The sequence below is a fragment of the Streptomyces sp. NPDC104761 genome, from assembly GCF_055583445.1.
On sequence record NZ_JBVJNZ010000003.1, the window covers coordinates 327158 to 383396 of the forward strand.

At 72.0% G+C, this 56239-nt stretch carries 55 protein-coding genes (2 of these 55 cut by a window edge); 35 read left to right on the plus strand and 20 right to left on the minus strand.

Annotation, left to right across the window (positions count from 1 at the left end; translation table 11 throughout):
• The 6 genes from ACZ63F_RS11210 to ACZ63F_RS11235 all read left to right on the plus strand — a co-directional run.
• On the plus strand, window positions 1-100 hold the 3' end of the coding sequence (locus tag ACZ63F_RS11210) for a TraR/DksA family transcriptional regulator (protein WP_469710173.1). The gene continues 749 nt to the left of window position 1, outside the view; 100 of the gene's 849 nt are visible here — the last part of the coding sequence; its start codon lies beyond the left edge, outside the window; the stop codon is at window positions 98-100.
• 67 nt (window positions 101-167) lie between these two features.
• Window positions 168-782 carry a signal peptidase II gene (gene lspA / locus ACZ63F_RS11215; protein WP_469710174.1) on the plus strand — a complete coding sequence of 205 codons (615 nt, stop codon included), beginning with the start codon at window positions 168-170 and terminating at the stop codon, window positions 780-782.
• A 96-nt stretch (window positions 783-878) separates the two neighbouring features.
• Window positions 879-1823, plus strand: coding sequence for an RluA family pseudouridine synthase (locus ACZ63F_RS11220; RefSeq protein WP_352365940.1), 945 nt, complete (start codon window positions 879-881; stop codon window positions 1821-1823).
• Complete coding sequence (locus tag ACZ63F_RS11225) at window positions 1820-2290, plus strand: GNAT family N-acetyltransferase (protein ID WP_469710175.1); 471 nt, start codon at window positions 1820-1822, stop codon at window positions 2288-2290. Before ACZ63F_RS11220 ends, ACZ63F_RS11225 begins: the two co-directional genes overlap by 4 nt.
• Window positions 2291-2346: 56 nt before the next feature.
• Window positions 2347-3933 (plus strand): Na+/H+ antiporter, encoded by a 1587-nt coding sequence (locus tag ACZ63F_RS11230; RefSeq protein ID WP_352365936.1) that lies wholly within the window; start codon window positions 2347-2349, stop codon window positions 3931-3933.
• Window positions 3934-4129: 196 nt separating this feature from the next.
• Entirely contained in the window at window positions 4130-4870 is a 741-nt protein-coding gene (locus ACZ63F_RS11235) for an SDR family NAD(P)-dependent oxidoreductase (protein ID WP_469710176.1), read from the plus strand.
• Window positions 4871-4878: 8 nt separating this feature from the next.
• Here ACZ63F_RS11235 and ACZ63F_RS11240 read toward each other — a convergent pair whose 3' ends face one another.
• Window positions 4879-5991: a mechanosensitive ion channel family protein gene (locus tag ACZ63F_RS11240; RefSeq protein WP_469710526.1), complete on the minus strand. Its 1113-nt coding sequence runs from the start codon at window positions 5989-5991 to the stop codon at window positions 4879-4881.
• Between the two features lie 102 nt (window positions 5992-6093).
• Here ACZ63F_RS11240 and ACZ63F_RS11245 point away from each other — a divergent pair, with 102 nt between their 5' ends.
• Window positions 6094-6663 (plus strand): dienelactone hydrolase family protein, encoded by a 570-nt coding sequence (locus tag ACZ63F_RS11245; RefSeq protein ID WP_469710177.1) that lies wholly within the window; start codon window positions 6094-6096, stop codon window positions 6661-6663.
• A gap of 96 nt (window positions 6664-6759) precedes the next feature.
• Here ACZ63F_RS11245 and ACZ63F_RS11250 read toward each other — a convergent pair whose 3' ends face one another.
• The 5 genes from ACZ63F_RS11250 to ACZ63F_RS11270 all read right to left on the minus strand — a co-directional run bounded on the left by ACZ63F_RS11250 (window position 6760) and on the right by ACZ63F_RS11270 (window position 12079).
• Entirely contained in the window at window positions 6760-7110 is a 351-nt protein-coding gene (locus ACZ63F_RS11250) for a hypothetical protein (RefSeq protein WP_351954462.1), read from the minus strand.
• A gap of 121 nt (window positions 7111-7231) precedes the next feature.
• A complete protein-coding gene (locus tag ACZ63F_RS11255) occupies window positions 7232-8893 on the minus strand; it encodes an alkaline phosphatase D family protein (protein WP_469710178.1) in 1662 nt (553 codons plus the stop codon).
• Window positions 8894-8999: 106 nt separating this feature from the next.
• Window positions 9000-9809: a thioredoxin domain-containing protein gene (locus ACZ63F_RS11260; RefSeq protein ID WP_469710179.1), complete on the minus strand. Its 810-nt coding sequence runs from the start codon at window positions 9807-9809 to the stop codon at window positions 9000-9002.
• Between the two features lie 136 nt (window positions 9810-9945).
• Window positions 9946-10638: a hypothetical protein gene (locus tag ACZ63F_RS11265; RefSeq protein WP_469710180.1), complete on the minus strand. Its 693-nt coding sequence runs from the start codon at window positions 10636-10638 to the stop codon at window positions 9946-9948.
• A 67-nt stretch (window positions 10639-10705) separates the two neighbouring features.
• Window positions 10706-12079 carry a DUF2252 domain-containing protein gene (locus ACZ63F_RS11270; RefSeq protein WP_469710181.1) on the minus strand — a complete coding sequence of 458 codons (1374 nt, stop codon included), beginning with the start codon at window positions 12077-12079 and terminating at the stop codon, window positions 10706-10708.
• A gap of 223 nt (window positions 12080-12302) precedes the next feature.
• On the opposite strand from ACZ63F_RS11270, the gene dnaE reads away from it, so the two are divergent.
• A complete protein-coding gene (dnaE, locus tag ACZ63F_RS11275; RefSeq protein WP_469710182.1) occupies window positions 12303-15842 on the plus strand; it encodes a DNA polymerase III subunit alpha in 3540 nt (1179 codons plus the stop codon).
• 110 nt (window positions 15843-15952) lie between these two features.
• Here the strand turns inward: dnaE and ACZ63F_RS11280 are convergent, their stop codons facing one another.
• Window positions 15953-16132, minus strand: coding sequence for a hypothetical protein (locus ACZ63F_RS11280; protein WP_469710183.1), 180 nt, complete (start codon window positions 16130-16132; stop codon window positions 15953-15955).
• A gap of 220 nt (window positions 16133-16352) precedes the next feature.
• Between ACZ63F_RS11280 and ACZ63F_RS11285 the strand changes: the two genes are divergently transcribed.
• From ACZ63F_RS11285 to ACZ63F_RS11300, 4 genes are all read left to right on the plus strand, one after another.
• Window positions 16353-17576, plus strand: a complete 1224-nt coding sequence (locus tag ACZ63F_RS11285; RefSeq protein ID WP_469710184.1) for an NYN domain-containing protein — start codon at window positions 16353-16355, stop codon at window positions 17574-17576.
• A 226-nt stretch (window positions 17577-17802) separates the two neighbouring features.
• Complete coding sequence (locus ACZ63F_RS11290) at window positions 17803-18777, plus strand: ABC transporter ATP-binding protein (RefSeq protein ID WP_469710185.1); 975 nt, start codon at window positions 17803-17805, stop codon at window positions 18775-18777.
• A 100-nt stretch (window positions 18778-18877) separates the two neighbouring features.
• Window positions 18878-19705 carry an ABC transporter permease gene (locus ACZ63F_RS11295; RefSeq protein WP_469710186.1) on the plus strand — a complete coding sequence of 276 codons (828 nt, stop codon included), beginning with the start codon at window positions 18878-18880 and terminating at the stop codon, window positions 19703-19705.
• Between the two features lie 34 nt (window positions 19706-19739).
• Window positions 19740-20396: an AAA family ATPase gene (locus ACZ63F_RS11300; RefSeq protein WP_469710187.1), complete on the plus strand. Its 657-nt coding sequence runs from the start codon at window positions 19740-19742 to the stop codon at window positions 20394-20396.
• A 343-nt stretch (window positions 20397-20739) separates the two neighbouring features.
• On the opposite strand, the gene ybaK is transcribed toward ACZ63F_RS11300, so the two are convergent.
• The 4 genes from ybaK to ACZ63F_RS11320 form a co-directional block, all read right to left on the minus strand.
• On the minus strand, window positions 20740-21249 hold the full coding sequence (gene ybaK, locus ACZ63F_RS11305; RefSeq protein WP_469710188.1) for a Cys-tRNA(Pro) deacylase: 510 nt from the start codon (window positions 21247-21249) through the stop codon (window positions 20740-20742).
• Window positions 21250-21265: 16 nt separating this feature from the next.
• A complete protein-coding gene (locus ACZ63F_RS11310) occupies window positions 21266-22006 on the minus strand; it encodes an LON peptidase substrate-binding domain-containing protein (protein WP_469710189.1) in 741 nt (246 codons plus the stop codon).
• Window positions 22007-22017: 11 nt separating this feature from the next.
• Window positions 22018-23082 carry a hypothetical protein gene (locus tag ACZ63F_RS11315; RefSeq protein WP_469710190.1) on the minus strand — a complete coding sequence of 355 codons (1065 nt, stop codon included), beginning with the start codon at window positions 23080-23082 and terminating at the stop codon, window positions 22018-22020.
• 155 nt (window positions 23083-23237) lie between these two features.
• Window positions 23238-24815, minus strand: coding sequence for an oxidoreductase (locus ACZ63F_RS11320; protein ID WP_352355293.1), 1578 nt, complete (start codon window positions 24813-24815; stop codon window positions 23238-23240).
• Between the two features lie 249 nt (window positions 24816-25064).
• Here ACZ63F_RS11320 and hisD point away from each other — a divergent pair, with 249 nt between their 5' ends.
• From hisD to ACZ63F_RS11370, 10 genes are all read left to right on the plus strand, one after another.
• On the plus strand, window positions 25065-26390 hold the full coding sequence (gene hisD, locus ACZ63F_RS11325) for a histidinol dehydrogenase (protein WP_469710191.1): 1326 nt from the start codon (window positions 25065-25067) through the stop codon (window positions 26388-26390).
• The gene (locus tag ACZ63F_RS11330; protein WP_469710192.1) at window positions 26387-27496 is read left to right on the plus strand and encodes a histidinol-phosphate transaminase; all 1110 of its coding nucleotides are present in this window, start codon (window positions 26387-26389) and stop codon (window positions 27494-27496) included. Before hisD ends, ACZ63F_RS11330 begins: the two co-directional genes overlap by 4 nt.
• Window positions 27493-28086, plus strand: a complete 594-nt coding sequence (hisB, locus tag ACZ63F_RS11335) for an imidazoleglycerol-phosphate dehydratase HisB (protein ID WP_028422551.1) — start codon at window positions 27493-27495, stop codon at window positions 28084-28086. The genes ACZ63F_RS11330 and hisB overlap by 4 nt, the downstream gene beginning before the upstream one ends.
• A gap of 3 nt (window positions 28087-28089) precedes the next feature.
• Entirely contained in the window at window positions 28090-28254 is a 165-nt protein-coding gene (locus ACZ63F_RS11340) for a hypothetical protein (protein ID WP_351704898.1), read from the plus strand.
• Window positions 28251-28901 (plus strand): imidazole glycerol phosphate synthase subunit HisH, encoded by a 651-nt coding sequence (gene hisH, locus ACZ63F_RS11345; protein WP_390639231.1) that lies wholly within the window; start codon window positions 28251-28253, stop codon window positions 28899-28901. The genes ACZ63F_RS11340 and hisH overlap by 4 nt, the downstream gene beginning before the upstream one ends.
• Window positions 28898-29623 (plus strand): bifunctional 1-(5-phosphoribosyl)-5-((5-phosphoribosylamino)methylideneamino)imidazole-4-carboxamide isomerase/phosphoribosylanthranilate isomerase PriA, encoded by a 726-nt coding sequence (gene priA, locus ACZ63F_RS11350; protein WP_351954444.1) that lies wholly within the window; start codon window positions 28898-28900, stop codon window positions 29621-29623. The genes hisH and priA overlap by 4 nt, the downstream gene beginning before the upstream one ends.
• A complete protein-coding gene (locus ACZ63F_RS11355; protein ID WP_352355301.1) occupies window positions 29620-30024 on the plus strand; it encodes a RidA family protein in 405 nt (134 codons plus the stop codon). The genes priA and ACZ63F_RS11355 overlap by 4 nt, the downstream gene beginning before the upstream one ends.
• Complete coding sequence (hisF, locus tag ACZ63F_RS11360; RefSeq protein WP_469710193.1) at window positions 30021-30776, plus strand: imidazole glycerol phosphate synthase subunit HisF; 756 nt, start codon at window positions 30021-30023, stop codon at window positions 30774-30776. The genes ACZ63F_RS11355 and hisF overlap by 4 nt, the downstream gene beginning before the upstream one ends.
• 178 nt (window positions 30777-30954) lie before the next feature.
• Complete coding sequence (locus ACZ63F_RS11365) at window positions 30955-31545, plus strand: ArsR/SmtB family transcription factor (RefSeq protein WP_469710194.1); 591 nt, start codon at window positions 30955-30957, stop codon at window positions 31543-31545.
• Between the two features lie 14 nt (window positions 31546-31559).
• Window positions 31560-32816: an MFS transporter gene (locus tag ACZ63F_RS11370; protein ID WP_469710195.1), complete on the plus strand. Its 1257-nt coding sequence runs from the start codon at window positions 31560-31562 to the stop codon at window positions 32814-32816.
• 6 nt (window positions 32817-32822) lie between these two features.
• Here the strand turns inward: ACZ63F_RS11370 and ACZ63F_RS11375 are convergent, their stop codons facing one another.
• Together ACZ63F_RS11375 and ACZ63F_RS11380 are read right to left on the minus strand one after the other, a co-directional pair.
• Complete coding sequence (locus ACZ63F_RS11375; protein ID WP_469710196.1) at window positions 32823-33221, minus strand: VOC family protein; 399 nt, start codon at window positions 33219-33221, stop codon at window positions 32823-32825.
• Between the two features lie 10 nt (window positions 33222-33231).
• Window positions 33232-33867, minus strand: coding sequence for a TIGR03085 family metal-binding protein (locus ACZ63F_RS11380; protein WP_469710197.1), 636 nt, complete (start codon window positions 33865-33867; stop codon window positions 33232-33234).
• A 73-nt stretch (window positions 33868-33940) separates the two neighbouring features.
• Here ACZ63F_RS11380 and hisI point away from each other — a divergent pair, with 73 nt between their 5' ends.
• The 11 genes from hisI (at window position 33941) to lgt (ending at window position 42976) form a co-directional block, all read left to right on the plus strand.
• Window positions 33941-34381 carry a phosphoribosyl-AMP cyclohydrolase gene (gene hisI / locus ACZ63F_RS11385; protein ID WP_382725617.1) on the plus strand — a complete coding sequence of 147 codons (441 nt, stop codon included), beginning with the start codon at window positions 33941-33943 and terminating at the stop codon, window positions 34379-34381.
• Window positions 34382-34392: 11 nt separating this feature from the next.
• A complete protein-coding gene (locus ACZ63F_RS11390; protein ID WP_469710198.1) occupies window positions 34393-35871 on the plus strand; it encodes an anthranilate synthase component I in 1479 nt (492 codons plus the stop codon).
• Between the two features lie 51 nt (window positions 35872-35922).
• Complete coding sequence (locus tag ACZ63F_RS11395) at window positions 35923-36567, plus strand: TIGR02234 family membrane protein (protein ID WP_469710199.1); 645 nt, start codon at window positions 35923-35925, stop codon at window positions 36565-36567.
• 243 nt (window positions 36568-36810) lie between these two features.
• A complete protein-coding gene (locus tag ACZ63F_RS11400) occupies window positions 36811-37074 on the plus strand; it encodes an HGxxPAAW family protein (protein ID WP_352355315.1) in 264 nt (87 codons plus the stop codon).
• Between the two features lie 92 nt (window positions 37075-37166).
• Window positions 37167-37616, plus strand: coding sequence for a DUF2752 domain-containing protein (locus tag ACZ63F_RS11405; RefSeq protein ID WP_469710200.1), 450 nt, complete (start codon window positions 37167-37169; stop codon window positions 37614-37616).
• 147 nt (window positions 37617-37763) lie between these two features.
• On the plus strand, window positions 37764-38573 hold the full coding sequence (gene trpC, locus ACZ63F_RS11410; RefSeq protein WP_469710201.1) for an indole-3-glycerol phosphate synthase TrpC: 810 nt from the start codon (window positions 37764-37766) through the stop codon (window positions 38571-38573).
• Between the two features lie 21 nt (window positions 38574-38594).
• Entirely contained in the window at window positions 38595-38831 is a 237-nt protein-coding gene (gene trpM, locus ACZ63F_RS11415; protein WP_469710202.1) for a tryptophan biosynthesis modulator TrpM, read from the plus strand.
• 70 nt (window positions 38832-38901) lie between these two features.
• Window positions 38902-40185, plus strand: coding sequence for a tryptophan synthase subunit beta (gene trpB / locus ACZ63F_RS11420; RefSeq protein WP_469710203.1), 1284 nt, complete (start codon window positions 38902-38904; stop codon window positions 40183-40185).
• The gene (gene trpA, locus ACZ63F_RS11425) at window positions 40182-41000 is read left to right on the plus strand and encodes a tryptophan synthase subunit alpha (RefSeq protein WP_388710767.1); all 819 of its coding nucleotides are present in this window, start codon (window positions 40182-40184) and stop codon (window positions 40998-41000) included. Before trpB ends, trpA begins: the two co-directional genes overlap by 4 nt.
• 117 nt (window positions 41001-41117) lie before the next feature.
• Window positions 41118-41894 carry a DsbA family protein gene (locus tag ACZ63F_RS11430; RefSeq protein WP_469710204.1) on the plus strand — a complete coding sequence of 259 codons (777 nt, stop codon included), beginning with the start codon at window positions 41118-41120 and terminating at the stop codon, window positions 41892-41894.
• A gap of 92 nt (window positions 41895-41986) precedes the next feature.
• Complete coding sequence (gene lgt / locus ACZ63F_RS11435; protein WP_469710205.1) at window positions 41987-42976, plus strand: prolipoprotein diacylglyceryl transferase; 990 nt, start codon at window positions 41987-41989, stop codon at window positions 42974-42976.
• 261 nt (window positions 42977-43237) lie between these two features.
• Here lgt and ACZ63F_RS11440 read toward each other — a convergent pair whose 3' ends face one another.
• The 7 genes from ACZ63F_RS11440 to ACZ63F_RS11470 are packed head-to-tail and all read right to left on the minus strand — an operon-like array spanning window position 43238 to window position 51385.
• Window positions 43238-44059 carry an HpcH/HpaI aldolase/citrate lyase family protein gene (locus tag ACZ63F_RS11440; RefSeq protein WP_469710206.1) on the minus strand — a complete coding sequence of 274 codons (822 nt, stop codon included), beginning with the start codon at window positions 44057-44059 and terminating at the stop codon, window positions 43238-43240.
• A complete protein-coding gene (locus tag ACZ63F_RS11445; RefSeq protein WP_469710207.1) occupies window positions 44056-45321 on the minus strand; it encodes a CaiB/BaiF CoA transferase family protein in 1266 nt (421 codons plus the stop codon). Before ACZ63F_RS11445 ends, ACZ63F_RS11440 begins: the two co-directional genes overlap by 4 nt.
• The gene (gene rbsK / locus ACZ63F_RS11450; RefSeq protein WP_469710208.1) at window positions 45318-46211 is read right to left on the minus strand and encodes a ribokinase; all 894 of its coding nucleotides are present in this window, start codon (window positions 46209-46211) and stop codon (window positions 45318-45320) included. Before rbsK ends, ACZ63F_RS11445 begins: the two co-directional genes overlap by 4 nt.
• Complete coding sequence (locus ACZ63F_RS11455) at window positions 46208-47683, minus strand: ADP-ribosylglycohydrolase family protein (RefSeq protein WP_469710209.1); 1476 nt, start codon at window positions 47681-47683, stop codon at window positions 46208-46210. Before ACZ63F_RS11455 ends, rbsK begins: the two co-directional genes overlap by 4 nt.
• A complete protein-coding gene (locus tag ACZ63F_RS11460; protein WP_469710210.1) occupies window positions 47671-48846 on the minus strand; it encodes an ADP-ribosylglycohydrolase family protein in 1176 nt (391 codons plus the stop codon). The genes ACZ63F_RS11455 and ACZ63F_RS11460 overlap by 13 nt, the downstream gene beginning before the upstream one ends.
• Before the next feature lie 8 nt (window positions 48847-48854).
• Window positions 48855-49973 (minus strand): ADP-ribosylglycohydrolase family protein, encoded by a 1119-nt coding sequence (locus tag ACZ63F_RS11465; RefSeq protein WP_469710211.1) that lies wholly within the window; start codon window positions 49971-49973, stop codon window positions 48855-48857.
• A complete protein-coding gene (locus ACZ63F_RS11470) occupies window positions 49970-51385 on the minus strand; it encodes an ADP-ribosylglycohydrolase family protein (RefSeq protein ID WP_469710212.1) in 1416 nt (471 codons plus the stop codon). The genes ACZ63F_RS11465 and ACZ63F_RS11470 overlap by 4 nt, the downstream gene beginning before the upstream one ends.
• 297 nt (window positions 51386-51682) lie before the next feature.
• Between ACZ63F_RS11470 and ACZ63F_RS11475 the strand changes: the two genes are divergently transcribed.
• A complete protein-coding gene (locus tag ACZ63F_RS11475) occupies window positions 51683-52414 on the plus strand; it encodes a VIT1/CCC1 transporter family protein (RefSeq protein WP_352355340.1) in 732 nt (243 codons plus the stop codon).
• A 430-nt stretch (window positions 52415-52844) separates the two neighbouring features.
• Window positions 52845-56239, plus strand: the 5' portion of a protein-coding gene (gene gltB, locus ACZ63F_RS11480) for a glutamate synthase large subunit (protein ID WP_469710213.1). The gene runs 1144 nt beyond the window's last position; only the first 3395 of its 4539 coding nucleotides appear in the window; it begins with the start codon at window positions 52845-52847; its stop codon lies beyond the right edge, outside the window.

Consider the following 56239-nt stretch of genomic DNA (forward strand, 5'->3'; position numbering starts at 1 on the left):
CGAGAACTGCGGGAACCCCATCGGCAAGGCCCGGATGCAGGCCTTCCCGAGGGCCACCCTGTGCGTGGAGTGCAAGCAGAAGCAGGAACGCCGCTACTGAGCATCGGGGTCTCCTGGGGCGTGCCGTAGTCTCGTCCCGAGGCAGGCACCTAGGTTGAGGGACTCACGTGGCAGAGGCGGAACGCATCATCGGTACGCCGGGCACCCCGGACGACGGCGGCGAGCGGACGGTGGCGCCCGGCGCGTCCGACGCGTCCGGTGCGGATCAGCAGTCCACCGCGGACCCGCGGCCCGGCCGCGGGCGCCGGATCGCCGTGCTGTTCGCGGTGGCCGCCTTCGCGTACGCCCTCGACCTGGTCAGCAAGATGATCGTGGTCGCGAAGCTGGAGCACCACGCCCCGATCGAGGTCATCGGCGACTGGCTGGAGTTCCACGCGATCCGCAACCCGGGCGCGGCGTTCGGATTCGGCGGCGCCTTCACGATCATCTTCACGCTGATCGCGGCGGCCGTGATCGTCGTGATCTTCCGGCTGGCGCGCAAGCTGTACAGCTTTCCCTGGGCGGTCGCGCTCGGGCTGCTGCTCGGCGGCGCGCTCGGCAACCTCACCGACCGGATCTTCCGCTCGCCGGGGATCTTCGAGGGCCAGGTGGTCGACTTCATCGCGCCCAAGCACTTCGCGGTGTTCAATCTGGCCGACTCGGCCATCGTCTGCGGCGGCATCCTGATCGTGCTGCTCTCCTTCCGCGGCCTGGACCCCGACGGGACCGTCCACAAGGACTGACCGGGGGCGACGGGGGCGGCACGGGCGGCAGGGGCCCGCAGCGGTCCGCAGGGGCTTGCGTACGGGGCCGTCGGCGCCGTCCGGCATACTCGACGGGTGAGTACGCTTCCCGAGATCCGAACCCTGCCCGTGCCCGACGGCCTGGAGGGCGAGCGTGTCGACGCCGCCATCTCCCGTATGTTCGGCTTCTCCCGCACCAAGGCGGCCGAGCTGGCGGCGGCGGGCAAGGTCCAGGTCGACGGCTCGGTTGTCGGCAAGTCCGAGCGGGTCCACGGCGGGGCCTGGCTGGAGGTCGAGATGCCGGGGGCGCCCGCGCCCGTGCAGATCGTCGCGGAGCCCGTCGAGGGCATGGAGATCGTGCACGACGACGAGGACGTCGTCGTGATCGTCAAGCCGGTCGGCGTGGCCGCGCACCCCTCGCCGGGCTGGACCGGCCCGACCGTGATCGGCGGCCTCGCCGCCGCCGGCTACCGCATCTCCACCTCCGGCGCCGCCGAGCGCCAGGGCATCGTGCACCGCCTCGACGTCGGCACGTCCGGCCTGATGGTGGTCGCCAAGTCGGAGCGGGCGTACACGTCGCTGAAGCGCCAGTTCAAGGAGCGCACGGTCGACAAGCGCTACCACACCCTCGTGCAGGGCCACCCCGACCCGACCAGCGGCACCATCGACGCCCCGATCGGCCGCCACCCGCAGCACGACTACAAGTGGGCGGTCACGGCCGACGGCAAGCCCTCCGTGACCCATTACGACCTCATCGAGGCGTTCCGCGCGGCCTCCCTGCTCGACGTGAAGCTGGAGACCGGCCGCACCCACCAGATCCGCGTCCACATGGCCGCCCACCGCCACCCCTGTGTCGGCGACCTCACCTACGGCGCCGACCCGACGCTCGCCAAACGGCTGCGCCTGACCCGCCAGTGGCTGCACGCCGTCCGGCTCGGTTTCGAGCACCCCGGGGACGGCGAGTGGGTCGAGTTCGCCAGCGACTACCCGGCCGACCTGCAGAAGGCGCTCGACCAGGTCCGCGAGGAGACGTACGGATGAGCACGCGCGCGTACACGGTCCGGGTCGCCGAGGACCCGGCCGACCTGGAGGCGTGCTTCGCGGTGCGCAAGCAGGTCTTCGTGGTCGAACAGCGCGTCCCCGAGGACCTGGAGTACGACGCGTACGACCCCGTCGCCGTGCACGTCCTGGCGGTCCGCGAGGACGGCGTGCCCGTCGGCACCGCCCGGCTGCTGCACGGCGCGGTGGCTGCGGCCAAGACCGGCGGCGACCCGTCCCTCGGCTCCCTGGGCCGGCTCGCGGTCGCCGCGGAGGCCCGCGGCCTCGGCATCGGCGCCGCCCTGGTCCGGGCCATCGAGGAGGCCGCAGGCGCGCGTGGCCTGACCGCGGTGGACCTGCACGCGCAGACCCACGCGCTGGGCTTCTACGAGCGGCTGGGCTACGAGCCGTACGGCCCGGAGTACGAGGAGGCCGGCATCCCGCACCGGGGGATGCGCAGGGTTCTGTAGCCGGCATGGCACGCTGGAGGCCCGCTGTGTGATCGTCTACACCCGGAGCGCTGGCCGTGGATCAGTTGGCCCTGCTGTTCGTGCTGCTGCTCGGGGCGTTGGTGAGCGTTCCGGTAGGGGACCGGTTCGGACTGCCGGCGCCCGTGCTGATGACGCTGTTCGGGATCGTCCTCGCGGTCGCCGACTTCGTGCCGAACGTGAACATCCCGCCCGAGCTGATCCTGCCAGGTCTGCTGCCGCCGCTGCTGTACGCCGCCGTACGGCGGACCTCGTGGCGGCAGTTCACGGCCAACAAACGGCCGATCTTCCTGCTCGCCGTGGCCCTGGTCTTCGTCACGACGCTGTGCGTGGCCGTCGTAGCCAACACGATCGTGCCCGGACTGCCGATCGCCGCCGCGCTCGCGCTGGGCGCGCTCGTGGCCCCGCCCGACCCGGTCGCCGCGACCGCGGTCGCCGGACAGCTCGGGCTGCCCCGCAGGCTGGTGTCGATCCTGGAGGGCGAGGGTCTCTTCAACGACGTCACGGCCATCGTCCTGTACCACGTGGCGATCGCCGCCGTGGTCAGCGGCACCTTCTCGCCCTGGCGGGCCGGGCTGGACTTCCTGCTCTCCGCCGTGGTCGCGGTCGTCGTGGGGCTGGTGCTCGGCTGGGGCGCGAACAAGCTGATGGACGTGCTCGGCGACGCCACCCTGCAGATCGGGCTGACCCTGATCGTCCCGTACGCCTCGTACGTCATCGCCGAGGAACTGCACGGCTCCGGGGTCCTCGCCGTGCTCACCACCGCGCTGTTCATCGCCGAGTACGCCACCGACGCCGACGACGTCATGACCCGGCTCGCCGGATACACCTTCTGGGACATCGTCGACACGCTCGTCACCGGCGTCGCGTTCGGGCTGATCGGCCTGGAGCTGCACAACGCGATCCGCACGGCGTCCGGCCGCTGGGGCGAGCTGCTCGGCTGGGCGGCCGCGATCGTGGGCGTGGTGGTCGTGGTGCGGCTGGTCTGGCTGCTGCCGGCGACCTGGCTGACCAAGCGGCTGCACGCCCGGCGGGACTACGACGAGGAGATCCCGACCAGCTGGCGGGAGACCATCGTGATGTGGTGGTCCGGGATGCGCGGGGTGGCGTCGGTGGCGCTGGCCCTGGCCATCCCCCTGAAGACGGACGACGGCTCCGCCTTCCCGGACCGCGACGAGATCGTCTTCATCGCCTTCGGCGTGATCATGGCGACGCTGGTCCTGCAGGGGCTGACCCTGCCGTGGCTGGTGAAACGGCTGGGGGTACGGGCCGACACCGACCGCGAGAAGGAGATCGAGAAGGAGCTGGCGGTACGGGCGGCGAAGGCGGCACGGCGGCGCCTGAAGGAGATCGAGCAGGTCGAGGAGTTGCCGGAGGACGTGACGGAGCAGATGCTGCGGCGCGCCTTCGAGATCGGTTTCCGGATCAGCCCCGACGTAGTGGAGGACGAGCGGCGGGAGGGTCACGACAAGCGGATGCGGCGGCTGAAGCGGTTGCGGCGGATCCAGCAGGAGATGCTGAGCGCGGCGCGGCACGAGGTGCTGGCGGCGCGCAGCGAGCCGGGGGCGGATCCGGAGATCGTGGACCGGGTGCTGAGGCACCTGGACGTCCGCAGCCTGCGCTGAGCGCTCCTCCGGAAGCGCCGTGACGTGTCGTCGGAAGCGCCGTGACGTGTCGTCGGTCGGCTGCCGGCGCCGTCGGGGCCGGTCGCGCAGTTCCCCCCGCCCCGGGCGGGCGCGCTGCACCGCGGCAGTCATACAAATACACGGCGGCTGTGGACAGTCGCAGGCGCCGTCCGCTCAGCCCTCGTAGTCTCGGATCATGGCTCGGAACATTGTGATCAGTGGTGGAGGAACCGGGATCGGGCTCGCCGCGGCGCGGGTGTTCGCCGGGGACGGGGACCGGGTGCTGCTGCTCGGGCGGCGCAGAGAGGTGCTGGAGAAGGCGGGGGTGCCCGGGGCGGAGGTGTACGCCGCCGACCTGGCCGAACCCGAGCAGGTGCGCGCGGTCGCGCGGTTCGTCGCCGAGGAGTTCGGGACCGTGGACGTGCTCGTCCACAGCGCCGGTGGGAACGCGGCGCGCGCGGCCGACGCGGAGACCGGCGACCCGCTCGACGTCGCCGCCCGCGTCTGGACCGGCAACTTCCGGCAGAACACACTGACCTCCGTGCTGCTCACGGAGGCACTGAAGGACCGGCTCGCCGATCCCGGCGGCCGGGTGCTGTTCATCAGCTCCATAGCGGCCTTCCGGGGCTCGGGGAGCGGGTCCTACGCCGCCTCCAAGGCGGCCCTGCATCCCTACGCCCACGACCTGGCCCGGCAGCTCGGCCCCCGCGGGGTCACCGTGAACGTGGTCGCGCCCGGGTACATCGAGGACACCGACTTCTTCGGCGGGCCGGTGGCGGAGGCGCGGCGGGAGCAGCTCGTCGCCGAGACGTCCACCGGGCGGGCGGGGACACCCGGCGACGTCGCCGCCACCCTGCACTGGCTGGCCTCCCCGGCCGCCGGGCACGTCACCTCGCAGGTCATTCAGGTCAACGGCGGCGCCGAACGCGGCCACTGAAGGAGGTCTCAGCCGCGGCCGGTGCGGGGCGGCTCGTGCAGGCGCCGGCCGGCCGTCGCCCCGTCCTGGGAGGGGATGATCCCGCCGGGCGGCAGGACCGCGTCGGCCGTGTTGACCCGGGGCAGGGCGTACGGGTGCTCCGCGCACAGCCAGGTCATCATCTGCTCGCGGACGGTCACCCGGACCGTCCAGATGTCGTCCGCGTCCTTGGCGGTCACCAGCGCCCGCACCTGCATGGTGTTCGGCGTCGAGTCGGTGACCACCAGGCCATAGGCCCGCCCGTCCCAGGCCGGGCACTCGCGCAGGATGTCCTTGAGCTTGTCCCGCATGGCGTCGACCGGCGCCGAGTGGTCGACGTGCCAGTAGACGATCCCGGTCATCTGCGGGGTGCCCCGCGACCAGTTCTCGAAGGGTTTGGAGGTGAAGTACGACACCGGCATGGTGATCCGGCGCTCGTCCCAGGTCCGTACCGTCAGAAAGGTCAGGGTGATCTCCTCGACCGTGCCCCACTCGCCGTCGACCACGACCGTGTCACCGAGGCGCACCATGTCACCGAAGGCGATCTGCAGGCCGGCGAACATGTTCGCCAGGGTGGACTGGGCGGCCACACCGGCGACGATGCCGAGAATTCCGGCGGAGGCCAGCAGCGAGGCGCCGGCCGCGCGCATCGCCGGGAAGGTCAGCAGCATCGCCGCCACGGCCACCACACCGACGACCGCCGTCACCACCCGCATGATCAGGGACACCTGGGTGCGCACCCGGCGGACCCGGGCCGCGTCGTGGTGGGCGCGGGCGTAGCGGTCGTAGGTCGTCTCCACGACGGCCGCCGCGATCCGCACCACCAGCCAGGCGGCCGACCCGATCAGCACCAGGGTGAGGATCTGGCCGACGGCGACCCGGTGGTCCAGGATCAGCTCCGCCTGGTCGTAGGAGCCTCTGAGCAGGGCCGAGCACAGCACCAGCTGATAGGGGATGCGGCCGCGCCGCAGCAGGCCCCACAGGGGTGTCTCGCTGTGCCGGGCATCGGCCTTGCGCAGCAGCAGGTCGGTCGCCCAGCCGATCAGCAGGGTGAGGACGACGGCGCCGCCGACCACGATCAGCGGGCGGAGTACGTTCTCCATCTCCATGAATCCGAACGTAACCGCTTCGGCGGGATCCTGAACATGACCGATCGGCATGAAGGGGGTGACAGGCGTCACCCGGCGGGCTGGCACCATGGCTTCATGAACATCATGCTCTTTCACTCGACCTACGGGCTCAGGCCTGCGGTGCGCGAGGCCGCGGACCGGCTGCGTGCCGCCGGGCACGAGGTGTGGACGCCGGACCTCTTCGAGGGGCGCACGTTCGACACGGTCGAGGAGGGCATGGAGTTCAACGAGTCGATCGGCAAGGACGAGCTGCTGAAGCGGGCCGTGCTGGCGGCGGCGCCGTACTCGGAGCGCGGGCTGGTGTACGCGGGGTTCTCGCTGGGTGCCTCGATCGCGCAGACGCTGGCGCTGGGCGACGAGCGGGCGCGGGGGCTGCTGCTCCTGCAAGGCACGTCGGACATCGCGCCCAGCGCCTCGGTGGACGAGCTGCCGGTGCAGCTGCACGTGGCCGAGCCGGACGCCTTCGAGACGGACGACTGGCTGAGCGCCTGGTACCTGCAGATGGGCCGGGCCGGTGCCGACGTGGAGATCTACCGGTACCCGGGGGCCGGTCACCTCTACACCGACCCCGGCCTGCCGGACTACGACGAGGAGGCCGCCGAGGCCACCTGGCGGGTGGCCCTCGGCTTCCTCGACACGCTGTGACCGGCCCCGGCCCCGGCCGCTTGTCCGCATGAAGGCGTGGCCGGGGCCGGTTCGTCAGGCATGTCCACCGTCGTTGCGGTGTGCCCGAGGCCTCACTCAGCCGGGGAAGCACTCCTTCGGCGGGTTCACCAGCGAGGCGAAGTGCCCGGACCACACCCAGGCCGTCGGCTGGGAGTCGTAGATCCGGAACCACCGTTCGCCCGAGGGGGTCTTGGTGGTCGAGCACTGTATCCGCTCGACCGTCTCGAACGCGTCTACCCGGTACCGGGTCGACGAGGAGGTGGGCTTGGAGTAGATGGGAGCGCCGTGGGTGTCCAGCACGGTCAGGTTGACGAATGCCGGTGCCGCCGACGCCTCCTGCACCTGCGTGATGGTCGCGAGTCCGGCGAGGGCCATGGTGGCCATGAGTACGGCGGACTTCTTCATGGCACGCTGGGGGGTGGCCATGTGTCTCCAATCATGATCGGTTGCTGACGGGCGGTCGGTGTGATCACCCGTCAATTCGGCGACCATAGCGCGGAGTTACCGAACAAGCGATCTATTATTCGCGGGTGGTCTCCCGCCGGAGTCACACCGGGTCGTACGTCCGCTCCACCTTCTGTGTGCCCGTGCGGGTGCGGTACGAGCGCTCCCAGGACGAGGTGGCGTCGGCCTTCGTCTTGTCGGAGAGGACGTAGTAGTCCATCTGCGCCCGCGCGGCCGTGATGTCCAGGATTCCGTAGCCGTGCCGGTCGGTGTCGACCCAGTGCACGTGGCGGTTGGCCAGCTGGATGACCGGGGCGGCGACGGTGGAGACGACGCCGGGGGAGACCTTGAGGATGTCGTCGAGGTTGTCGGAGGTCACCGAGGTGACCACGAACTCGGTGGCGGCCGAGGCGGACAGCGGGTAGGTCCCGGCGTCCACGGGCACGTCGTTGGCCCAGGCCATGTGGATGTCGCCGGTGAGGAACACCGTGTTGGTGATCGCGTTGGAGCGCAGGTGGGCCAGCAGCTCGCGGCGGTCGTCGGTGTAGCCGTCCCACTGGTCGGTGTTGAGGGCGAGGCCGTCCTGGGGCAGGCCGAGCAGCTTGGCGAGCGGCTTGAACAGGTCGGCGGAGAGCGAGCCGATGGCGAACGGCGAGATCATCACCGAGTTGCCGACCAGCCGCCAGGTGGTGTCGGAGGCCTTCAGACCGGCCTTGAGCCAGTCGAGCTGGGCGCGGCCGGTGATGGTGCGGTCCGGGTCGTCGACCGAGCCGCTGCCCGTGGACACCTGCTGGGAGCGGAAGGAGCGCAGGTCGAGGAGGGAGAGGTCGGCGAGCTTGCCGAAGCGCAGCCGGCGGTAGGTGGTGCCGGCGATGGCCGGGCGGACCGGCATCCACTCGAAGTAGGCCTGCTTGGCGGCGGCCTGACGGGCCGTCCAGGTGCCTTCGGCGCCCTCGGTGTGGTTCTCGGCACCGCCGGACCAGGAGTCGTTGGCGAACTCGTGGTCGTCCCAGATGGCGATGACCGGCGCCTTGGCGTGCAGGGCCTGGAGGTCGGTGTCGGTCTTGTACTTGCCGTGCCGTATGCGGTAGTCGGCGAGCGTGATGATCTCGTGGGTGGGCGCGTGCTGCCGGACCACGGTGTCGCGGGTGCCGTACTCGCCGGTGCCGTACTCGTAGATGTAGTCGCCGAGGTGCAGCCAGGCGTCGAGGTCGCTCCGCGCGGCCAGGTGCCGGTAGGAGGCGAAGTAGCCGGCCTCCCAGTTGGCGCAGGAGACCACGCCGAAGCGCAGACCGGAGACGGTGGCGTCGGTGGCGGGCGCGGTGCGGGTGCGGGCCACCGGGGAGTCCGTGGGGCCGGCCGAGAAGCGGAACCAGTAGTCGGTGGCCGGAGCCAGGCCGCGGATGTCCGCCTTGACGGTGTGGTCGGAGGCGGCGGTCGCGGTGGTGGAGCCCTTGGAGACGACGTTCGTCAGCGCCTTGTCGGTGGCGACCACCCAGCTGACCTCGGTGTCCGGGCCGGTCCCGGAGCCCGGCGTCGCGTCGGCGGTCGGCGTCACCCGCGTCCACAGCAGGATGCCGTCGGGCAGCGGGTCCCCGGAGGCGACGCCGTGCAGGAAGGCGGGCGCGTCCTCGGCGGCCCGGGCCGGCAGCGCGGCGGCCAGCGGTGCGGCCAGGACAGCGGTCGCCGCCGCGGCCTTGACGACCGTACGGCGGCGCGGGGTAAGCGAGTTGGAGCCCTCGTCGGCTCTGAATCGACTGGTCATGAAGGACCAGGTTACTGACCGGTATTAACGGGAGCGGGCGAACCGGTGAAGTTCGCCCGCTCTTCTTCTCGTGGCCGGCGGCCGAGACTCGCGGCCGGTCTTCGGGTCAGGCCTTGAGGGCCGCGCCCACCACCTTCTCGAAGTCGGCCACCGTCAGGAGCGGGGAGCCGCCGTTGAGCTGCTTGCCGTCCATGACGAAGCCAGGCGTGCCGGTCACGCCGTCCTTGTTGTCGTCGAACTGCTTCGACATGGCCATCGCCCAGGCGTCGTAGGTGCCCTTCTTGACCGCGTCCTGGAACTTCGCGTTGTCCTTCAGCGCGGGCACGGTCTGGGCGACCTTGATGAGGTAGCTGTCGTCCTTGAACTTGTCGGTCGTCTCGTCCGGGTGCCACTTCGTCGAGTACAGCGCGGTCTTGTAGTCGAGGAAGGCCTGGTCGCTGACGTTCAGCGCCGCACCCAGTGCGCTCAGCGCGTTCTTGGAGCCCTCGCCGTTGTCCTTGTTGTCGATGAACGTGGCGCCGACGTACTGGAACTTGAACTCGCCGTCGTCGATGTCCTTCTTGAAGGTGGCACCGACGGTCTGCTCGAACTGGGCGCACACCGGGCAGCGCGGGTCCTCGTAGACCTTGAGGGTCTTCTTGGCGGTGGACTTGCCGATGACGACGGTGGTGCCGTCGGTGCCCGTCGTGTTGGCCGGGGCGACGACCTTCTCGTCCTTCACGGCCTCCCAGTGGCTGGGCTTGTTGGCCTGGACGACGGCGTAACCTATGCCGCCCGCCGCGGCCAGCACGGCCACGACCGAGCAGGCCACGATGACCTGCCGCCTGACCTTGGCGCGCTTGGCCTGCTTCTCGCGCTCGGCGCGCAGCCGTTCCCGGGCCGCGTTCTTGGCAGCTGCGCTGTTCCGCTTGCTCATGTTGGTGATCTCCATAGGGGACGCGCACATGTCGTACGCGGGATACGTGTGGGGGACTCGTCGTGCTCGGAGTGCTCGGAGTGCTCGGAGTACTCGCAGTACTCGGACGAGGGGCGTGCTCGGGCGGGCGGGGCGCTCAGGCGAAGGGCAGGGCGAGCGCCCCGGAGCACGGTGGTCCGCGCCGTCCCAGGGAGTGCGCGAGGAGCAGGTCGCGGACGGCGGCCGGACGGGGCGCCGGGCGGGGCAGCCGTCGTACCGGGGCCGGCCGGGCGGTGCCCGCGGCGGCCGCGAGGAGCAGCGGGCGGAAGGTGGTGGCGGCGACGGCGCGCAGCAGCTGGGTCAGGGCGCGCTCGCCGCGGCGCAGCCAGGCGGCGGCCAGCAGGCCGACGCCGACGTGCGCGGCGAGCAGCAGCCAGGCTGCGGCCGGGTCGGCCTGCGTGAGGGCCGCGGCGGTGCGGGATCCGCCGGTCATCCGGGCCAGCGGGGTACCGACCGTGCCGCCGTGGCACAGCACGTCGAAACCGACGGCGCGCAGCGGGCCGGCGACCGGGCCGCCCGCCCGGCCGTAACAGGCGTGCTGACCGGTGGTGAAGACCGTGTCGGCGGCCAGCTCCAGCGGGACCAGCAGGGCCGCGATCCGGCCGAAGCCACGCTCGCGGCCCGCCAGCGCGTACGCCGTGCCGAACACGCCGGCGGCGACCGCGGCCACCGTCGTGAACGGCAGCGGCGCCCGGGACAGCAGCACGTGCGACGCGGTGCTGAGCGTCACGACGAAGGCCGTGAACAGCGCCGCGCGCACGGCTCTGAGCTGGGTCCCGGATATGTCCATAGCGGTGGAGAGTCTGTCACGTACTCATGTAAGGGACCCCTAAAAGGGCCCTGAGAATCGGCGAAGGTTACAGGCCTGGAATGCGGCCGTTGCGGAACAGGTCGACGAAGATCTGGTGGTCGGCGCGCGCGCGTGCGCCGTAGCTGTGCGCGAACTCGGTGAGCAGACCGGCGAAACCGTCCTCGTCGGCGGCGATCGCCGCGTCGATCGCCCGCTCGGTGGAGAACGGCACCAGGGACTCGCCGGAGGTGTCGTCGGCCGCCGAGTGCATCGACGCCGTGGCCCGGCCGAGGTCCGCGACCACCGCCGCGATCTCCTCCGGGTCGTCGATGTCGCTCCAGTCCAGGTCCACCGCGTACGGCGACACCTCGGCGACCAGCTGACCCGCGCCGTCCAGCTCGGTCCAGCCCAGCCACGGGTCGGCGTGCGCCTGCAGGGCGCGCTGCGAGATGACCGTGCGGTGGCCCTCGTGCTGGAAGTAGTCCCGGATCACCGGGTCCGTGACGTGCCGGGAGACGGCCGGGGTCTGAGCCTGCTTGATGTAGATCACCACGTCGTTCTCCAGGGCGTCCGTGGCGCCCTCCAGGAGGATGTTGTACGACGGCAGGCCGGCCGAGCCGATGCCGATCCCGCGGCGGCCCACGACGTCCTTCACGCGGTAGGAGTCCGGGCGGGAGAGGGACGACTCGGGGAGGGTCTCCAGATAGCCGTCGAAGGCGGCGAGGACCTTGTAGCGGGTGGCCGCGTCCAGCTCGATGGAGCCGCCGCCGGAGGCGAAGCGGCGCTCCCAGTCGCGGATCTCCGTCATCGAGTCCAGCAGCTCGAAACGGGTCAGCGACCGGGCCGCGCGCAGCGCGCCGAGCAGCGGGCCCTCGGCGGTGTCCAGGGTGAACGGCGGCACCTCGTCGCTCTTGGCCCCCGTCGCCAGCGCGTGGATGCGCTCGCGGTACGCCTCCGCGTACACCTCGACCAGCTCGGTGATCTGCTCGTCGCTGAGCGCCTTCGCGTACCCGATCAGCGCGATGGAGGCGGCGAAGCGCTTCAGGTCCCAGGTGAACGGGCCGACGTAGGCCTCGTCGAAGTCGTTGACGTTGAAGACCAGGCGGCCGTTGGAGTCCATGTACGTGCCGAAGTTCTCCGCGTGCAGGTCGCCGTGGATCCACACGCGCGAGGTGCGCTCGTCCAGGTACGGCCCGGTGTATATGCGCCCGCCGCCCGGTGCGGACGTCCTCCCGTCGCCCCGCCCTGCGGTCCCGGCGTCCAGGTCGTGGTAGAAGAGCGCGGCCGTGCCCCGGTAGAAGGCGAAGGCCGAGGCCGCCATCTTCCGGAACTTCACGCGGAACGCGGCCGGGTCGGCGGCCAGGAGCTCGCCGAAGGCGGTGTCGAAGACGGCGAGGATCTCCTCGCCGCGCTGCTCGCCGTTGAGCTGGGGGACCGACATCGCTGGGTGCCTCCTGGTGCGTGTGGTGCCTGACATGTGGCGCGGATCTCTCGCCCGGACCAACGTGCGAAGGTCCCCGGGAGTGCCCGCTTTCCCGGCATGAAGGTACGCGGGGCAGCCCGCCAGGTGTCAGTGCCGAGGCATAGGATTCCGCTGTCCCACCAGACTGCCCGCAGCCGGTCGGAAGATCGTCGACGCCCGTTTTCCTTCGGAGGCCGAAACCGTGTCAAAGCCGCCCTTCACGCACCTGCACGTCCACACCCAGTACTCGCTGCTGGACGGTGCCGCGCGGCTCAAGGACATGTTCAACGCCTGCAACGAGATGGGCATGACGCACATCGCCATGTCCGACCACGGCAACCTGCACGGGGCGTACGACTTCTTCCACTCCGCGAAGAAGGCCGGGGTCACCCCGATCATCGGCATCGAGGCGTACGTCGCCCCCGAGTCCCGGCGCAACAAGCGCAAGATCCAGTGGGGCCAGCCGCACCAGAAGCGGGACGACGTCTCCGGTTCCGGCGGTTACACCCACAAGACGATGTGGGCCGTGAACAACACGGGGCTGCACAACCTCTTCCGGCTCTCCTCGGACGCGTACGCCGAGGGCTGGCTGCAGAAGTGGCCCCGGATGGACAAGGAGACCATCGCCCAGTGGTCGGAGGGGATCGTGGCCTCCACCGGCTGCCCCTCCGGCGAACTCCAGACCCGGCTGCGCCTCGGGCAGTACGACGAGGCGCTGAAGGCGGCCGCCGACTACCAGGACATCTTCGGCAAGGACCGCTACTTCCTGGAGCTGATGGACCACGGCATCGAGATCGAGCACCGGGTCCGCGACGGCCTCCTGGAGATCGGCAAGAAGCTCGGCATCCCGCCGCTGGTGACGAACGACTCGCACTACACGTACGCGCACGAGGCGGCCGCCCACGACGCCCTGCTGTGCATCCAGACCGGCAAGAACCTCTCCGACCCCGACCGCTTCAAGTTCGACGGCACCGGCTACTACCTGAAGTCCACGGACGAGATGTACGCCATCGACTCCTCGGACGCCTGGCAGGAGGGCTGCGCCAACACCCTCCTGATCGCCGAGATGGTCGACACCACCGGCATGTTCGAGAAGCGCGACCTCATGCCGAGGTTCGACATCCCCGAGGGCTACACCGAGGTCACCTGGTTCAAGGAGGAGGTCCGCCGGGGCATGGAGCGCCGCTTCCCGGGCGGCATCCCCGAGGACCGCCAGAAGCAGGCCGACTACGAGATGGACGTCATCATCCAGATGGGGTTCCCCGGCTACTTCCTCGTGGTCGCCGACTTCATCATGTGGGCGAAGAACAACGGCATCGCGGTCGGCCCCGGCCGAGGCTCCGCGGCCGGCTCGATCGTCGCCTACGCCATGGGCATCACCGACCTGGACCCGATCCCGCACGGCCTGATCTTCGAGCGGTTCCTCAACCCCGAGCGCGTCTCCATGCCCGACGTCGACATCGACTTCGACGAGCGCCGGCGCGTCGAGGTGATCAGGTACGTGACCGAGAAGTACGGCGCCGACAAGGTCGCCATGATCGGCACCTACGGCAAGATCAAGGCGAAGAACGCCATCAAGGACTCCGCGCGCGTGCTGGGCTACCCGTACGCGATGGGCGACCGCCTCACCAAGGCGATGCCCGCCGACGTCCTCGGCAAGGGCATCGACCTCGACGGCATCACCAACCCCTCGCACCCGCGGTACAACGAGGCCGGCGAGATCCGCGGGATGTACGAGAACGAGCCGGACGTGAAGAAGGTCATCGACACCGCCAAGGGCGTCGAGGGCCTGGTGCGGCAGATGGGTGTGCACGCGGCCGGCGTGATCATGTCCAGTGAGCCCATCGTCGACCACGCCCCGATCTGGGTGCGGCACACGGACGGCGTGACCATCACGCAGTGGGACTACCCGCAGTGCGAGTCGCTCGGCCTGCTGAAGATGGACTTCCTCGGCCTGCGCAACCTGACGATCATGGACGACGCCGTCAAGATGGTGAAGTCCAACAAGGGCATCGACCTCGACCTGCTGTCCCTGCCGCTCGACGACCCGAAGACCTTCGAACTCCTCCAGCGCGGCGACACCCTGGGCGTCTTCCAGTTCGACGGCGGCCCCATGCGCTCCCTGCTGCGCCTGATGAAGCCCGACAACTTCGAAGACATCTCCGCCGTGTCGGCGCTCTACCGTCCCGGCCCGATGGGCATGGACTCGCACACCAACTACGCGCTGCGCAAGAACAAGCTCCAGGAGATCACCCCGATCCACAAGGAGCTGGAGGAACCCCTGGAAGAGGTCCTGGCCGTCACCTACGGCCTGATCGTCTACCAGGAGCAGGTGCAGAAGGCCGCGCAGATCATCGCCGGCTACTCGCTCGGCGAGGCCGACATCCTCCGGCGCGTGATGGGCAAGAAGAAGCCCGACGAACTGGCCAAGAACTTCACCATCTTCCAGGCCGGTGCCCGGAAGAACGGCTACAGCGACGAGGCGATCCAGGCCCTGTGGGACGTGCTGGTCCCGTTCGCCGGCTACGCCTTCAACAAGGCGCACTCCGCCGCGTACGGCCTGGTCTCGTACTGGACCGCCTACCTCAAGGCGAACCACCCCGCCGAGTACATGGCCGGACTGCTCACCTCGGTCAAGGACGACAAGGACAAGTCGGCCGTCTACCTCAACGAGTGCCGGCGCATGGGCATCAAGGTGCTGCCGCCGAACGTCAACGAGTCGGTGCACAACTTCGCCGCCCAGGGCGACGACGTGATCCTCTTCGGCCTCGAGGCCGTCCGCAACGTCGGCACCAACGTGGTCGAGTCGATCATCAGGAGCCGCAAGGCCAAGGGCAAGTACAACTCCTTCCCCGACTACCTCGACAAGGTCGAGGCGGTCGCCTGCAACAAGCGCACCACCGAGTCACTGATCAAGGCGGGCGCCTTCGACTCCCTGGGGCACACCCGCAAGGGCCTCACCGCGCACTTCGACTCGATGATCGACAACGTGGTCGCGGTCAAGCGCAAGGAGGCCGAGGGCCAGTTCGATCTCTTCGGCGGGATGGGCGAGGAGGAGAGCAGCGAGCCCGGCTTCGGTCTGGACGTCGAGTTCACCACCGAGGAGTGGGACAAGACCTATCTGCTCGCCCAGGAGCGGGAGATGCTCGGTCTGTACGTCTCCGACCACCCGCTCTTCGGCCTGGAGCACGTGCTCTCGGACAAGGCCGACGCGGGTATCGCCCAGCTCACCGGCGGTGAGCACGCGGACGGCGCGGTGGTCACCATCGGCGGGATCATCTCCGGCCTGCAGCGCAAGATGACCAAGCAGGGCAACGCCTGGGCGATCGCCACCGTGGAGGACCTCGCGGGCTCCATCGAGTGCATGTTCTTCCCGGCGAGCTACCAGCTCATCTCGACCCAACTCGTCGAGGACGCGGTGGTGTTCGTGAAGGGCCGCCTCGACAAGCGCGAGGACGTGCCCCGGCTGGTGGGAATGGAGCTGACCGTCCCGGACCTCTCCAACGCCGGCACCAACGCGCCCGTGATCCTCACCATCCCGGCCACCCGGGTCACCCCGCCGATGGTCAGCCGCCTCGGCGAGATCCTCAGTCACCACAAGGGCGACAGCGAGGTCAGGATCAAGCTCCAGGGCCCGACCAAGACCACCGTCCTCCGCCTCGACCGGCACCGGGTGAAGCCGGACCCGGCGCTCTTCGGCGACCTCAAGGTGCTGCTCGGCCCGTCCTGCCTGGCCGGATAGGCCCCGGCTCCCGGCCGCCGGCCGGTACGCACGCGGAAGGGGCGCACCCGAAACGGGTGCGCCCCTCCTGCGTGCCGGGCTTCAACAGCCCGGGGGACCTGGTCGGTCGCTCAGTTGTGGCCGAAGCTCTTCTGCTTCCTGCGGGCGACGTCCGCCGGGCTGCCCTGGATGTGCGACACCGGCGAGTCCTGGGACTCGGCCGACGTACGCTGCCCGTGCTGCTCGTGGGTCTGCTCGCTGTGCGGGGTGCGGTTCTGGGAGCCACCCTTGCGGTTCTTGTTCTTGGCCATGGTGATCTGCCTCCTGTGGGGGATCTAGGGGCCGAATTCAGATTCACATAGGCTGACAACAGACGCATTTCGGATAATTACCGTATGTAACAGGGCTTGTCGGAGAGCAAGGGCCCGAAACGCCACGCCGAAGATCGAGTTCGGGCCGTTAACCCCCGCGTGGTCGGGCAGACTCGAAGGAAGCCCCGAAAGCAAACCTCCCGGAAAGAGGGTGAGTCGCGTGGACCGCTGCATCGTCCTGGTGGACGCCGGGTATCTGCTGGGTGCCGCCGCCAGTCTCCTCGCCGGTGAGCCCTCCCGATCCCGCATCACCGTCGACCACGCCGCGCTGATCCAGGCGCTGCGCGATCGCGCGGAGTCCGACACCGAGCGTCCACTGCTGCGCATCTACTGGTTCGACGGCGCCCCCGACCGCGTCCCCCAGCCGGAACACCGCAGGCTGCGCGTGATGCCCCGGGTGACCGTCCGGCTCGGCGCGCTGACCCGCAGCGACGGGCGCTGGGCGCAGAAGGGCGTGGACGCGGCCATGCACGCGGAGCTGACCGAGCTGGCCAGGAACAGGGCCTGCTCCGACGTCGTCCTCGTGACCGGCGACGGGGACCTGCTGCCGGGCATGATGGCCGCCAAGGAGCACGGGGTCGCCGTGCACCTGTGGGCCGTGCAGGCCGCCGACGGCGACTACAACCAGTCCGAGGACCTGGTCGCCGAGGCCGACGAGCGGCGGGTGCTGGACCGGGCGTGGATCACCCAGGCGGTCCGGGCCAAGGAGCTGACCGCCGTCTGCGCGCCACCGCCCGTGCCGCGGCCGGAGATCGCCGCGATCCTCTCGGCGCCGCTGCCCGAGTCGTCGCTGGCGGCGGCCCCCGAGCCGGGGACCGAGGACACGGAGCGGGCGCCCGCGGCGCGCGCGGTGGAGAACGGGGCGCAGGAGCGGGTGCCGGCGCCCAAGGGGGTGCCGACGCCCAAGGACCTCGCCGCCCTGCGCGCGCCGGGCGCGCAGCCGGTCCAGCATCCGGCGACCACGGCCACCCTGCGGTGGTCCTCCGACAAGGGATGGGTGGACCGGCCCGGGGTGGCGGCGGAGCCGGCGGAGGCGGCCTCCATGCCGACGCTGGCGCAGCTGACCACGGCGGAGCAGCGGTGGGCCGACCGGGAGGAGGACATCACGACCGTCGGCGGGGATCCGTACGAGGTCGGGCAGGTGTTCGCCCGGCGGTGGATGTCACGCCTCGGGGACCAGAGCCACCTGCACAAGCTGTCGGGAATGTATCCGCGGATTCCGCACCGCATCGACGGGGAGCTGCTGCGGTACGCGGCGCGGTTCGGGTTGCTGGCACACAAGGACGACCAGATCGACGAGCACGACCGGTACGCCATTCGGGCGGGGTTCTGGAGAGAGTTCGACGTGCCGGCGGGCGCCGGGGAGCATGCGTCGGCGGAGTGAGTAACGGGGCTGCGGACGTCATGTCGGGTGCGCGCGGGTGGGGGCTCGTCGCGCAGTTCCTCCCCCAGTCTTCGGCCGGGGGGGACCCCCGGCGCCCCTTCGGGGCGCTGCCCTTACGGAGCCGGGAAGCCGGGCGCCCCAAAGGCGAGTAAACGGGGGCGACCCCGTACCCTCGTTCCTTGTGAGTACGGGCGTGGGTCGGGCACTTCGGCGGCAGGGTGATGTCGTGTGCGCCGTGCGTGGGCTGACCAAGACCTACGGCGCGGTCAAAGGGCGGCGTGGTGCCGCCGCCGTGCCCGAGGTGCGGGCCACCGACGGGGTGGAGCTCGACGTCCGGCGCGGGGAGGTCTTCGGGCTGCTCGGGCCGAACGGGGCCGGCAAGTCGACGCTCGTACGGCAGCTCACCGGGCTGCTGCGGCCCGACGCGGGCAGTGTCGAGATCCTCGGGCACGACATCGTGCGGCACCCGGAGCGGGCCGCGCGGATCCTCGCCTACCTCGGGCAGGAATCCAGCGCCCTAGACGAGCTGACCGTGTCCCTCGCGGCCGAGACCACCGGCCGGCTGCGCGGACTGGACGTGCGCGAGGCGCGGCGCGAGCGTGACGCCGTCCTCGAGGAGCTGGGCCTGACGCCGATCGCAGGACGGGCGCTCAAGAAGCTCTCCGGCGGACAGCGGCGGCTCGCCTGCTTCGCCGCCGCGCTGGTCGGGGAGCGGCCGCTGCTCGTGCTCGACGAACCGACGACCGGGATGGACCCCGTGGCCCGGCGGGCCGTGTGGGCCGCCGTGGACCGGCGGCGGGCCGAACAGGGCGCCACCGTGGTGCTCGTCACCCACAACGTCATCGAGGCCGAGACGGTCCTCGACCGGGTCGCCGTCCTCGACCAGGGGCGGGTCATCGCCTGCGACACCCCCGCCGGGCTCAAGGAGCGGGTGGCCGGCGAGGTGCGGGTCGAGCTGGTGTGGCGGGAGCAAGCGCCACTGGAGGTCCCCGAGGTGGCCGCCTTGCGGGAGCGCGCCGTCGAGTCCGGCCGGCGCTGGACGCTGCGGCTCGCCCCCGAGGAGGCGCGTGCCGTCGTCGCCACGGTGACCGGCGGCGCCGCCTTCGCCGCACTCGACGACTTCACCCTCGCCACCCCCAGCCTGGAGGACGTCTACCTGGCGCTGGGCGGCGCCGCCCGGCAGGGGCTGGTGAAGGCGTGACGGCGAGCGCGAGGATGAACAGGACGGCGGCCGGGCGCGTACGGAAAGACGCGGCAGCGGTACGGGCCGCAGGTGCCGCACGGAAAGGGAGCAGCGCGACGTGAGTGTCGTACCCGCTGAGGTTCTGCCGGGCGGTGCCCTGGCCGTGGAGGAGACGGCGCCGGGCGGTCCGGTGGCCGAGCTGGGCCCGCGGGCGCGGCTGTGGCCGTCGCTGGTGGCCGTCTACCGCGCGCAGCTGTCCCGGGCCCGGGTGGCGCGGATCCCGCTGCTGTTCGTCGCGACCTTCCAGTCCGTCGGCATCATGGTCATGATGCGCGGGGTGGTGGACTCGCGGGGCGAGGCCCAGTCCGTGGTGGCGGGCTCGTCGGTCGTCGTCGTCGCCTACGTGGCGCTGAACCTGCTCGCGCAGTACTTCGGGCAGCTGCGGGCGAGCGGCGGGCTCGACCACTACGCCACGCTGCCCGTGCCACCAGCCTCGGTGGTGCTCGGGGCGGCCGCGGCGTACGCCTCCTTCACCGTGCCGGGGACGCTGGTCACGGCCGTCTTCGGGTGCGTGCTGTTCGGGCTGCCGCTCGGGAACCTGTGGATCCTCGTCGCGGTGATCCCGCTCGCCGGGGCAGCCCTGGCGGGGCTGGGCGCGGCCTGCGGACTGCTGGCGCCCCGTCCCGAACTCGCCACCCTGCTGGGGCAGCTGGGCATGTCGGCGGCGCTGCTGCTCGGCGTGCTGCCGCCGGACCGGATGCCGGGGATCATCCAGTTCGCGCGCGACCTGCTGCCGTCGACGTACGGCGTCGAGGCCTATGCCCGGACCTTCGGGGCGCGGCCGGACTGGGCCGTCGTCCTCGCTGACCTGGGGGTGTGCGCCGGGGTGGGTGTCGTCTCGCTGGCCGTCGCCACCTGGGCGTATCGCAGGGCCGCCGTCCGGTGACGCGCCCCACAGGCCGACCTGGCACGATGGCAACGTGACCGCACCGTTGACGCCGCCTCCGCCGCCGCACGACCAGTCCCCGCACCAGGCCTGGCAGGCTCCGCCGCCTGCCGGGGAGGCCGCGGGGGAGTACGGACAGGACGGTCCAGGGATGAAGACCGAGCTGCGGGAAGGCGCCGTGATCGCCGTCGCGGTGGCGGTGAGCGGGGTGCTGCTCGGGCTGCTGTGGTTGTGGCTGGCGCCGCATGTGCCGCTGGTGGGGGAGCAGTCCGGCAAGAACTGGGCGGTCTACCTCAAGGACAGCGAGGGGGAGCAGGCGGCCGGGGTGGACGGAACGTTCACGCTGCTGGCGCTGGCGTTCGGAGTGGTGAGCGCGGCGGTGGTGTTTCTGTGGCGGCGGCGCGGGGGCGTGCCGCTGGTGGTGGCGCTGGGGGTCGGCGGGCTGCTGGCGTCGGTGCTGGCCTGGCGGCTCGGGATGTGGCTGGGGCCGGAGTCGGACGTGATCGCGCACGCGCGGGCCGTGGGTAAGGGGGTGACGTTCTCGGCGCCGCTGAAGCTCGGGGCGAAGGGGGCGTTGCTGGCGTGGTCGTTGTCGGCGCTGGTGGTGCACCTCGGGCTGACGGCGCTGTTCGGTCCCCGGGACCCGGAGCCCCCCTACGAGGACGGCCCGTACGCCGCTCCACCGGCGTAGTTCGTGCGCCCCCGCCGCCCCTACCCGTCCCGTCCCGTCCCTCCAGGGGGGTGGGCCCCCTTCGACCGCCCGTCTCGGGGACTGCCGCCCCCGAACCCCCGCTTCGGCCTGAACGGCCTCGTCCTCAGACGCCGGACGGGCTGAGAAGGCCGGCAAGCCGGGGCTGCGGTGGCGGAGGCAGGGGCGCGGGGAACCCCTGAGGCTCTGTGTCCCGCGCCCCCGAGTGGCTATGCCGGACGGCGACCGTGGTTCGAGCGGGCCTTCCTGAGGCGCCACTTCCTTTTCCGTGTCTTCTTCGACATGTCTTCCGTACTTAACCCGGCGCGGAGACTTCGTCGAGGGGTCACGCACGTCCGATCGGGGCCAGGGTCGCGTTCGTCAGACTCGCGAGGGCGGTCGGGGCGAGTTCCACCTCCAGGCCCCGGCGGCCCGCCGAGACGCAGATCGTGGCGTGGGCCGAGGCGGAGGCGTCCAGGACCGTGGGGAGTTGCCTGCGCTGGCCCAGCGGGGAGATGCCGCCGCGGACGTAGCCCGTCGTGCGCTCGGCCAGGACCGGGTCGGCCATCGCCGCCCGCTTGCCGCCGACCGCCGTGGCCAGGGCCTTGAGGTCCAGGCTGCCGGCCACCGGCACGACCGCGACCGTGAGCGCGCCGTCGACGTCCGCGACCAGGGTCTTGAAGACACGGTCGGGGGACACGCCCATCGCCTCCGCCGCCTCCTCGCCGTAGGACGGGTGGGCGGGGTCGTGGTCGTAGGAGTGGATCGTGAAGTCCACGCCCGCGGCGGTCAGGGCCACCGTCGCCGGGGTTCCGCCACTGCCGCCGGACTGCTGTTTCTTCGATTTCTTCGGCATTCAGGAAGACCCCGGGTCAGTTCAGGCTCGTCGGCGCCCGCGTCAGCTCCGCCGCGGGCAGTGACGGCAGGTTACGGATGATCGCCGTCTCGGCGCGAAGGAGTTTCAGCTCGTCGCGGAGGCGGGACGCCGTGTCGGGGGCCTGGAGCAGGCGCTGCTTGGTCGGGGTGTCGTGCATCATCGCGGCGGCGACCAGGTAGGAGACGACCGACGGCTCGTCGGGGAGGTCGACACCCGTGGCCAGGGAGCGTTCTCGGGCGCCCGCCAGACGCTTCTGGTACTGGCGGAAGGCCCGCAGCACGCCCTCGGCCAGCGCCCCGGCCTCGTCGCCCTGGTCCTCCGTGAGCTCCTCCAGCTCGGCCGTCAGGAACGGCCCCGACGTGTCGACGGAGAGCAGCCGCACCCGGTTCGTCCCCGTGGCCAGCACCTCGAACGTGCCGTTCGCCCGCTCCCGGATCGTCGCCGCGTCCGCCACGCAGCCCACCCGGTGCAAGGACTTGAGGGGGTCGGGCCCGAAGCCGGCCGCCGGGCCCCGGTCGGGCTGCGCCGTCGGGTCCGGCATGCCGGGCGCGCTCGGCGCCACCTCGTGGCCGTCGCGGATCGCCACGACGGCGAACCGGCGTGGTTCTTCCTCGGGCGTCTTCAGCAGGTCGCGCATCATGGCGCGGTAGCGCTCCTCGAAGACGTTCAGCGGCAGCACGAGCCCCGGGAACAGTACCGAGTTCAGCGGGAAGAGGGGGAGACGGACGGTGGTCACGGCGCCACAGCCTAGTGGTCATCGGCGGGAACATGTCCGCCGTGCTCGGCCCGTGGGCGCCCCGCGGCCCTCGGCGAGGGGATCAGCACGGCCTCGGGGGGCGGTTCCTTACCGGCCAGCAGGTGGGCGCGCAGGCGTACGAAATGGCCCAGCGGGTCGTCGGAGAGCCGCCCCCAGGGGAAGGACGTGACGTACGGGCCGATCAGGTCCAGCTGGGCGCGGGCGGCTTCCCAGCGTTCCAGGCGGACCAGCAGGTACATCAGCTTGTTGCGGATCTCGGCAGGCCAGGTGTCGGCTGCCGGGAACCGCGCGGAGAGCGCGATCGCCCGGTCGGCCGCCGCGTCCAGGCGGGTCCGCGGCACCTCGGGTCCGCAGCCGTCGGTGAGGTAGGCGAAGGCGGCGCGGGCGGGGAGGGCCTGGACGAGGGAGTCGGCCGGGGCGTCCTGGGCGGCCAGGTCGGCGAAGTCGAAGCACTCGCGGTGCGAGCCGTGCCAGTACGTGCCCAGGTAGCGCAGCGCCGCCACATGGCAGCCGTAGTGGTGCGGGGCGCGGCGGACCGCCGCCTCCCAGAGCTCCTCGAAGTAGCGGTGGCCCGCGTTCGTGCCGCGGGCGTGGTCGAGGGCGATCCGCCACGGCACCGGGTCCCGGTCGTCGCCGCGCGCGGCCGCCGTGATCAGCGGGCTGAGCGGGCGCAGGAGCTCCGCGCGGGCGGGCGAGTCCCAGGCCTGGTCCACCCCGAGCTGGGCCTGGAGCAGCAGCAGGTCCGGGTCGTGCGGGGCGGCCGCGGCCCACTGGCCGAGCCACTCGGCGCGGGAGCGGGCGAAGAGCGCGAGCCGGCGCACGTACCGGTCGCGTGCCTCCCACTCGGCCGCGTGCCGGGTGCCGGCCAGCAGTGTCGCCGCCGTCTCGTGCTCGCCTCGGCCGGCCGCGACCAGCGCGGGGGCGAGCCGGTCGTCGGGCGCGTCGAGGAACACCTCGTCGTCGGCCGGGAGCGGTCCGGCGGCGAGAGGCGGTGCGTTCGTTGCCCTCCGTCCGGAACGGAAGAGCGCGCGCAGCGAAGCCATGGCGTTGACCATTGAAAGTCCGCAGGTCGGGGCAGCGCCAGACGGTATGGCCAACTCCACGAAAGTTGTACGGTCGCCGGTCAAGGAGCGGTAAAAGGTGACTGTTGCTCACCTGTTCGGTACCTGTAAGTGACACTCACCTCGGCTGCCCCGGCAGGCACCAGCTGTCACCCCCGCCTCAGCAGCCGCGTCGCCCCCGCCGCCACGGTCGTGGCCAGGATCCAGCCCAGCAGGATCATCACCGCCGCCGCCCACTGCCAGCCCCCCGTGAGCCGCCACTGGCCGACCTGGCCCAGGTCGATCACCGGCAGCAGCAGGTCCAGGACGAACAGCGCCGGGTCCCAGGCCGGGTGGCCGCCCGAGTTCATCGGCGGATGCGGGGCGTGCGCGAACGCCAGCGTGCCCGCCGCCCACAGCACCGCCATCCACACCGCCGCCCGGCCCGGCCGGTAGCCGTAGGCCACCGTCAGGTCCTGCGCGAACCCCCAGAGCTTGGCGGCCGGCGGCAGCGTCTCGCGGCGCCGCCGCTGCTTGGCGAGCAGCACCTCGCGCGCGTCCTCGTCCTCGCCGGCCGCCCGCAGCACGGCCGCGAGGCGCTCGTACGGCTCCGGGTTGTACTCGGCGGTCGCCGCCGCCACCCACTCCAGGCGCCGGGTCAGCGGGAACGGGCCCTGCGGCACCAGGTTCTCGTAGCCGAAGCCGCCCATGTGCAGCCGACCGGGCCCCGGCCAGCTGGTCGCCCGGTCCACCAGGTTGACGACCCGGGCGCCGGACAGCACCACCCGGCCGCGCTGCGGCTCCTCCCCGAGGAACCGCAGCTCCGGCGCCTGCACCCGGCGCAGCGACAGCTCCTGGTCGTCCGTGAAGGTCAGCCGCGCCCGCTCCAGGTCCACCGCGTCCCCGAACCGCCCGTCGTCGAGGCGGACCCCGCCCTGGCACTCGAACCGCTGGATCCGCGTACCGCGCGCCGGGGTCGTCCCGCTCTGCCAGGGGCCGCCCACCCCGGCCGGGGTCAGGTAGAGCGTCCGGCCGACGGTCAGCTGGGGCGCGTTCAGCGCGAACCGCCCATCGGGGTTGCGCAGCCGCGCCCCGCGCAGGCTCAGCGAGACGCCCACCTTGGCACTGCGCAGGCTCAGCTCCCCGTGCGTCTCCAGGAGCTCCGCCGTCAGGTCCTGGCCGACGGTCATGCCGTCCGCCGCGATCGACCGCCCGCTGCGGTCCCGGTACACCACCGCCTGGTTCAGCAGCAGATCGGTGCCGATGTGCGCGTCGGTCAGCCGGACCCCGCCGAGGAACCGGCAGCGCGGCAGATGCAGGTCACCCTCCGTGTGCAGCCGGGCCGCCTCCAGGCGAGGCGCCGCGCAGTCGACGAACCGCGCCGTCGTGAAGTGCGCCTCCGGCAGCAGGATCTCGTCGTCGAACCGGCAGCCGCGCAGCTCCATGTACGGCAGGACCGTGCCGCCCGCCAGGTCCAGGGTTCCGGTGATCCGGACGCCGGCCAGCTTCAGCGAGGCGACCCGGCCGTCCAGCGCCGGCGGCCCGTCGAGCAGCAGCCAGCACACGATCCGGGCCCGCACGGTCCGCTCGGGCCCCCACGGGTGGCCGCCGTGCGGATCGTCCACGCGCAGGTCGCCGCTGCTCAGGTCGTACACGCTGCCGTTGCGGAACGCCTGCCACATACCGGCCTCGGCCGCGGTCAGATCGTCCGGCAGATCCCCGTCGCGGACGCCGTCCCCCTGGGTCACGGCTTTTCCTTCTTCCTCAACTACTCGCGGGTCATGTTTCGGTACAACCGGTGATGCCCGGTGGGTGAGCCCTCGAACACAGTTGGTGATGGTGATCTTCCGGGTGCCGGCCAGGCTAGGGGCAGGGTGCCGCCCCGCGCCCGGTATCAAGCCACGGAGCCGCGGTCGGTGCGGTCGCCGGCTCACGTTCTGTATCAGCCATTGATACGCGCGGACGGGCTCCGAGTGCCGTCTGAGAGAATTGAGCCTGTGATCTCCCGAATCGATCTGCGCGGCGACGCCCTCCCCGAGGGCCTCGCTCTGCGCGACCTGCTGCCCCGAGCCGACTTCGACGTCTCGGCCGCCCTGGAGAAGGTGCGTCCGATCTGCGAGGCCGTGCATCATCGGGGCGACGCGGCGCTGATCGACTTCGCCGAGAAGTTCGACGGCGTACGACTGGAGTCGGTACGGGTCCCGGCCCAGGCGCTCACGGACGCGCTGGAGCAGCTCGACCCGGCCGTGCGCGCGGCCCTGGAGGAGTCCATCCGGCGCGCCCGGCTCGTCCACCGCGAGCAGCGGCGTGCGACGCACACCACGCAGGTCGCGCCCGGCGGCTCGGTCACCGAGAAGTGGGTGCCGGTCGAGCGGGTCGGGCTGTACGCGCCCGGCGGACGCTCCGTGTACCCCTCCTCCGTGATCATGAACGTGGTGCCCGCGCAGGAGGCCGGCGTCGAGTCGATCGCGCTCGCCTCGCCCGCACAGGCCGAGTTCGGGGGCCTGCCGCACCCGACCATCCTCGCCGCCTGCGCCCTGCTCGGCGTCGACGAGGTGTACGCGGCCGGCGGCGCCACGGCCGTCGCCATGTTCGCGTACGGCACCGAGTCCTGCCCGCCCGCCACCATGGTCACCGGCCCCGGCAACATCTGGGTGGCCGCCGCCAAGCGCTACTTCACCGGCAGGATCGGCATCGACGCCGAGGCCGGACCGACCGAGATCGCCGTCCTCGCGGACGCCACCGCCGACCCGGTGCACGTCGCCGCCGACCTGATCAGCCAGGCCGAGCACGACCCGCTCGCGGCCGCGGTGCTGGTCACCGACTCCGTGGAGCTGGCCGACGCGGTCGAGAAGGAGCTGGCGCCGCAGGTCGCGGCGACCAAGCACGTCGACGACCGGATCGTGCCCGCACTCGGGGGCCGGCAGTCCGCGATCGTCCTGGTCGACGGCGTCGACGAGGGCCTGCGGGTCGTCGACGCGTACGGCGCCGAACACCTGGAGATCCAGACGGCCGACGCCGCCGCCGTGGCCGACCGGGTGCGGAACGCGGGCGCGATCTTCATCGGGCCCTGGGCGCCGGTCTCCCTCGGCGACTACGCCGCCGGCTCCAACCACGTGCTGCCCACCGGCGGCTGCGCCTGCCACTCCTCCGGTCTCTCCGTCCAGTCCTTCCTGCGCGGCATCCACATCGTCGACTACACGCGGGACGCGCTGGCCGAGGTCGCGCACCACGTGGTCACGCTCGCGGAGGCGGAGGACCTGCCCGCGCACGGCGCGGCGATCAAGGCGAGGTTCGGATGGAAGGTACCGACGGGCCAGTGAGCTTCGGCATCGACGATCTCCCCGTACGGGACGAGCTGCGCGGCAAGTCCCCCTACGGCGCGCCCCAGCTGGACGTCCCCGTACGGCTGAACACGAACGAGAACCCCTACCCGCTGCCCGAGCCGCTGGTCGAGCGGATCACGGAGCGGGTGCGCGAGGCCGCCCGGGACCTGAACCGCTACCCCGACCGGGACGCGGTGCAGCTGCGCACCGAGCTGGCCAGGTACCTGACGAAGACCGGCCACCACCCGCTCACCATCGAGAACGTGTGGGCGGCCAACGGCTCCAACGAGGTCATCCAGCAGCTGCTGCAGACCTTCGGCGGACCCGGCCGCACCGCGATCGGCTTCGAGCCGTCGTACTCGATGCACTCGCTCATCTCGCGCGGCACCGGCACCCGCTGGATCTCCGGCCCCCGCAACGCGGACTTCACCCTCGACGTCGAGGCGGCCGCGGCGGCCATCGCCGAGCACCGGCCGGACGTCGTCTTCATCACCACCCCCAACAACCCCACGGGCAACGCGGTACCGGCCGAGACGGTCCTCGCGCTCCACGAGGCCGCCCAGGCCGCCAAACCCTCGATGGTCGTCGTGGACGAGGCCTACATCGAGTTCAGCCACGGCGCCTCGCTGCTGCCGCTGCTCGAAGGTCGGCCGAATCTCGTCGTCTCCCGGACCATGTCGAAGGCCTTCGGCGCGGCCGGCCTGCGCCTCGGCTACCTCGCCGCGCACCCCGCGGTGGTGGACGCCGTCCAGCTGGTCCGGCTGCCGTACCACCTGTCGGCGATCACCCAGGCGACCGCGCTGGCCGCCCTGGAGCACACCGACACGCTGCTGAAGTACGTCGAGCAGCTGAAGGCGGAGCGGGACCGGCTGGTCGCCGAGCTGCGGGCGGCGGGCCTGGAGGTCACCGAGTCGGACGCCAACTTCGTGCAGTTCGGGCGGTTCGAGGACCCGCACGCGGTGTGGCAGCGGATCCTCGACCGGGGAGTCCTCGTCCGGGACAACGGCGTGCCCGGCTTCCTGCGGGTGTCCGCCGGAACCCCCGAAGAGAACGACGCGTTCCTCGACGCGGTACGTGAAGTCAAGAAGGAGCTGGACGCATGACCCGCGTAGGGCGCGTGGAGCGCACCACCAAGGAGACCTCGGTCCTCGTCGAGATCGACCTCGACGGCACCGGCAAGACCGACATCGCCACCGGCGTCGGCTTCTACGACCACATGCTCGACCAGCTCGGCCGGCACGGTCTGTTCGACCTCACCGTGAAGACCGACGGCGACCTGCACATCGACTCGCACCACACCATCGAGGACACCGCTCTCGCCCTCGGCGCCGCCTTCAAGCAGGCCCTCGGCGACAAGGTCGGCATCTACCGCTTCGGCAACTGCACGGTGCCGCTGGACGAGTCGCTCGCCCAGGTCACGGTCGACCTGTCCGGCCGCCCGTACCTCGTGCACACCGAGCCGGAGAACATGGCGCCGATGATCGGCGAGTACGACACCACCATGACCCGGCACATCCTGGAGTCCTTCGTCGCCCAGGCGCAGGTCGCCCTGCACGTGCACGTACCGTACGGACGTAACGCGCACCACATCGTGGAGTGCCAGTTCAAGGCGCTGGCGAGGGCGCTGCGCTACGCCTCCGAACGCGACCCGCGCGCGGCCGGCATCCTCCCCTCGACGAAGGGCGCGCTGTAAGCGATGAACAGCCTCTCGACCATACTGATCGTCGTCGGCCTCTTCCTGGTCGGCGGAATCATCTCCTTCGTCAAGCAGAAGATGCCCACCAGCCTGATCGTGCTGCTCTCGATCAGCGCCGCCCTGTGCCTGGTGGCCGGCGTCATGAGGCTGGAGGTGTGGAATTGAGCGGATCCGCGGCTTCCAAGAAGGTCGTCGTCTTCGACTACGGCTTCGGCAACGTCCGGTCCGCCGAGCGCGCCCTCGCCCGAGCCGGGGCCGACGTCGAGATCACCCGTGACTTCGACAGGGCCATGAACGCGGACGGCCTGCTCGTGCCCGGCGTCGGCGCGTTCGCCGCCTGCATGGAGGGCCTGCGCGGGGCGCGCGGGGACTGGATCATCGACCGCCGGCTGTCCGGCGGGCGCCCGGTGATGGGCATCTGCGTCGGCATGCAGATCCTGTTCGCGCGCGGCATCGAGCACGGCGTGGAGACCGAGGGCCTCGACGAGTGGCCCGGCTCGGTCGAGCCGCTCCAGGCCGAGATCGTCCCGCACATGGGCTGGAACACCGTGGACGCGCCGGCCGGCTCCGAGCTGTTCGCCGGCCTGGACGCCGACGCGCGCTTCTACTTCGTGCACTCCTACGCCGTCCACGACTGGGCCCTGGAGACGCACAACGCGGCCATGCAGGCCCCCAGGGTGACCTGGTCGACGCACGGCAAGCCGTTCGTGGCCGCCGTGGAGAACGGCGCCCTGTGGGCCACCCAGTTCCACCCCGAGAAGTCCGGCGACGCCGGCGCCCAGCTCCTCACCAACTGGATCGGAACACTGTGAGCACGCTCGAACTCCTTCCCGCCGTCGACGTCCGCGACGGCCAGGCCGTCCGCCTCGTGCACGGCGAGTCCGGGACCGAGACCTCCTACGGCTCCCCGCTGGAGGCGGCCCTCGCCTGGCAGGGTTCGGGCGCCGAGTGGCTGCACCTGGTCGACCTGGACGCGGCGTTCGGCACCGGCGACAACCGCGCGCTGGTGGCCGAGGTCACCGGGGCCATGGACATCAAGGTCGAACTCTCCGGCGGCATCCGCGACGACGCCACCCTCGCCGCGGCCCTCGCCACCGGCTGCACCCGCGTGAACCTCGGCACGGCCGCCCTGGAGACCCCGGAATGGGTCGCCAAGGTCATCGCCGAGCACGGCGACAAGATCGCGGTCGGCCTGGACGTGCGCGGTACGACCCTGCGCGGCCGCGGCTGGACCCGCGACGGCGGCGACCTCTACGAGACCCTCGCCCGGCTCGACAAGGAGGGCTGCGCCCGCTACGTCGTCACCGACATCGCCAAGGACGGCACCCTCCAGGGCCCGAACCTGGAGCTCCTGAAGAACGTGTGCGCGGCGACGGACCGGCCGGTCGTGGCCTCCGGCGGCGTGTCGTCGCTGGACGACCTCCGCGCGCTGGCCGGCCTGGTACCCCTCGGTGTCGAGGGCGCCATCGTCGGGAAGGCCCTGTACGCCAAGGCGTTCACCTTGGAAGAAGCACTGGAGGCAGTGTCACGATGACGTCCGATGCCGTACGGCGCGTGCAGAGCGGAAGTCCCTGGGAGGAGAGCTTCGGCTTCGCCCGCGCCGTCGCGGCGGGCGACCGTGTGGTGGTGGGCGGTACGACGTCCTTCAAGGGCACCGTGCTGTACGGGGAGGGCGACCCGTACGAGCAGGCCAAGGTGGCCTTCACCACCGCCCTGGAGGCGATCGCCGAGTTCGGTCTCGGACCGGAGTCGGTGATCCGCACCCGCCTGTTCCTCGCGCACGCGCGCGACATGGACGCGGTGGGACGCGCCCACAAGGAAGTCTTCGACACGGTGCGCCCGGTGACCACGTTCGTCGTGGTGACCGGCTTCGTCGACCCGCGCATCCTGGTCGAGGCAGAGCTAGAGGCATACAGAGGAGCCGTGGATTCATGACCCTGGCGGTCCGAGTCATCCCCTGCCTGGACGTGGACAACGGCCGGGTCGTCAAGGGCGTCAACTTCCAGAACCTGCGCGACGCGGGCGACCCGGTCGAGATGGCCAAGGTGTACGACGCGGAGGGCGCCGACGAGCTGACCTTCCTGGACATCACCGCGTCCTCCGGCAACCGGGAGACGACCTACGACGTGGTCCGCCGCACCGCCGAGCAGGTCTTCATCCCCCTGACGGTCGGCGGCGGCGTCCGCACCGCCGAGGACGTCGACAGGCTGCTGCGCGCCGGGGCCGACAAGGTGGGCGTCAACACGGCGGCCATCGCCCGGCCGGACCTGATCCGCGAGATCGCGGAACGGTTCGGCCGCCAGGTCCTGGTCCTCTCGGTCGACGCCCGCCGCACCGAGTCGGGCTCCTTCGAGGTCACCACCCACGGCGGCCGCCGCGGCACCGGCATCGACGCCGTCGAGTGGGCCCACCGGGCCGCCGAGCTGGGCGCGGGCGAGATCCTGCTCAACTCGATGGACGCGGACGGCACCAAGGACGGCTACGACCTGGAGATGATCACCGCCGTCCGCAAGCACGTCACGGTCCCGGTCATCGCCTCCGGCGGCGCCGGTGCCCTCGCCCACTTCCCCCCGGCCGTCACCGCGGGCGCCGACGCGGTCCTCGCCGCCTCGGTCTTCCACTTCGGTGACCTCAGGATCGGCCAGGTGAAGCAGACCCTGCGCGAGGCGGGACACCCGGTGCGCTGACGCCGCCGTGCCGAGCCCGGCCCCGGCGACCTGGAGACAGGCGGCCGGGGCTTCCTGCTGTCCGGGGCTTCCTGCTGTCCTGGGCTTCCTGTTTCCTGAGGCTCTCTTCCCCAGATGTGAAAGAGAAGTTGCACAAAATATATTGCGCAACTTTTCTTTCGTATCTACCGTCGGTGGCATGACGGAGAAGGAGCGGGACCGCAGGATCACCGACGTGGGCACCCTCAAGGCGCTCGCCCACCCGCTGCGCATGAAGCTCTACCGAGGCCTCTGCGTGGCCGACAGGGCGACGGCGTCGCAGCTCGCCGAGCAGGTCGACGAGGCCGTCTCGCTGGTCAGCTACCACCTGCGCAAACTCGCCGAGCACGGGCTGATCGAGGAGGCCGAGCCGCCGCGCGCGGACGGCCGGGAGCGCTGGTGGCAGCCCGCGTCGGACGGCATCAGCATCCGGGACCGGGACTTCCGCGACGCACCCGAGAAGGCCGCCGCCCACCTCGCCGCCACCCGGCTCTTCCACGAGCAGCGCGCCGACATGTACCGCCGCTACCTCGACGAGCGCGCCACCTGGAGCGCCGAGTGGAACGCCGCCGCGCCCGACAGCGAGTCCCTCCTCCGCCTGACCGCGGCCGAACTGGGCGAACTCCGCGAGGAACTGCTCGCGCTGGCCAGGAAGTACGACGCGAAAGGCCGGTCCGCCGAGGCGAACGGCGACACCGAAGGGCGCGAGCACGTGGCGCTGTACACGTACGGCTTCCCGTTCCGCGTCTGAGAAGGGCCCACCCCGTGACCGCCACCCTCACCGCCCCCGCCACCGCGGCCTCACGCCCCGCCCACCGCGACCCCAACGTCCTGCGCTGGCTCGGCGCCTACACCTCCTCCATGGTCGGCGACAGCATCTACTACATCGCCCTCTCCTGGGCCGCCGTCCAGGGCGGCTCGCCCGCGCAGGCCGGTGCCGTGATGTCCGTGAGCGCCCTGCCCAGGGCGGTACTGATGCTCTTCGGCGGGGTGATCGCCGACCGGCTGGGCCCGCGCCGGGTCGTCATCGGCAGCGACGCGGTGCGCTGCGCGGCCGTCCTCGCCGTGGCCGCGCTGCTCTTCCTGACCAACCCCGGCCTGTGGCCGCTCGCCGCCCTCGCCCTGGTCTTCGGCACCGTCGACGCCGTGTTCATGCCCGCCGTGGGCGCCCTCCCCGCGCGCGTGACCAGCCGCGACCAGCTCGCACGGGTGCAGGGCATGCGCGGTCTCGCCATCCGCTTCGCGAGCATCCTCGGCGCCCCGCTGGGCGGCCTCGGCGTGGCCGTCGGCGGCGCCGCGACCGCCTTCGGCCTCGCCGGACTGCTCATCGCCGCGTCGGTCCCGCTGCTCCTGTCCCTACGGGTGCGGGAACTCCCGGCCGACGACCACGCCGCCGCCCCCACCCCCGCCCCCACACCCTGGCAGGACCTGCGGGCCGGGCTCGCCCACATCCGCGGCCACCGGGTCCTGGCCCCGCTGATGCTGGCCATCGCCCTCGGCGACCTTGGCTTCGTCAGCCCCCTCAACGTCGGGCTGACCCTGCTCGCCGACCGGCGCGGCTGGGGCGCGGCCGGCGTGGGCTGGGTGCTCGCGGGGTTCGGCGCCGGCGCCGGGGCCGCCTCCCTGCTGCTGACCGTGCGGGGGCGGCTGCCGCGCGCGGGTCTGGTCGCCGGTGTCTCGATCCTCGCCGGATCCGTCGCGATCGGCGCCCTCACCTTCGTACCGGGCCTCGTCGGCGCGGTCGGCGACGCCCTGCTGATCGGCCTGCTCGCCGGGCTCAGCGGCGCCATGTGCGGGGCGCTGCTGCAGACCCATGCCGACCCCGCGTACCTGGGCCGGGTCACCGCCGTCTCCGGCCTGATCAGCCTGGGCCTGACCCCGCTCAGCATGCCGTTCACGGCCGCCGCGATCGGCGCCTTCGGGCTCGGCCCGGTCTACGTCGTCAGCGCCGCCGTCTGCGCACTCGGCGGGGTCGTCGCGCTGGCCGTACCGGGGCTGCGCCGGGCCGAGCTGCCCCGCTGAGGGCGGTCAGCCCTTCGGCTGCGTCAGCTGGATCAGGTTGCCGACCGTGTCGTCCAGGACGGCGGCGATCGCCGGGCCCTGGTCCCGCGGTTCGTGGGGGAAGCGGACGCCCAGGGTGCGCAGGCGTTCGTACTCCGAACGGATGTCGTCGACGGAGAACACGATGGCCGGGAGGCCCGCCTCGTAGACGGCCTTGCGGTACGGGTCCGCGAGGGGGCCCTCGCCGGGCTCCAGCAGGAGCTGGAGATCCGGCTGCGCGCCCTGCGGGGCGCCGACCGTGACGAACAGGGTGCCGTCGCCCAGGTCCAGGCGGGTACGGGTCTCGAAGCCGAGGACGTCCGTGTAGAACGCGTGCGCCTTCGGCACGTCGTCCACGTACACGCTGGTCATCGCGACCCGGATCACCGCGGGCTCCTCAGATGCCCAGCTTCTTGGACTCGTTCAGCTTGGCGATCGCGTTCTCGTCGCCGGCCACCTCGACCTTCGCCGCGTTCTGCCGGCCGAACGCGAACATCAGCAGCTCGGAGGGCTCGCCGGTCACCGTCACCACGGGGGCGCCGCGATGGGCGACCGCCGTCTGGCCGTCCGGGCGGCGCAGCACCAGGCCCGTCGGCAGGCCCCGCCCGAGCAGCCGGGCCGTCCGCTCGAGCCGGGTCCACAGGGCCTCCTGGAAGACCGGGTCCAGTTCCCGCGGCGACCAGTCGGGCTGGGCCCGGCGGACGTCCTCGGTGTGCACGTAGAACTCGACGGTGTTGGCCGCCTCGTCCACCTGCTTGAGCTGGAACGGCGAGAACCGCGGCGGACCGGTGCGGATGAGCTGGATCAGCTCCTCGTACGGCTTCGCGGCGAACTCGGCCGTCACCTTCTCGAGGCGCGGCGCCAGCTGCTTGATCATCGTGCCCCCGGCCGCGTCCGGCCGGCGTTCGCGCACCACCACGTGCGCCGCCAGATCACGGGTCACCCAGCCCTCGCAGAGAGTCGGAGCCTCGGGACCGGCGGTCTCCAAGAGGTCGGCGAGCAGGAGCCGTTCACGCTTGGCGAAGGTCGACATACCGCCAGCCTACGGCCACCCGCACCGTCCGGACAGTGGACACGGACCGTGACTGTCGGTGCCGCGCGGCACAATGGCACCCATGACCAGTACGACCGGTACGACGGGTACGCCCCCGTCCAGTGGCCTCGCCCCGGAGATCGCCGCCCGCCTCAAGCGCAGCGCCGACGGACTCCTCCCCGCCATCGCCCAGCAGTACGACACCGGCGAGGTGCTGATGCTCGGCTGGATGGACGACGAGGCGCTGCACCGGACCCTCACCACCGGCCGCTGCACCTACTGGTCGCGCAGCCGCCGGGAGTACTGGGTCAAGGGCGACACCTCCGGCCACTTCCAGTGGGTGAAGTCGGTCGCCCTCGACTGCGACGCCGACACCGTGCTGGTCAAGGTCGACCAGGTGGGCGCCGCCTGTCACACCGGCGACCGCACCTGCTTCGACGCCGACGTGCTCCTCAAGGACGCCGAGCACGGTCACGAGGCCGCCGATTCCGGCGTACCCGCCTCCGATCAGTAAGGTCTGCCGCCATGGACCTCGAGACCTTCCGCAAGCTCGCGACCGACCGGCGCGTCATCCCGGTCACCCGCAAGCTCCTCGCCGACGGCGACACCCCGGTCGCGCTCTACCGCAAGCTCGCCGCCGAGCGCCCCGGCACCTTCCTGCTGGAGTCCGCCGAGAACGGCCGCTCCTGGTCCCGGTACTCCTTCGTGGGTGTCCGCTCCGCCGCCACCCTCAGCGCCCGCGACGGCCAGGCGCACTGGCTCGGCACCCCGCCCGTCGGCGTGCCCGTCGACGGCGACCCGCTGGCCGCCCTGCGCGCCACCATCGAGGCCCTGCACACCCCCCACGACCAGGAACTGCCCCCCTTCACCGGCGGCATGGTCGGCTACCTCGGCTACGACATCGTGCGCCGCCTGGAGAAGATCGGCCCGGGGGAGCGCGACGACCTCCGGCTCCCCGAGCTGACCATGCTCCTCACCAGCGACCTCGCCGTCATGGACCACTGGGAGGGCTCGGTCCTGCTGATCGCCAACGCGATCAACCACAACGACCTCGACACCGGCGTCGACGAGGCCCACGCGGACGCGGTGGCCCGCCTGGACGCCATGGAGGCCGACCTCTCCCGGCCGGTCGCCCAGCCGCCCGCCGTCCTGCCGCCCTCCGAACTCCCCGAGTACACGGCCCTGTGGGGCGGCCCCGACTTCCAGGCCGCCGTCGAGGACATCAAGGAGCGCATCCGCGCGGGCGAGGCCTTCCAGGTCGTCCCCTCCCAGCGCTTCGAGACCCCGTGCACGGCGAGCGCACTCGACGTCTACCGGGTCCTCAGGGCCACCAACCCGTCCCCGTACATGTACCTCTTCCGCTTCGACGGCTTCGACGTCGTGGGCTCCAGCCCGGAGGCCCTCGTCAAGGTCGAGGACGGGCAGGCCATGGTGCACCCCATCGCCGGCACCCGGCCGCGCGGGGCCACTCCGCAGGAGGACCAGGCCCTCGCCGACGAGCTGATGGCCGACCCCAAGGAGCGCGCCGAGCACCTGATGCTCGTCGACCTCGGGCGCAACGACCTGGGGCGGGTCTGCGAGCCCGGCTCCGTCGAGGTCGTCGACTTCATGTCCGTCGAGCGGTACTCGCACGTCATGCACATCGTCTCGACGGTCACCGGAAAGGTCGCCGGCGGGCGCACCGCCTTCGACGTCCTCACCGCCTGCTTCCCGGCCGGCACCCTCTCCGGCGCCCCCAAGCCCCGCGCGATGCAGATCATCGACGAACTGGAGCCCTCCCGGAGGGGGCTGTACGGCGGCTGTGTCGGCTACCTCGACTTCGCCGGCGACTCCGACACCGCCATCGCCATCCGCACCGCCCTGCTCCGCGACGGCACGGCGTACGTCCAGGCCGGCGCCGGCATCGTCGCCGACTCCGACCCGGTCGCCGAGGACCAGGAGTGCCGCAACAAGGCGGCGGCGGTCCTGCGGGCGGTGCACACGGCCAACAGACTGGGCAAGTAGGGCGCTTATCACCCGACCCCGGGTGACCGTTCGTGCGCGGTTCAGGCGATAGTGGAGTACGTGACTGCTGTTCCTCACCCCTCTTCCGAAGCCGGCGAACCCGCCCGGTCCGGCCGCCGCAGCCTCGCCGTCGCGCTGCTCTTCGGCGCGCTCGGCGCGGCCGTGGCCCTGCTGTCCACCCGGCAGCGCTGGGCGGCGGGCACCGCGACGGTGGCAGGCGGCAACTTCCCGCTGACCGCCAAGGGCAGCGACGTCACGGGCGTCCCCGCGGCCCTCGCCATAGTGGGCCTCGCCGCGCTCGTCGCCGTCTTCGCCGTCCGCAAGGCCGGCCGCTTCCTGGTCTCCGGCCTCCTCGCGCTCTCCGGCGCCGGCATCGTCGCCGCGGCCCTGCTGGGCGCGGCCGACGGCTCCGCGCTCGACGAGAAGGCCGCCGAGGCCAGCGGGGACACGTCCGCCACCGTCGACGCGCTCAGCCACACCGGCTGGCCGTACGTCGCAGCCGCCGGCGGCGCGCTCATCCTGGTCGCCGGGCTGCTCGCTCTGCGCTATGGGCGCCTGTGGCCCGCCATGTCGGGGCGCTACGAGCGCGGTACCGGGGCGGAGCGGCCGCGGCGGGCGCCGAAGCCGGTGGATCCCGACCGGCCGGAGGACATCTGGAAGGCGCTGGACCGGGGCGAGGACCCTACCGGCGCGTGAGGCTTCGCCAGGGCACCGTGACAGGTCGTCGGTCGGCTGACGGCCCCGCGGGGGCTGGTCGCGCAGTTCCCCGCGCCCCTTACGGGGCGCTGAAAAGCGGGACGCTGAAAAGTGATGTGGCGAATCAGACGCCACCCCAGCTCCTGGCACCCCTGTGGGTACGGGACAATGGAGGGCGAGCGTCCGGAAGGACACGTACGAGCTCGGGCCCGTACGACACGTACCAGCAACGAGGAGCAAGTCATGGCGGGCAGCAGCCACGGTCACACCCCGGCCGCCTGGACCGGCGTCACCATCGCCTTCATCGGTTTCTGCGTCGCGGGCGCCTTCATGGTGATGGCGCAGCCCGTGGGTTTCTGGGCCGGCATGGCGATCGTGCTCCTCGGCGGCGTGGTCGGCCTGATCATGCGCTCCATGGGCCTCGGCCAGCCGAAGCAGAGCGGCGCCCTCGCCTACACCACCACCGCCCCGGCCGCCACCCGCGAGCCCGCCGCAGCCGAGAGCTGACCCCAGCCGAGAGCTGACCCGCAGCATCTCCCGAGGGGCGCCCGAGACATCGGGGCGCCCCTCGCGCGCGTGTGCCGACCGTAGGGGGCACAATGCGAGGCGTGAACGCCGACAGCCACAGCGCAGCCGCCCCGCCGGTGACACCCTCCCTCCGGGGCCGGCTGGCCGTGCCCGTCTCCGTACTGGGCGCCGTCGTCGGAGCCTTCGCCTACGTCGGCACCGTCGACCCCGGCCGGCCCGGCCACTACCCGGTCTGCCCGCTCTACCGGCTCACCGGCCTGTACTGCCCCGGCTGCGGCGGCCTGCGCAGTGCGCACGCCTTCGTCCACGGCGACTTCCTGGCCGCGCTGCGGGACAACGCGGCGGGCGTCCTCGCCTACCTGGCCTTCGCCGTGGTGTGGACCGTCTGGGTGGTGCGCGCGGCACGCGGCCGGCCCGCCCGGATCGAGCTCAGGCCGGTGCAGATGTGGAGCCTGGGCGTGCTGCTCCTCGCCTTCACCGTTGTCCGGAACCTGCCCTTCGGTGGCTGGTTGCATCCTTGATCAACCGGTGGATGTCCAGGTACTGGGACCGGCGTCAACCGGATGTGAGGCCTACCCCGTCCTGCGGATACCATCGCAGTGACCATGAGTTTTCGGCCCATGGGTTTGTGACCGCCTGGAAGAACCGTCCGGAAGGGGGCCGCTCTCGTGAGTGTGCTCGACGAGATCATCGACGGCGTCCGTGCCGACCTCGCGGAACGGCAGGCGCGCGTCAGCCTCGACGAGCTCAAGGAGCGCGCGGCGAAGGCGCCGGCCGCCAAGGACGGCGTGGCCGCGCTGCGCGGTGAGGGCGTCAAGGTCATCTGCGAAGTGAAGCGCTCCAGCCCGTCCAAGGGCGCGCTGGCCGCGATCGCCGACCCGGCCGCGCTCGCCGCGGACTACGAGGCGGGCGGCGCGGCCGTCATCTCGGTCCTGACCGAGCAGCGCCGGTTCGGCGGCTCGCTGGCCGACCTGGAGGCGGTCCGGGCCCGGGTGGACATCCCGGTGCTGCGCAAGGACTTCATCGTCACGTCGTACCAGCTGTGGGAGGCCCGCGCGTACGGCGCCGACCTCGCGCTGCTGATCGTCGCCGCCCTCGACCAGCCGGCCCTGGAGTCGCTGATCGAGCGCGCCGAGTCCATCGGCCTCACCCCGCTCGTCGAGGTCCACGACGAGGACGAGGTCGAGCGCGCCGTGGACGCCGGCGCCAAGGTGATCGGTGTCAACGCGCGCAACCTGAAGACCCTGGAGGTCGACCGCGCCACCTTCGAGCGGGTCGCCCCCGAGATCCCCGCCCATGTGGTCAAGGTCGCCGAGTCCGGCGTCCGCGGCCCGCACGACCTGATCGCGTACGCCAACTCGGGCGCCGACGCGGTCCTGGTCGGCGAGTCCCTGGTCACCGGCCGCGACCCCAAGTCGGCGGTGGCCGACCTGGTGGCGGCCGGCGAACACCCCGCGCTGCGGCACGGCCGGGGCTGATCACCCGGTAGGCTGATCCCGATGACTCTCACGGTGACGACAGCAGTGGACCGGTACGCCCGCCTGGCGCGCGGCTGCCGTCCCCGCGGTTGCCGTGCACCGGCGCGCAGGGTGCACGGCCGCCGGGTCCGGTACGTCATCGGTGATGAGCCCGGTCAGGTGAACGGACGTCGATGGCAGCGCGCCCCTCGGGGGCGCGGGGCTCTGTTCGATTTGCGGCTGCCGCCGCGTGAGCGCGACCAGCCACACCCGGCCTGAGGTCGTACGACCGTCTCCGCCCCCACGGCGCATAGTGTTTTTCCACCGGCACTCACCGTGAGGTTTCCGCATGCCCAGCGACTACTTCTTCCCTGACCCAGAAGGCCAGGTGCCCTCCCCCGAGGGCTACTTCGGCGCCTTCGGCGGCAAGTTCATCCCGGAGGCCCTCGTCGCCGCCGTGGACGAGGTCGCCGTCGAGTACGACAAGGCCAAGCACGACCCCGAGTTCGCCCGCGAACTCGACGACCTCCTGGTCAACTACACCGGCCGCCCCAGCTCCCTCACCGAGGTCCCCCGCTTCGCGGAACACGCCGGCGGCGCCCGGATCTTCCTCAAGCGCGAGGACCTCAACCACACCGGCTCGCACAAGATCAACAACGTGCTCGGCCAGGCCCTGCTCACCAAGCGCATGGGCAAGACCCGCGTGATCGCGGAGACCGGTGCCGGCCAGCACGGCGTGGCGACGGCCACCGCCTGCGCGCTCTTCGGCCTCGACTGCACCATCTACATGGGCGAGATCGACACCCAGCGGCAGGCCCTCAACGTGGCCCGGATGCGCATGCTCGGCGCCGAGGTCATCGCCGTGAAGTCCGGCAGCCGCACCCTCAAGGACGCCATCAACGAGGCGTTCCGCGACTGGGTGGCCAACGTCGACCACACCCACTACCTCTTCGGTACGGTCGCGGGGCCGCACCCCTTCCCGGCCATGGTCCGCGACTTCCACCGGGTCATCGGCGTCGAGGCCCGCCGCCAGCTCCTGGAGCGGGCCGGCCGGCTCCCCGACGCCGCGATCGCCTGCGTCGGCGGCGGCTCCAACGCCATCGGCCTCTTCCACGCCTTCATCCCCGACGCGGGCGTCCGCCTCATCGGCTGCGAGCCGGCGGGGCACGGCATCGGGACCGGCGAGCACGCGGCCACCCTGACCGCCGGCGAGCCCGGCATCCTGCACGGCTCCCGGTCCTACGTCCTGCAGGACGACGAGGGCCAGATCACCGAGCCGTACTCGATCTCGGCCGGCCTGGACTACCCCGGCATCGGCCCCGAGCACTCCTACCTCAAGGACTCCGGCCGCGGCGAGTACCGCGCGGTCACCGACGACGCCGCCATGCAGGCCCTGCGCCTGCTCTCCCGCACCGAGGGCATCATCCCGGCCATCGAGAGCGCCCACGCCCTCGCCGGCGCCCTGGACGTCGGCCAGGAGCTCGGCACGGACGGGCTGATCGTCGTCAACCTGTCCGGCCGCGGCGACAAGGACATGGACACCGCCGCGCGCTACTTCGGGCTGTACGACACCGACGCCGAGGTCGCGGCCGACGCCGCCGACACCGCCGAGATCGAGGGGGACGCCAAGTGAGCGGGAACATTCAGCTGCTGTCCGACACCCTCGCCGGTGCCAGGGCCGAGGGCCGGGCCGCGCTCATCGCCTACCTCCCGGCCGGGTTCCCGACCGTGGACGGCGGCATCGAGGCGGTCAAGGCCGCCCTGGACGGCGGCGCGGACGTCGTCGAGGTCGGGCTGCCGCACAGCGACCCGGTCCTGGACGGCCCGGTCATCCAGACCGCCGACGACATCGCCCTGCGCGGCGGCGTCAGGATCGCGGACGTCATGCGGACGGTCAGGGAGGCCCACGAGGCCACCGGCAAGCCGATCCTCGTCATGACGTACTGGAACCCCATCGACCGCTACGGCGTGGAACGGTTCACCGCGGAGCTCGCCGAGGCCGGCGGCGCGGGCTGCATCCTGCCCGACCTGCCGGTCCAGGAGTCGGCCCTGTGGCGGGAGCACGCCGAGAAGCACGGCCTCGCGACGGTCTTCGTCGTGGCACCGAGCAGCAAGGACGAGCGGCTCGCGACGATCACGGCGGCGGGCAGCGGGTTCGTCTACGCGGCCTCGCTGATGGGTGTCACCGGTACGCGTGAATCGGTCGGGGCGCAGGCCCAGGACCTGGTCGGGCGCACCCGGGCCACCGGCACCGGACTGCCCGTCTGCGTCGGCCTCGGGGTCTCCAACGCCGCCCAGGCCGCCGAGGTCGCCGGCTTCGCCGACGGCGTGATCGTCGGTTCGGCCTTCGTGAAGCGGATGCTGGACGCGCCGGACCACGCGGCCGGCGTCGCGGCCGTCCGCGAACTCGCCGGGGACCTGGCGAAGGGCGTGCGCGGACAGGCGTAGGCCGGGAGGCGCAGACCCACCGGGGCGGCGCCGGACACAACGGAACATTCGGTCACTCGAACGGGTGGACCTGAGACCGGGGAGGCGCGGTGCGCCTCCCCGGTTCGTTCTGGGGGTGTGAGCGAGAAGAATCGTGACGGAAAGCGGATGGCCCGGGAGCGGCTGGCGGCCGAGCGTGAGAAGCAGCGGGCCGCGGACAGGCGACGGCGCGCGCTGATCGTGGGCGCGACCGTCGTCTGCGTCCTGGGCCTGGCGGCGGTGATCGGCGTGATCGCCGCGAACTCGGGCAAGGACAAGACCAGCGCGAGCTCCGGCCCGGTCGTGGCGCCCTCCGGCGCACAGGGCAAGGACAGCCTCGCGATCCCGGTCGGCAAGGACGGCGCCAAGGCGACGCTCACCGTCTGGGAGGACTTCCGCTGCCCGGCCTGCCAGGCCTTCGAGACGGCGTACCGCCCGACGCTCCACGAGCTGGTCGACGCCGGGCAGCTCAGAATCGAGTACCACCTGGTCACGCTGATCGACGGCAACCTCGGCGGCAGCGGCTCCCGGAACGCGGCCAACGCGGCGGCCTGCGCCCAGGACGCCGGGAAGTTCCGCGACTTCCACGACGTGCTGTACGAGAACCAGCCCAAGGAGACCGACGACGCGTTCGCGAGCAACGACAAGCTGATCGCGCTCGCAGGCAAGGTGCAGGGGCTGGACACGCCGGCGTTCCAGAAGTGTGTCAGGAACGGCACGCACAATTCCTGGGTCGTCAAGTCCAACCAGGCCTTCCAGGCCGCCAAGTTCGACGGCACGCCGACCGTCCTGCTCGACGGCAAGAACATCTACCAGGACCAGACCATGACCCCGGCCAAGCTGAAGCAGCTGGTCGAGGAGGCGAACAAGCAGTAGAGGGGAGTAAGCGTCTCTCACGCCCCCGTTATGGAGCCGTAGCCGGGCTGGTTGCCGTCGGCCCGGCCCGGCACGGTAGCGTCGACCCTGCCATGGAAGAACTTGCCTACATTCCCAGCCCGTCGCGCGGAGTGATCCATCTCGGACCCGTCCCGCTGCGCGGCTACGCGTTCTGCATCATCATCGGTGTCTTCGTAGCCGTCTGGCTCGGCAACAAGCGCTGGGTCGCCCGGGGCGGGCGGGCCGGCACCGTGGCCGACATCGCGGTCTGGGCCGTACCGTTCGGCCTGGTCGGCGGGCGTCTCTACCACGTGATCACGGACTACGAGCTGTACTTCAGCGCGGGCCGTGACTGGGTCGACGCGTTCAAGGTCTGGCAGGGCGGCCTCGGTATCTGGGGTGCGATCGCGCTCGGTGCGGTGGGCGCCTGGATCGGCTGCCGGCGCCGGGGCATCCCGCTGCCCGCCTACGCCGACGCCATCGCCCCCGGCATCGCCTTCGCCCAGGCGATCGGCCGCTGGGGCAACTGGTTCAACCAGGAGCTCTACGGCCGCGAGACCCACCTCCCGTGGGCCCTGCACATCACCTCCTCCGAGGGCGGCCGCGTTCCCGGCTACTACCACCCGACCTTCCTCTACGAGTCGCTGTGGTGCATCGGCGTCGGCTTCCTGGTCATCTGGGCCGACCGCCGGTTCAAGCTCGGGCACGGGCGGGCGTTCGCCCTGTACGTCGCGGCGTACTGCGTGGGCCGCGGCTGGATCGAGTACATGCGCGTCGACGACGCCCACCACATCCTCGGCCTGCGGCTCAACGACTGGACCGCGATGATCGTGTTCCTGCTCGCGGTGCTGTACATCGTGGTCTCCGCGAAGAAGCGGCCGGGCCGGGAGGCCGTGGTGGAGCCGGGCGCCTCCGACGAGGCTGTCTCCGACGGTGAGGCCGACGGTACCGGTGCGCCGGAGGCCTCCGGCGAACAGGCCGAGGTCGAGGACGCCGCCGACGACGAGGCCAAGGACGAGGCCAAGGACGAGGCCAAGGACGAGGCCAAGGACGGGGCCGGGTCGGGGACCACGAAGAGCTGACCTGCTGCTGTACGACGAAGAGGGCGCCCGGGATCGAACCGGGCGCCCTCTTCGTGTCCGGGGCCGCTGGGGGTTGCGCCGGGTGCGGCACCGCCGCACAGCACCGTCGTGGTTCTCGCCGTCGCGGCGGAAAGAAATCACACCCCCGCCACTGCCCTCCCTCCTCACCGGCGACTGCCCTCACCCGCAGCCTGCCTCCGCCGGCACCCTTGTCCCGCCGGCCGCCTTTTCCGCCGGCTCCCTTTCCGCCGGTGGGAGGGGTCAGCGGCGGTTCAGCAGGGACAGGGTTCTGCGGGCCGCGGCGACGACCGCTGCGTCGATGAAGCTGCCGTCGGGGAGGGCCTGGGCGCCCTGTTCGGTGGTGGCCGCCTTGATGACCGTTTCCGCCTGTTCGATTTCGGCCTCGGTGGGGAGGTAGGCCCGTTCGATGATCGGGAGCTGGCGGGGGTGGATCGCTGCGCGGCCCAGGAAGCCAAGGGCGCGGCCGTGGGCGCAGGACGCGGCAAGGCCGTTGAGGTCGCGGGTGTCGGGGTGGACCGACTGGGGCGGTGGGGCCAGGCCCGCCGCCCGCGCGGCGACCACGATCCTGGAACGGGACCAGTCGAGGCCGATGTCGTCCCGTACGCCGAGGTCGGCCCGTAGGTCCGCCTCGCCCAGGGAGATGCCCCGCAGCGCGGGGTGGGCGGCGGCGATGGCGTAGGCGTGTTCGATGCCGAGGGCCGATTCGAGCAGGGCGTACAAGGGGAGGGCCGCGGTCCGGGCCGCGACGTGGCGGACGTCCTCGGGGCTCGTGACCTTCGGGAGGCGTACCCCGGCGAGGCCGGGGAGGGCACGGACGGCCTGGATGTCGGTCTCTGCCCAGGGGGTGTCCAGGGCGTTGATCCGGACGTGCACCGGGACCGGCTGGGGGTGGGCGAGGAGCTCGGCGGTGGCGGCGCGGGCGTAGTCCTTGCGGTCCGGGGCGACCGCGTCCTCCAGGTCGATCACCACCACGTCGGTACCGGATGCCAGCGCCTTGGCGACGACGTGCGGCCGGTCGCCGGGGACGTACAGCCAGGTCAGGGGGAACGCCGCGGTGGTCATACGGCGCCCTCCGCACGCAGGGCCCGTACCTGGTCCGCGGTCAGGCCCAGCTCGGTCAGGACCTCCTCCGTGTCGGCGCCGTGCGGGCGGCCGGTCCAGCGGATCGCGCCGGGGGTGGCCGAGAGCCGGAAGAGGACGTTCTGCATGCGCAGGGGGCCCAGGTCGGGGTCGGGGACGGTCGTGATCGTGTTCAGTGCCTGGTACTGGGGGTCCTCCATGACGTCCCGCACGTCCTGGATCGGCGCCACCGCCGCCTCCGCCTTCTCGAACTCGGCCAGCACCTCGGCACGGGAGCGGGTGGCGATCCAGCCGCCGACGGCCGCGTCGAGGACGTCGGCATGCGCGGCCCGGCCGGCCCCGGTCGCGAACCACGGCTCGTCGATCAGCTCCGGGCGCCCGACCAGGCCCATCACCCGTTCGGCGATCGACTGGGCCGAGGTGGACACCGCGACCCAGCTGCCGTCCGCCGTGCGGTAGGTGTTGCGCGGGGCGTTGTTGGCGGAGCGGTTGCCGGTGCGCGCCTGGACGTAGCCGAGCTGGTCGTACCAGATGGGCTGGGGGCCGAGGACGGCCAGGATCGGCTCGATGATCGCCATGTCGACGACCTGGCCCTCGCCGGTGCGGTCCCGGGCCGCCAGCGCGGTCATCACGGCGTACGCGGTGGCCAGCGCCGCGATGGAGTCGGCGAGCCCGAACGGCGGCAGCGTCGGCGGGGCGTCCGGTTCGCCGGTGATCGCCGCGAAGCCGCTCATCGCCTCGGCGAGGGTCCCGAACCCGGGGCGGCGGGCGTAGGGGCCGAACTGGCCGAAGGCGGTGACCCGGGCCAGCACCAGGCGCGGGTTGGCGGCGGACAGCTCCTCCCAGCCGAGGTCCCACTTCTCCAGGGTGCCGGGGCGGAAGTTCTCGATGATCACGTCGGCGGTGGCGGCCAGCCGGAGCAGCGTGGCACGGCCGCCGGGCTTGGAGAGGTCGAGGGTGAGGGTGCGCTTGTTGCGGCCGAGCAGCTTCCACCACAGTCCGACGCCCTGCTTGGCCGGGCCGTGGCCGCGGGAGGGGTCGGGCTTGGCGGGGTGCTCGACCTTGACGACCTCGGCGCCGAAGTCACCGAGCAGGGTGGCGGCGAGGGGACCGGCGAAGAGGGTGGCCAGATCGAGGACGCGCAGACCGGTGAGGGGCGAGGACGTGGGCGGCGTGGGTGCCGTGGGTGCCGTGGGTGCCGTGCGTGTCGTCGGCGTCGTGGGCGCCTTGGGTGTCGTACTCATGCGGTGTACTGGGTTTCGATCTCCGGGCGGTACGGCATCGACTCCGTCGCCCCTTCCCGCTGGACGGAGATCGCCGCCGCGGCCGCCGCCCAGGACAGGGCCTCGCGGATCGGTTTCTCCTCGGCCAGGGCCACCGCGAGGGCGCCGACGAAGGTGTCGCCCGCGCCTGTGGAGTCGACGGCGGTCACATGGGGCGCGGGGATGACGAGCGGGGCGGCGTCGCGGGTGAGGTAGAGGCTGCCGGCCGCACCGAGGGTGACGACGACCTGCGGCACCTGGTCCAGGAGCGCGGCCGCCGCGTCGCGCGGGTCGGTGCGGTCGGTGAGGGTGGCCGCCTCTCGTTCGTTCGCCACCAGCAGGTCGATGCTGTCGAGGAGTTCGGACGGCAGCGGGCGGGCGGGGGACGGGGTGAGGACCGTCCGGACGCCGTGCCGGCGGGCGGCCTGCGCGCCGGCCACGACCGCGGCGAGCGGGATCTCCAGCTGGAGCAGGAGCATGTCGGCGGAGGCGATGACGCCCTCGTCGCCGGGGGACAGATGGTCGACGGTGCCGTTGGCGCCGGGGATCACGACGATCGCGTTGCCGCCCTCGTCGTCCACGACGATGTGCGCGGTGCCGGACGGACCCTCGATCGTGCGCAGCGAGTCCGTGTCCACGCCGGAGTGCTCGAGGGTCTCGCGCAGCCGGACGCCGTAGGAGTCGTGGCCGACCGCGCCGATCATCGAGACCGTGGCGCCGGCGCGGGCGGCGGCGATCGCCTGGTTGGCGCCCTTGCCGCCGGGGATCGTGCGGAACGTTCGTCCCGTCACGGTCTCGCCGAGCTGTGGTGCCTTCTCGGCGTACGCGACGAGGTCCATGTTCATGCTGCCGAGTACGGCGATCTGGGTCATGAGCGGGTCGCCTCCAGGTGAGTGAGGTGGGCGAGGGTGTCGAAGCCGGTGCCGTCGAAGCAGGCGACGGAGGTGGCGAGCCGGTTCTTCAGCGGGATCGTCCAGCGGTCGGGGAGCGCGTCGGGGTCACCGGCGAGCAGTCCGGCGACGGATCCCGCCGTCGCGCCGTTCGAGTCGGTGTCCCAGCCGCCGCTCACCGCGCGGCAGACGGAGCCGGTGAAGTCGCCGTCGGCGTGGGTGAGGGCGGCGGCGATCAGGGCGGTGTTGGGAATGGCGTGCACCCAGTGGTGGGTGGGGGAGTAGGCGGCGTGGAGTTCGTCGACGACGGTGTCGAAGTCGCGTTGTTCTTCGGCGAGCCGGATCGCGTGGTCGACGGCGCGCGCGAGGCGTGAGTGGGGTGGGATCACGGACCGGCCGGTGCGCAGGCAGGCGTGGACGTCGTGGCTGCCGGTGGCGGCGGTGGCGATGACGGCCGCGGTGAACATCGCCGCGTAGACGCCGTTGGCCGTGTGGGTGAGGGTGGCGTCCCGGTGGGCCTGTGCGGCGGCCGCGGCCGGGTCGCCGGGGTTGCTCCAGCCGTGCGCGTCGGCGCGGATGAGGGCGCCGATCCACTCGCGGAAGGGGTTGCGGTGGCGGGCGGCGTGCGGGGGTTCGACGCCGGTGAGGAGGTTGCGGTAGGCGACGCGTTCGGCGGTGAAGGTGCGGCCGGCGGGGAGTTCGTCGAGCCAGAGGGCGGCGACGTCGTCGGTGGTGAAGTTCCTGGTGTGGCGTTGGAGCAGGAGGAGGTTGAGGAGGGGGTAGTTGAGGTCGTCGTCCTCGGGCATGCCGTCGATGTTCTCGGCGAGGGACGTGGGGGCCGAGCGGCGGTTCCAGGGGTGGGCGGAGAGGAGTTCGGCGGGAACGCCGCGGGCCGTGAAGTAGTGGTTCAGGGGCCAGTTGCCGGCGGCGCGGGCGAGTTCGCGGATCGCGTGCAGGGGAAGCTTCTCGACGGGTTTCCCGAGCAGACAGCCGACGGCCCGGCCGAGCCAGGCGGCGTGGTAGGCGCGGGGCGTGGGGGCGGGGGCGGGGACGCCTACCGGCGCCTGCCGGGTGGGCGCGGAACAACGTGCCCCGTCAGGGGCGCGGGGAACTGCGCGATCAGCCCCCGCGCACCCGCAGTCGCACGACGGTCCGCACCGTCCTCCCCGTGGCGCTGACGGCCACTCGGGACACAGCGCCTTGATCTCGGCCAGATCCGTCGGCTCGTTCAACCGGCTCGGCAGGTCCGCGAGTTCGTCGAGGAGGTCCTCCGCCAGCTGGCGCAGGTACCGGGACGCCCGGTCCGGCGACGCGCCTGCCCGGTCCGGCGCGTCCGCGCCCCCCGCCGCCCGCCAGCGCGCAGCGATCGCCGACGGCTCCCGCCCGTCCTGCCGGGCCTGGCGCAGCTCGTGGCCGAGCAGGTCCTCCGGCTGTACCCAGGTCAGTCGGAGCAACTCGGACCTCCGAGGCGGGCGAAGGACTCCTCGTGGGTGCGGCGGCGTTCGACGTCGCGGGCGAAGACCTCCCGGGTCACGTCGGCCAGGACACGGGGCGGTTCCCACAGGTCGAGGCGGCTGGCCTCGGCGACCCGCTTCGACCAGTCCTCCGGAACCGGTGAGCCCAGCGCCCCGGTGATCGCACCCGCCATCGTCGCGATCGAGTCGCAGTCCCGGCCGTAGTTCACGGAACCGAGGACGGCGTGCCGGTAGTCGCCGTCGGCCACCAGCAACATGCCCAGGGCGACCGGGAGTTCCTCGATGGCGTGCAGGCGGGAGGGGCGGCGGGCGCCGAGCGAGGGGGACCGGTAGTCGGGGCCCACCGTGTCGTAGGGGGCGATCGCCTCGCGGAGCGGAACCAGCGCCGACTCGAAGTCGGAGTGGTGTGCCGCCGTTTCACAGACGCGTTCGATCGCCTCGCGGGTGCCGTCCTTCGCCACGGACAGGCAGACGCCGACCACGGAGTCCGGTGTCGCGCCGGGCGCGGTCGCCGCCGCCACCGCTGCCGCGAAGACGCCCGCCGCCTCCCTGCCGTACGACGACTGGTGGGCGCCGGCGATGTCCAGGGCCTCGGCGTACGCCGCCCACGGGTTCGCCGCGTTGACCAGGCCGACCGGGGCCATGTACATCGCCGCACCGCAGTTGACGATGTTGCCGACGCCGGCCTCCCGGGGATCGACGTGGCCGTAGTGGAGGCGGGCCGCGAGCCATTTCTCCGCGAGGAAGATCCGGTGCAGGGGGATGGTCTCCGTCTCCAGTTCCGGGATCCAGCGGGGGTTGGTCATCAGGTCCGGGACCAGGTGGTCGGCGATCGCGTACGCGTCGAGGTGGTCGCGGACGCGGTCGTACACCCGTACCAGCGCGTGGGTCATCAAGGTGTCGTCGGTGACGTGCCCGTCGCCCTTGTGGTACGGCGCGACGGGGCGGGCGGTGCGCCAGGCGTCGCCGTTCCAGGGGCCGACGATGCCGTGGACGCGGCCACCGTGGCGTTCGAGGATCTGGTCGGGGGAGTAGCCCTCGACCGGACCGCCGAGGGCGTCGCCGACGGCGGCCCCGACCAGTGCTCCGGTGATCCGGTCGGCGAGCGAGGCTCCGGCGCTTTCTTCTCCTTTGGGCGTCATGCACCGAATCATCCACCTGGACGGGCCGGTTGTGTGGCTTCCAGGAGTTCGGCGAGTTCCACGAGGTCCGTGCCGGTGAGGCGGGGGAGGGCACAGCCGGAGAGGGTGCGGCAGGCGTCCCGCCAGGACGGCGGGATCGTGTCACCGCCACCGAGGGCGCCGGTGACCGCGCCGGCCAGGGCGGGGGCCGAGTCGGCGACCCGGGAGAGGCAGGCGGCGGCGGGCACGGCCTCGGCGATCCTGCCGCGTGCGGCGGTGGCGAGGGCGAGGGCGACCGGGACGGTTTCCGCGGCGGCGATGCCGTAGCTGTAGACGTGGTCGACGATTTGGTGTTCGAGGAGAGGGATCAGGGCGAACGCGGAGTCCGCGGTACCGGCGAGGGTGAGGGCGTGCCGGGCGTTGCGGCCGATCTCGGTGGCCTCGGGGAGTTCGGCGAGGGCCGCGGCCACGCAGGTCTCGACCTCGGCGCCGACGAGGGCGAGAGCGAGGGCGGCGGCCATGGCGCGGGCGCCGTGCACCCCGTCGCCGTCCTGGGTGTAACGGGCGTCGAACTCGGCGAGGTCGGCGGCGCGTTGGGGGTCGCCGGGGTGGGCGACGGCGAGGGCGCAGGCGCGGACGCAGGCGGCGTCGTCGAAGTAGTGCGGGTTGTCGTGGCCGGTGGCGGGCGGGCGCAGGCCGGCGGCGAGGTTGCCGAGGCCGGCCCGGACGGAGATGCGGGCGCGCAGAGGCAGTACGGCCGACTCGATCTCCGGGGCGCGTTCGGCCGCGGCGGCGACCTCGGAGGCGACGGCGGTCCAGGTGAGGTCGATGGCGGCGCGGGTACGGAGCTCACGGCTGAGGTCGCCGAGGAGGGTGTCGTCGCCGGCGCGCAGGACGGCCTCGGCGGCGAAGGCCGCCCACTCGGCGTCGTCGGAGGGGCCGAGGCGGAGGGGTTCGGGGGGCTGGTTGAGGGCGATGGGGACGGGGAGGGTGGTGGTCGCGTTGTGCTCGGCGAAGGTGTCGAGTTCGCGGGTGAGGCGGCGGGTCCACTCGGGCATGCGGGATGCGCGGTGCCGCGCGGAAGGCCAGCCTGCGGCGTCGCCCGCGGCGAGGCCGAGGAGGAGTCCCTCGATACGACGCCGGTTCACCGGAGCCCCTCGCCGCACCCGGCCCCCAGGGGGCTCCGGCCCCTGGACCCCCGGGATCTCGTCCGCCCGCCACCGGACTCGGTCGGCAGACAGGTGGGCACCGGGGGCGGCGGCTCGGAGGGAGTGAGGACGGGAGGTTCGGGGTGTGGCTCGGTCGGCAGCAGGGCCGACGTGGTGGGTTGTGGCTCGGTGAGGGGGAGGGGGAGGGCGGGTGGCTCGCTCGGCGCGAAGGCTGACGTGACGGACTGCGGCTCGCTCGGTGCGAACGCCGGCGTAGTGGCGGAGCGCGCACCCGTCTGCCCCGCAGCCGCAACGGCAACCGCAGCCGCACCGGCAGCTCCAGCCCCAGCGGTAGCTCCAGCCCCGGTCGCAGCTCCAGCCCCAGCCGCAGCTCCCGCCCCGGTCGCGGCTCCGGCCGCTGCCGTCAGCAGGTCCGCCACCTCCAGTACATGGTGGCCCGCCATCGACGGCAGGCAGCTCCCCCGTACCGGGCCGATCACCGCCCCCCACTCCCGTGGGATCGCCGTCTCTCCGAGGGTCGCTCCGGCCAGCGCGCCGGCGACCGCGGCCGTGGTGTCCGCGTCGCGACCCATGTTGACGGCCGTCAGCACCGCGTCGCGGAAGTCGCCGTCCGCCGCGGCGTACGCACCGAAGGCGAGGGCCACCGCCTCCGGAGCCAGGTCGGTCCACGGGTAGCCGCCGATGACCACCGCGGAGCGGACCGCCCGTTCGCCGCGATGGGCCACCGAGACGGCCCGGCGCAGGGAGCGGGCCGTCCAGGAGTCGTCCGGGATCACCGCGAGCGCCGCCGCGACCACCGCCGTCGGAGGGGCTCCCGCCATCGCCGCCGCGACCCCCGCCGCCACCGCCTGACCGCCGTAGATGCCCTCGCCCTCGTGGCTCACCGAGCCGTCGACGGCGACGAGCCGGGCCGCCTCGGCGGGGCGGCCCGCCGCGAAGACGCCGAAGGGCGCCGCCCGCATGGCGAGGCCGTCGCTCCAGGCGTGCCGGTGCTGGGCGGAGATGGGGGCGGCCAGGCCGCGGCGGAGGTTCTCCAGAGTGCCGCGTTCGCTGAAGCCGGCGCCCTTGAAGGGGCCCTCGGCACGGTCGGCGATCCACTCGTGCCAGGCCGCCTCGACATGGGCCGGGGTGAGTGCCGAGCCGTGCCGGGCGAGGAGGAGGCCGGAGAAGATCGCGTACTCGGTGTCGTCCGTACCGGCGGGACGGTCGGTCACGTATCCCGTGATGCGGCCCCAGCGGGCGCGGATCTCGGAGGGCTTCATGTTCTCCGCCGGTGCCCCGAGCGCGTCTCCCACGGCCAGTCCCAGGAGCGCGCCCCGCGCCCGGTCGTGCAGCTCCCGGGCGCGCTCGTCGGGGGCGGGGGCCGGCGGGGTGCAGACGATCGGTGACATGGGCGGGCCTCTCCGGGAGGGGCTTCGCGCCGGGGCGCGCAGCCGTTTGCGGATGTGTCCCACCAACGGCGGTTGACCGCAGCCTGGCCGGCCCCTACATCACCCGGTCGACATCTGTGCAGGCCCTCGCACGTGTGAGCGTAAAAAGGTAAAACCGCAGGTTAGCTCAGCCTTTCCTTGCTGGCGACGGGGAATGCGGGGGCGTACCGTCAGTGTTGTCGAAAGATAGAACTTGTCCAAACTTAGCTTTGCCTCAGCTTATTCGGGGCAAGCGGCGAGACCCCAGGGGGACCCTTCATGGCCGTCATCGAGACGCAGGCGACTCTGCACGAAGCCCACCGCGACAACCACACCCACCGGGATGTGAACGGGGGCTGGCTGCGGCCCGCCGTCTTCGGTGCCATGGACGGACTCGTCTCCAACCTCGCCCTGATGACCGGAGTGGCCGGCGGGGCCGTCGGTCACCAGACCATCGTGATCACCGGGCTCGCGGGGCTCGCCGCCGGCGCCTTCTCGATGGCCGCCGGCGAGTACACCTCCGTGGCCTCGCAGCGTGAGCTCGTCGAGGCCGAACTGGACGTCGAGCGGCGGGAACTGCGCAAGCACCCGCAGGACGAGGAGGCCGAGCTGGCCGCGCTGTACGAGGCGCGAGGCGTCGAGCCGGGGCTGGCCCGGGAGGTCGCCCGGCAGCTGTCCGCCGATCCCGAGCAGGCGCTGGAGATACACGCCAGGGAAGAGCTCGGCATCGACCCCGGCGACCTTCCCTCGCCCCTGGTCGCGGCCGTCTCCTCCTTCGGGTCGTTCGCGCTGGGTGCGCTGCTGCCCGTGCTGCCGTTCCTGCTCGGCGCCACCGCGCTCTGGCCCGCCCTGCTGCTGGCCCTGGCCGGGCTGTTCGGCTGCGGTGCCGTGGTGGCCAAGGTGACCGCGCGGAGCTGGTGGTTCAGCGGTCTGCGGCAGCTCGCGCTGGGGGGCGCGGCGGCCGGTGTGACGTACGCCCTGGGCACCCTGTTCGGGACGGCCGTAGGATAGGAAAGCTGGTAGCTATGCGTTGGGCCGCATAAGTACCCGTTACTCGCTGGTTTCGAATGCTTAACCGCTGGGCATGAGCCGTAAGCGCCGCAGGCAATGACGCCTGCCATGCACCTGTGGGGGTGGCGCGACGCTCGCCCCCGCCCCGCGGACCGATGGACACGGATCTGTCCGGATCGGTCCCCCACCACCTTGACCGCTTCGAGCGGTACCCGCCGTAAACCCCTGCGGCGTCCGCATGTTGGAACGGTGTATCCAGTTCCCGAGAACCGCTCCATCATGTAACCTGCGTGAAATTTCGCAACAAAAACGCAGAGGGCCAGCGTCGTCCCTCGGCACCTGCTATACGCCACTGACGACGACGGGAGAGCCGATGCGTACGCCGCGCCAGCCGTCCCAGCACTCCACGAACGGCCGAAACTGGTCGTTCATGGATGCTCGCCCTGCTGCGCAGGGTATGTACGACCCCCGCAACGAGCACGACGCCTGCGGCGTCGGCTTCGTGGCCACCCTCACCGGCGAGGCGAGCCATGCGCTGGTCGAGCAGGCGCTCACGGTTCTGCGCAACCTGGAGCACCGCGGCGCGACCGGCTCCGAGCCCGACTCCGGCGACGGCGCGGGCCTGCTCTCCCAGGTGCCCGACGCCTTCTTCCGTGAGGTGGCCGGATTCGAGCTGCCGGCGGCCGGTTCATACGCCGTGGGTATCGCCTTCCTCCCCGAGGACGGCACCCAGGAGGCCGTCTCGCGGATCGAGACGATCGCGGACGAGGAGGGCCTCACCGTCCTCGGCTGGCGCGAGGTCCCGGTCGCCCCGCAGCTGCTCGGCGCCACCGCCCGCTCCACCATGCCGGTCTTCCGGCAGGTATTCGTCACCGACGGCGCCAGCGAGGGCATCGCGCTGGACCGCAGGGCTTTCGTGCTGCGCAAGCGCGCCGAGCGCGAGGCGGGCGTCTACTTCCCCTCGCTGTCCGCGCGGACCATCGTCTACAAGGGCATGCTGACCACCGGCCAGCTGGAGCCCTTCTTTCCGGACCTGTCCGACCGCCGCTTCGCGTCCGCGATCGCGCTCGTGCACTCCCGGTTCTCCACGAACACCTTCCCGTCGTGGCCGCTCGCGCACCCCTACCGGTTCGTCGCCCACAACGGTGAGATCAACACCGTCAAGGGCAACCGCAACTGGATGCGGGCCCGCGAGTCGCAGCTGGTCTCCGACCTGTTCGGCCCGCAGGAGAAGCTGGACCGCATCTTCCCGATCTGTACGCCCGACGCCTCCGACTCGGCCTCCTTCGACGAGGTCCTCGAGCTCCTGCACCTCGGTGGGCGTTCGCTGCCGCACTCCGTGCTGATGATGATCCCGGAGGCGTGGGAGAACCACGACTCCATGGACCCGGCCCGCCGCGCCTTCTACGGCTACCACGCCACGATGATGGAGCCCTGGGACGGTCCGGCCTGCGTCACCTTCACCGACGGCTCCCAGGTCGGTGCGGTTCTCGACCGCAACGGTCTGCGTCCGGGCCGCTACTGGGTCACCGACGACGGCCTGGTCGTCCTCGGCTCCGAGGTCGGCGTCCTCGACATCGACCCCGCCAAGGTCGTCCGCAAGGGCCGGCTGCAGCCCGGCCGGATGTTCCTCGTCGACACCGTCGAGCACCGCATCATCGAGGACGACGAGATCAAGGCCGGTCTCGCCGCCGCGCAGCCGTACGAGGAGTGGCTGGAGGCCGGCGAGATCGAGCTCTCCGACCTGCCCGAGCGCGAGCACATCGTCCACACCCACGCCTCGGTCACCCGCCGCCAGCAGACCTTCGGCTACACCGAGGAGGAGCTGCGCGTCATCCTCGCGCCGATGGCCAAGGCCGGCGCCGAGCCGATCGGCTCCATGGGCACCGACTCGCCGATCGCCGCGCTGAGCGAGCGTCCGCGCCTGCTCTTCGACTACTTCACCCAGCTGTTCGCGCAGGTCACCAACCCGCCGCTGGACGCGATCCGCGAAGAGCTCGTCACCTCGCTGCGCAGCTCTCTCGGTCCCGCGGGCAACCTGCTCGACCCGACCGCCGCGTCCTGCCGCTCGGTCGTGCTGCCCTTCCCGGTGATCGACAACGACGAGCTGGCCAAGCTCATCCACATCAACGCCGACGGCGACATGCCCGGCTTCAAGGCCGCGACCCTGTCCGGCCTGTACCGGGTCTCCGGCGGCGGCGACTCCCTCGCCGCGCGCATCGAGGAGATCTGCGCCGAGGCCGACGCGGCCATCGAGAACGGCGCCCGCCTGATCGTCCTGTCGGACCGGCACTCGGACGCCGAGCACGCGCCGATCCCGTCGCTGCTGCTCACCGCGGCCGTCCACCACCACCTCATCCGCACCAAGCAGCGCACCCACGTGGGCCTGCTCGTCGAGGCAGGCGACGTCCGCGAGGTCCACCACGTCGCCCTGCTGATCGGCTTCGGCGCCGCGGCCGTCAACCCGTACCTGGCCATGGAGTCCGTCGAGGACCTGACCCGCGCGGGCACCTTCCTGCCGGGCATGGAGGCCGAGCAGGCCATCCGCAACCTGATCTACGCCCTCGGCAAGGGCGTCCTGAAGGTCATGTCCAAGATGGGCATCTCCACGGTCGCCTCCTACCGCGGCGCCCAGGTCTTCGAGGCCGTCGGTCTCGAAGAGGGCTTCGTCGAGAAGTACTTCAGCGGCACCGCCTCCAAGATCGGCGGCGTCGGCATCGACGTCATCGCCAAGGAGGTCGCCGCCCGCCACGCCAAGGCCTACCCGGCCTCCGGCATCGCGCCTGCCCACCGCGCCCTGGAGATAGGGGGCGAGTACCAGTGGCGTCGCGAGGGCGAGCCGCACCTGTTCGACCCGGAGACGGTCTTCCGCCTCCAGCACTCGACGCGGGCCAACCGCTACGACATCTTCAAGAAGTACACGGACCGCGTGAACGAGCAGTCCGAGCGGCTGATGACGCTGCGCGGCCTCTTCGGCTTCAAGAGCGACCGTCCCTCGATCTCCATCGACGAGGTCGAGCCGGTCTCGGAGATCGTCAAGCGGTTCTCCACCGGCGCCATGTCCTACGGCTCCATCTCGCGCGAGGCCCACGAGACCCTCGCCATCGCCATGAACCAGCTGGGCGGCAAGTCCAACACCGGTGAGGGCGGCGAGGACCCGGACCGCCTGTACGACCCGGCGCGGCGCAGCGCCATCAAGCAGGTCGCCTCCGGCCGCTTCGGCGTGACCTCGGAGTACCTGGTCAACGCGGACGACATCCAGATCAAGATGGCCCAGGGCGCCAAGCCCGGCGAGGGCGGCCAGCTGCCCGGCCACAAGGTCTACCCGTGGGTCGCCAAGACCCGGCACTCCACCCCGGGCGTCGGCCTGATCTCCCCGCCGCCGCACCACGACATCTACTCCATCGAGGACCTGGCCCAGCTGATCCACGACCTCAAGAACGCGAACCCGCAGGCGCGGATTCACGTCAAGCTGGTCTCCGAGGTCGGCGTCGGCACGGTCGCGGCCGGTGTGTCCAAGGCGCACGCGGACGTCGTGCTCATCTCCGGCCACGACGGCGGTACGGGTGCGTCCCCTCTGACGAGCCTGAAGCACGCGGGCGGCCCCTGGGAGCTCGGTCTCGCCGAGACTCAGCAGACCCTGCTGCTCAACGGCCTGCGGGACCGCATCGTCGTGCAGACCGACGGCCAGCTCAAGACCGGCCGTGACGTGGTCATCGCCGCGCTGCTCGGCGCCGAGGAGTTCGGTTTCGCGACCGCGCCGCTCGTCGTCTCCGGCTGCATCATGATGCGCGTCTGCCACCTCGACACCTGCCCGGTCGGCGT

What these genes read in the sequence shown, in the direction of transcription:
- ACZ63F_RS11225 (WP_469710175.1), top strand. Translation starts at nt 1,820, where the DNA reads ATGAGCACGCGCGCGTACACGGTCCGGGTCGCCGAGGACCCGGCCGAC.
- ACZ63F_RS11235 (WP_469710176.1), top strand. Translation starts at nt 4,130, where the DNA reads ATGGCTCGGAACATTGTGATCAGTGGTGGAGGAACCGGGATCGGGCTC.
- ACZ63F_RS11240 (WP_469710526.1), bottom strand. Translation starts at nt 5,991, where the DNA reads ATGGAGAACGTACTCCGCCCGCTGATCGTGGTCGGCGGCGCCGTCGTC.
- ACZ63F_RS11245 (WP_469710177.1), top strand. Translation starts at nt 6,094, where the DNA reads ATGAACATCATGCTCTTTCACTCGACCTACGGGCTCAGGCCTGCGGTG.
- ACZ63F_RS11250 (WP_351954462.1), bottom strand. Translation starts at nt 7,110, where the DNA reads ATGGCCACCCCCCAGCGTGCCATGAAGAAGTCCGCCGTACTCATGGCC.
- ACZ63F_RS11255 (WP_469710178.1), bottom strand. Translation starts at nt 8,893, where the DNA reads ATGACCAGTCGATTCAGAGCCGACGAGGGCTCCAACTCGCTTACCCCG.
- ACZ63F_RS11260 (WP_469710179.1), bottom strand. Translation starts at nt 9,809, where the DNA reads ATGAGCAAGCGGAACAGCGCAGCTGCCAAGAACGCGGCCCGGGAACGG.
- ACZ63F_RS11265 (WP_469710180.1), bottom strand. Translation starts at nt 10,638, where the DNA reads ATGGACATATCCGGGACCCAGCTCAGAGCCGTGCGCGCGGCGCTGTTC.
- ACZ63F_RS11270 (WP_469710181.1), bottom strand. Translation starts at nt 12,079, where the DNA reads ATGTCGGTCCCCCAGCTCAACGGCGAGCAGCGCGGCGAGGAGATCCTC.
- ACZ63F_RS11280 (WP_469710183.1), bottom strand. Translation starts at nt 16,132, where the DNA reads ATGGCCAAGAACAAGAACCGCAAGGGTGGCTCCCAGAACCGCACCCCG.
- ybaK (WP_469710188.1), bottom strand. Translation starts at nt 21,249, where the DNA reads ATGCCGAAGAAATCGAAGAAACAGCAGTCCGGCGGCAGTGGCGGAACC.
- ACZ63F_RS11315 (WP_469710190.1), bottom strand. Translation starts at nt 23,082, where the DNA reads ATGGTCAACGCCATGGCTTCGCTGCGCGCGCTCTTCCGTTCCGGACGG.
- hisB (WP_028422551.1), top strand. Translation starts at nt 27,493, where the DNA reads ATGACCCGCGTAGGGCGCGTGGAGCGCACCACCAAGGAGACCTCGGTC.
- ACZ63F_RS11340 (WP_351704898.1), top strand. Translation starts at nt 28,090, where the DNA reads ATGAACAGCCTCTCGACCATACTGATCGTCGTCGGCCTCTTCCTGGTC.
- ACZ63F_RS11355 (WP_352355301.1), top strand. Translation starts at nt 29,620, where the DNA reads ATGACGTCCGATGCCGTACGGCGCGTGCAGAGCGGAAGTCCCTGGGAG.
- hisF (WP_469710193.1), top strand. Translation starts at nt 30,021, where the DNA reads ATGACCCTGGCGGTCCGAGTCATCCCCTGCCTGGACGTGGACAACGGC.
- ACZ63F_RS11365 (WP_469710194.1), top strand. Translation starts at nt 30,955, where the DNA reads ATGACGGAGAAGGAGCGGGACCGCAGGATCACCGACGTGGGCACCCTC.
- ACZ63F_RS11380 (WP_469710197.1), bottom strand. Translation starts at nt 33,867, where the DNA reads ATGTCGACCTTCGCCAAGCGTGAACGGCTCCTGCTCGCCGACCTCTTG.
- hisI (WP_382725617.1), top strand. Translation starts at nt 33,941, where the DNA reads ATGGCACCCATGACCAGTACGACCGGTACGACGGGTACGCCCCCGTCC.
- ACZ63F_RS11390 (WP_469710198.1), top strand. Translation starts at nt 34,393, where the DNA reads ATGGACCTCGAGACCTTCCGCAAGCTCGCGACCGACCGGCGCGTCATC.
- ACZ63F_RS11400 (WP_352355315.1), top strand. Translation starts at nt 36,811, where the DNA reads ATGGCGGGCAGCAGCCACGGTCACACCCCGGCCGCCTGGACCGGCGTC.
- ACZ63F_RS11405 (WP_469710200.1), top strand. Translation starts at nt 37,167, where the DNA reads ATGCGAGGCGTGAACGCCGACAGCCACAGCGCAGCCGCCCCGCCGGTG.
- trpM (WP_469710202.1), top strand. Translation starts at nt 38,595, where the DNA reads ATGACTCTCACGGTGACGACAGCAGTGGACCGGTACGCCCGCCTGGCG.
- trpB (WP_469710203.1), top strand. Translation starts at nt 38,902, where the DNA reads ATGCCCAGCGACTACTTCTTCCCTGACCCAGAAGGCCAGGTGCCCTCC.
- lgt (WP_469710205.1), top strand. Translation starts at nt 41,987, where the DNA reads ATGGAAGAACTTGCCTACATTCCCAGCCCGTCGCGCGGAGTGATCCAT.
- ACZ63F_RS11440 (WP_469710206.1), bottom strand. Translation starts at nt 44,059, where the DNA reads ATGACCACCGCGGCGTTCCCCCTGACCTGGCTGTACGTCCCCGGCGAC.
- ACZ63F_RS11445 (WP_469710207.1), bottom strand. Translation starts at nt 45,321, where the DNA reads ATGAGTACGACACCCAAGGCGCCCACGACGCCGACGACACGCACGGCA.
- rbsK (WP_469710208.1), bottom strand. Translation starts at nt 46,211, where the DNA reads ATGACCCAGATCGCCGTACTCGGCAGCATGAACATGGACCTCGTCGCG.
- ACZ63F_RS11460 (WP_469710210.1), bottom strand. Translation starts at nt 48,846, where the DNA reads ATGACGCCCAAAGGAGAAGAAAGCGCCGGAGCCTCGCTCGCCGACCGG.
- ACZ63F_RS11470 (WP_469710212.1), bottom strand. Translation starts at nt 51,385, where the DNA reads ATGTCACCGATCGTCTGCACCCCGCCGGCCCCCGCCCCCGACGAGCGC.
- ACZ63F_RS11475 (WP_352355340.1), top strand. Translation starts at nt 51,683, where the DNA reads ATGGCCGTCATCGAGACGCAGGCGACTCTGCACGAAGCCCACCGCGAC.